The 57,671-nt window shown below is 36.5% G+C and carries 51 protein-coding genes, 1 tRNA gene and 1 riboswitch (1 of these 53 running past the window's edge); of the genes, 23 read left to right on the top strand and 29 right to left on the bottom strand.

Annotated features, from left to right (window positions below):
- Together LQV47_RS13625 and cobC are read left to right on the top strand one after the other, a co-directional pair.
- Nucleotides 1–446 carry the 3' portion of an adenosylcobinamide-GDP ribazoletransferase gene (locus LQV47_RS13625; protein WP_230037728.1) on the top strand. It extends 337 nt beyond the left edge of the window, so 446 of the gene's 783 nt are visible here — the last part of the coding sequence; the start codon falls outside the window, past its left edge; its stop codon occupies nucleotides 444–446.
- Nucleotides 431–985 carry an alpha-ribazole phosphatase family protein gene (gene cobC, locus LQV47_RS13620; protein ID WP_230037726.1) on the top strand — a complete coding sequence of 185 codons (555 nt, stop codon included), beginning with the start codon at nucleotides 431–433 and terminating at the stop codon, nucleotides 983–985. The genes LQV47_RS13625 and cobC overlap by 16 nt, the downstream gene beginning before the upstream one ends.
- Nucleotides 986–1,087: 102 nt before the next feature.
- Here the strand turns inward: cobC and LQV47_RS13615 are convergent, their stop codons facing one another.
- The 3 genes from LQV47_RS13615 to LQV47_RS13605 all read right to left on the bottom strand — a co-directional run bounded on the left by LQV47_RS13615 (nucleotide 1,088) and on the right by LQV47_RS13605 (nucleotide 4,752).
- Nucleotides 1,088–2,848, bottom strand: coding sequence for a hypothetical protein (locus LQV47_RS13615; protein WP_230037724.1), 1,761 nt, complete (start codon nucleotides 2,846–2,848; stop codon nucleotides 1,088–1,090).
- A 241-nt stretch (nucleotides 2,849–3,089) separates the two neighbouring features.
- Nucleotides 3,090–3,199: transfer RNA gene (locus LQV47_RS13610), tRNA-OTHER, on the bottom strand.
- A gap of 170 nt (nucleotides 3,200–3,369) precedes the next feature.
- On the bottom strand, nucleotides 3,370–4,752 hold the full coding sequence (locus LQV47_RS13605; protein WP_230037994.1) for an RtcB family protein: 1,383 nt from the start codon (nucleotides 4,750–4,752) through the stop codon (nucleotides 3,370–3,372).
- 153 nt (nucleotides 4,753–4,905) lie between these two features.
- Here LQV47_RS13605 and LQV47_RS13600 point away from each other — a divergent pair, with 153 nt between their 5' ends.
- From LQV47_RS13600 to LQV47_RS13590, 3 genes are all read left to right on the top strand, one after another.
- A complete protein-coding gene (locus LQV47_RS13600; RefSeq protein ID WP_230037722.1) occupies nucleotides 4,906–5,241 on the top strand; it encodes a HopJ type III effector protein in 336 nt (111 codons plus the stop codon).
- Between the two features lie 73 nt (nucleotides 5,242–5,314).
- Complete coding sequence (locus LQV47_RS13595) at nucleotides 5,315–6,331, top strand: WYL domain-containing protein (protein ID WP_230037720.1); 1,017 nt, start codon at nucleotides 5,315–5,317, stop codon at nucleotides 6,329–6,331.
- A gap of 161 nt (nucleotides 6,332–6,492) precedes the next feature.
- A complete protein-coding gene (locus tag LQV47_RS13590) occupies nucleotides 6,493–6,630 on the top strand; it encodes a hypothetical protein (protein WP_230037718.1) in 138 nt (45 codons plus the stop codon).
- A 624-nt stretch (nucleotides 6,631–7,254) separates the two neighbouring features.
- On the opposite strand, the gene LQV47_RS13585 is transcribed toward LQV47_RS13590, so the two are convergent.
- Both LQV47_RS13585 and LQV47_RS13580 read right to left on the bottom strand, forming a co-directional pair.
- Complete coding sequence (locus LQV47_RS13585) at nucleotides 7,255–8,439, bottom strand: DUF1501 domain-containing protein (protein WP_230037716.1); 1,185 nt, start codon at nucleotides 8,437–8,439, stop codon at nucleotides 7,255–7,257.
- A gap of 95 nt (nucleotides 8,440–8,534) precedes the next feature.
- Nucleotides 8,535–9,914: a DUF1800 domain-containing protein gene (locus LQV47_RS13580; RefSeq protein WP_230037714.1), complete on the bottom strand. Its 1,380-nt coding sequence runs from the start codon at nucleotides 9,912–9,914 to the stop codon at nucleotides 8,535–8,537.
- Nucleotides 9,915–10,213: 299 nt separating this feature from the next.
- On the opposite strand from LQV47_RS13580, the gene LQV47_RS13575 reads away from it, so the two are divergent.
- From LQV47_RS13575 to LQV47_RS13550, 6 genes are all read left to right on the top strand, one after another.
- Entirely contained in the window at nucleotides 10,214–10,777 is a 564-nt protein-coding gene (locus LQV47_RS13575) for a hypothetical protein (protein WP_230037712.1), read from the top strand.
- A 113-nt stretch (nucleotides 10,778–10,890) separates the two neighbouring features.
- Complete coding sequence (locus tag LQV47_RS13570) at nucleotides 10,891–11,940, top strand: glucokinase (RefSeq protein ID WP_230037711.1); 1,050 nt, start codon at nucleotides 10,891–10,893, stop codon at nucleotides 11,938–11,940.
- A 144-nt stretch (nucleotides 11,941–12,084) separates the two neighbouring features.
- Nucleotides 12,085–12,651: a YceI family protein gene (locus LQV47_RS13565; protein ID WP_047487758.1), complete on the top strand. Its 567-nt coding sequence runs from the start codon at nucleotides 12,085–12,087 to the stop codon at nucleotides 12,649–12,651.
- Between the two features lie 78 nt (nucleotides 12,652–12,729).
- The gene (locus LQV47_RS13560; RefSeq protein WP_230037709.1) at nucleotides 12,730–13,359 is read left to right on the top strand and encodes a YceI family protein; all 630 of its coding nucleotides are present in this window, start codon (nucleotides 12,730–12,732) and stop codon (nucleotides 13,357–13,359) included.
- Nucleotides 13,360–14,135: 776 nt separating this feature from the next.
- Nucleotides 14,136–14,801, top strand: a complete 666-nt coding sequence (locus tag LQV47_RS13555) for an alpha/beta hydrolase (RefSeq protein WP_230037707.1) — start codon at nucleotides 14,136–14,138, stop codon at nucleotides 14,799–14,801.
- A gap of 85 nt (nucleotides 14,802–14,886) precedes the next feature.
- Entirely contained in the window at nucleotides 14,887–16,230 is a 1,344-nt protein-coding gene (locus LQV47_RS13550) for an ammonium transporter (RefSeq protein ID WP_230037705.1), read from the top strand.
- A gap of 83 nt (nucleotides 16,231–16,313) precedes the next feature.
- Here the strand turns inward: LQV47_RS13550 and LQV47_RS13545 are convergent, their stop codons facing one another.
- Together LQV47_RS13545 and LQV47_RS13540 are read right to left on the bottom strand one after the other, a co-directional pair.
- Nucleotides 16,314–16,937, bottom strand: a complete 624-nt coding sequence (locus LQV47_RS13545) for an NAD(P)H-dependent oxidoreductase (protein WP_230037703.1) — start codon at nucleotides 16,935–16,937, stop codon at nucleotides 16,314–16,316.
- 59 nt (nucleotides 16,938–16,996) lie between these two features.
- Nucleotides 16,997–17,575: a Crp/Fnr family transcriptional regulator gene (locus LQV47_RS13540; protein ID WP_230037701.1), complete on the bottom strand. Its 579-nt coding sequence runs from the start codon at nucleotides 17,573–17,575 to the stop codon at nucleotides 16,997–16,999.
- Between the two features lie 190 nt (nucleotides 17,576–17,765).
- On the opposite strand from LQV47_RS13540, the gene LQV47_RS13535 reads away from it, so the two are divergent.
- The gene (locus LQV47_RS13535; protein ID WP_230037699.1) at nucleotides 17,766–19,184 is read left to right on the top strand and encodes an L-serine ammonia-lyase; all 1,419 of its coding nucleotides are present in this window, start codon (nucleotides 17,766–17,768) and stop codon (nucleotides 19,182–19,184) included.
- 602 nt (nucleotides 19,185–19,786) lie between these two features.
- On the opposite strand, the gene LQV47_RS13530 is transcribed toward LQV47_RS13535, so the two are convergent.
- From LQV47_RS13530 to tsaE, 13 genes are all read right to left on the bottom strand, one after another.
- On the bottom strand, nucleotides 19,787–20,629 hold the full coding sequence (locus LQV47_RS13530) for a prephenate dehydrogenase (protein ID WP_230037697.1): 843 nt from the start codon (nucleotides 20,627–20,629) through the stop codon (nucleotides 19,787–19,789).
- Nucleotides 20,630–20,823: 194 nt separating this feature from the next.
- Nucleotides 20,824–20,955, bottom strand: coding sequence for a hypothetical protein (locus LQV47_RS22510; protein ID WP_290368655.1), 132 nt, complete (start codon nucleotides 20,953–20,955; stop codon nucleotides 20,824–20,826).
- A 107-nt stretch (nucleotides 20,956–21,062) separates the two neighbouring features.
- Entirely contained in the window at nucleotides 21,063–21,602 is a 540-nt protein-coding gene (locus LQV47_RS13525) for a hypothetical protein (RefSeq protein WP_230037695.1), read from the bottom strand.
- Between the two features lie 117 nt (nucleotides 21,603–21,719).
- Nucleotides 21,720–22,847 (bottom strand): lanthionine synthetase LanC family protein, encoded by a 1,128-nt coding sequence (locus tag LQV47_RS13520; RefSeq protein ID WP_230037693.1) that lies wholly within the window; start codon nucleotides 22,845–22,847, stop codon nucleotides 21,720–21,722.
- Complete coding sequence (locus LQV47_RS13515; RefSeq protein ID WP_230037691.1) at nucleotides 22,822–25,857, bottom strand: lantibiotic dehydratase; 3,036 nt, start codon at nucleotides 25,855–25,857, stop codon at nucleotides 22,822–22,824. Before LQV47_RS13515 ends, LQV47_RS13520 begins: the two co-directional genes overlap by 26 nt.
- A 41-nt stretch (nucleotides 25,858–25,898) precedes the next feature.
- Complete coding sequence (locus tag LQV47_RS13510) at nucleotides 25,899–26,120, bottom strand: class I lanthipeptide (RefSeq protein WP_230037689.1); 222 nt, start codon at nucleotides 26,118–26,120, stop codon at nucleotides 25,899–25,901.
- 7 nt (nucleotides 26,121–26,127) lie between these two features.
- Nucleotides 26,128–26,781 carry a hypothetical protein gene (locus tag LQV47_RS13505; RefSeq protein WP_230037687.1) on the bottom strand — a complete coding sequence of 218 codons (654 nt, stop codon included), beginning with the start codon at nucleotides 26,779–26,781 and terminating at the stop codon, nucleotides 26,128–26,130.
- Between the two features lie 382 nt (nucleotides 26,782–27,163).
- Complete coding sequence (locus LQV47_RS13500) at nucleotides 27,164–29,452, bottom strand: cation:proton antiporter (protein WP_230037685.1); 2,289 nt, start codon at nucleotides 29,450–29,452, stop codon at nucleotides 27,164–27,166.
- A gap of 268 nt (nucleotides 29,453–29,720) precedes the next feature.
- Nucleotides 29,721–30,431 (bottom strand): response regulator transcription factor, encoded by a 711-nt coding sequence (locus tag LQV47_RS13495; protein ID WP_230037683.1) that lies wholly within the window; start codon nucleotides 30,429–30,431, stop codon nucleotides 29,721–29,723.
- The gene (locus tag LQV47_RS13490) at nucleotides 30,406–31,179 is read right to left on the bottom strand and encodes a histidine kinase (protein WP_230037681.1); all 774 of its coding nucleotides are present in this window, start codon (nucleotides 31,177–31,179) and stop codon (nucleotides 30,406–30,408) included. Before LQV47_RS13490 ends, LQV47_RS13495 begins: the two co-directional genes overlap by 26 nt.
- A 15-nt stretch (nucleotides 31,180–31,194) precedes the next feature.
- The gene (locus tag LQV47_RS13485) at nucleotides 31,195–31,566 is read right to left on the bottom strand and encodes a hypothetical protein (protein ID WP_230037679.1); all 372 of its coding nucleotides are present in this window, start codon (nucleotides 31,564–31,566) and stop codon (nucleotides 31,195–31,197) included.
- Nucleotides 31,566–32,756 carry an alanine dehydrogenase gene (locus tag LQV47_RS13480; RefSeq protein ID WP_230037677.1) on the bottom strand — a complete coding sequence of 397 codons (1,191 nt, stop codon included), beginning with the start codon at nucleotides 32,754–32,756 and terminating at the stop codon, nucleotides 31,566–31,568. Before LQV47_RS13480 ends, LQV47_RS13485 begins: the two co-directional genes overlap by 1 nt.
- 65 nt (nucleotides 32,757–32,821) lie before the next feature.
- Nucleotides 32,822–33,229, bottom strand: coding sequence for a tRNA (adenosine(37)-N6)-threonylcarbamoyltransferase complex ATPase subunit type 1 TsaE (tsaE, locus tag LQV47_RS13475; protein ID WP_230037675.1), 408 nt, complete (start codon nucleotides 33,227–33,229; stop codon nucleotides 32,822–32,824).
- Nucleotides 33,230–33,567: 338 nt separating this feature from the next.
- Here tsaE and dnaG point away from each other — a divergent pair, with 338 nt between their 5' ends.
- On the top strand, nucleotides 33,568–35,553 hold the full coding sequence (gene dnaG, locus LQV47_RS13470) for a DNA primase (RefSeq protein WP_230037673.1): 1,986 nt from the start codon (nucleotides 33,568–33,570) through the stop codon (nucleotides 35,551–35,553).
- Between the two features lie 112 nt (nucleotides 35,554–35,665).
- On the top strand, nucleotides 35,666–36,352 hold the full coding sequence (gene clpP, locus LQV47_RS13465; protein WP_034726592.1) for an ATP-dependent Clp endopeptidase proteolytic subunit ClpP: 687 nt from the start codon (nucleotides 35,666–35,668) through the stop codon (nucleotides 36,350–36,352).
- 87 nt (nucleotides 36,353–36,439) lie between these two features.
- Here the strand turns inward: clpP and LQV47_RS13460 are convergent, their stop codons facing one another.
- Complete coding sequence (locus tag LQV47_RS13460; protein ID WP_230037671.1) at nucleotides 36,440–37,558, bottom strand: T9SS type A sorting domain-containing protein; 1,119 nt, start codon at nucleotides 37,556–37,558, stop codon at nucleotides 36,440–36,442.
- A 65-nt stretch (nucleotides 37,559–37,623) separates the two neighbouring features.
- A riboswitch (cobalamin riboswitch) is annotated at nucleotides 37,624–37,815 on the bottom strand.
- Nucleotides 37,816–38,073: 258 nt separating this feature from the next.
- Between LQV47_RS13460 and LQV47_RS13455 the strand changes: the two genes are divergently transcribed.
- A complete protein-coding gene (locus LQV47_RS13455; protein WP_230037669.1) occupies nucleotides 38,074–39,336 on the top strand; it encodes an esterase-like activity of phytase family protein in 1,263 nt (420 codons plus the stop codon).
- A 128-nt stretch (nucleotides 39,337–39,464) separates the two neighbouring features.
- On the opposite strand, the gene LQV47_RS13450 is transcribed toward LQV47_RS13455, so the two are convergent.
- From LQV47_RS13450 to LQV47_RS13425, 6 genes are all read right to left on the bottom strand, one after another.
- Nucleotides 39,465–40,280: an aspartyl protease family protein gene (locus tag LQV47_RS13450; RefSeq protein ID WP_230037667.1), complete on the bottom strand. Its 816-nt coding sequence runs from the start codon at nucleotides 40,278–40,280 to the stop codon at nucleotides 39,465–39,467.
- A gap of 131 nt (nucleotides 40,281–40,411) precedes the next feature.
- Nucleotides 40,412–41,569 carry a helix-turn-helix domain-containing protein gene (locus LQV47_RS13445; protein WP_230037665.1) on the bottom strand — a complete coding sequence of 386 codons (1,158 nt, stop codon included), beginning with the start codon at nucleotides 41,567–41,569 and terminating at the stop codon, nucleotides 40,412–40,414.
- A gap of 154 nt (nucleotides 41,570–41,723) precedes the next feature.
- Nucleotides 41,724–42,482, bottom strand: coding sequence for a triose-phosphate isomerase (gene tpiA / locus LQV47_RS13440; RefSeq protein WP_230037664.1), 759 nt, complete (start codon nucleotides 42,480–42,482; stop codon nucleotides 41,724–41,726).
- A 52-nt stretch (nucleotides 42,483–42,534) separates the two neighbouring features.
- Nucleotides 42,535–42,885, bottom strand: a complete 351-nt coding sequence (locus LQV47_RS13435; RefSeq protein ID WP_230037662.1) for a TerB family tellurite resistance protein — start codon at nucleotides 42,883–42,885, stop codon at nucleotides 42,535–42,537.
- 77 nt (nucleotides 42,886–42,962) lie between these two features.
- Nucleotides 42,963–44,072 (bottom strand): BT_3928 family protein, encoded by a 1,110-nt coding sequence (locus LQV47_RS13430; protein WP_230037660.1) that lies wholly within the window; start codon nucleotides 44,070–44,072, stop codon nucleotides 42,963–42,965.
- 1 nt (nucleotide 44,073) lies between these two features.
- Nucleotides 44,074–44,640 (bottom strand): DUF1599 domain-containing protein, encoded by a 567-nt coding sequence (locus LQV47_RS13425; protein ID WP_230037658.1) that lies wholly within the window; start codon nucleotides 44,638–44,640, stop codon nucleotides 44,074–44,076.
- Between the two features lie 378 nt (nucleotides 44,641–45,018).
- Here LQV47_RS13425 and LQV47_RS13420 point away from each other — a divergent pair, with 378 nt between their 5' ends.
- The 8 genes from LQV47_RS13420 to ilvA all read left to right on the top strand — a co-directional run bounded on the left by LQV47_RS13420 (nucleotide 45,019) and on the right by ilvA (nucleotide 55,690).
- Nucleotides 45,019–47,082 carry a hypothetical protein gene (locus LQV47_RS13420; RefSeq protein WP_230037656.1) on the top strand — a complete coding sequence of 688 codons (2,064 nt, stop codon included), beginning with the start codon at nucleotides 45,019–45,021 and terminating at the stop codon, nucleotides 47,080–47,082.
- Between the two features lie 303 nt (nucleotides 47,083–47,385).
- Nucleotides 47,386–48,156 carry a dihydropteroate synthase gene (gene folP, locus LQV47_RS13415; protein ID WP_230037992.1) on the top strand — a complete coding sequence of 257 codons (771 nt, stop codon included), beginning with the start codon at nucleotides 47,386–47,388 and terminating at the stop codon, nucleotides 48,154–48,156.
- A gap of 363 nt (nucleotides 48,157–48,519) precedes the next feature.
- A complete protein-coding gene (gene ilvE / locus LQV47_RS13410; RefSeq protein WP_230037654.1) occupies nucleotides 48,520–49,392 on the top strand; it encodes a branched-chain-amino-acid transaminase in 873 nt (290 codons plus the stop codon).
- A gap of 212 nt (nucleotides 49,393–49,604) precedes the next feature.
- Nucleotides 49,605–51,296, top strand: a complete 1,692-nt coding sequence (gene ilvD / locus LQV47_RS13405) for a dihydroxy-acid dehydratase (RefSeq protein ID WP_230037652.1) — start codon at nucleotides 49,605–49,607, stop codon at nucleotides 51,294–51,296.
- Between the two features lie 10 nt (nucleotides 51,297–51,306).
- A complete protein-coding gene (ilvB, locus tag LQV47_RS13400; protein WP_230037650.1) occupies nucleotides 51,307–53,031 on the top strand; it encodes a biosynthetic-type acetolactate synthase large subunit in 1,725 nt (574 codons plus the stop codon).
- Nucleotides 53,032–53,040: 9 nt separating this feature from the next.
- The gene (locus LQV47_RS13395; protein WP_230037647.1) at nucleotides 53,041–53,322 is read left to right on the top strand and encodes an ACT domain-containing protein; all 282 of its coding nucleotides are present in this window, start codon (nucleotides 53,041–53,043) and stop codon (nucleotides 53,320–53,322) included.
- Nucleotides 53,323–53,368: 46 nt separating this feature from the next.
- Nucleotides 53,369–54,415, top strand: coding sequence for a ketol-acid reductoisomerase (gene ilvC, locus LQV47_RS13390; protein ID WP_230037645.1), 1,047 nt, complete (start codon nucleotides 53,369–53,371; stop codon nucleotides 54,413–54,415).
- A gap of 12 nt (nucleotides 54,416–54,427) precedes the next feature.
- A complete protein-coding gene (gene ilvA, locus LQV47_RS13385) occupies nucleotides 54,428–55,690 on the top strand; it encodes a threonine ammonia-lyase (RefSeq protein WP_230037638.1) in 1,263 nt (420 codons plus the stop codon).
- 213 nt (nucleotides 55,691–55,903) lie between these two features.
- Here ilvA and LQV47_RS13380 read toward each other — a convergent pair whose 3' ends face one another.
- Both LQV47_RS13380 and LQV47_RS13375 read right to left on the bottom strand, forming a co-directional pair.
- Nucleotides 55,904–57,373, bottom strand: a complete 1,470-nt coding sequence (locus LQV47_RS13380) for a M20/M25/M40 family metallo-hydrolase (protein ID WP_230037636.1) — start codon at nucleotides 57,371–57,373, stop codon at nucleotides 55,904–55,906.
- An 8-nt stretch (nucleotides 57,374–57,381) separates the two neighbouring features.
- Nucleotides 57,382–57,671 (bottom strand): hypothetical protein (locus LQV47_RS13375; protein ID WP_354960898.1); only part of this gene is annotated, 290 nt, incomplete at its 5' end.

Raw genomic sequence — 57,671 nt, 5'->3', positions numbered from 1 at the left:
TAGGAGCATATGGAACTATTGGAATTATTCTGCTGTTTGCTTTGAAATTTCTCAGTATTCAGGCCTTGGGAAATATTGATCTTCTTAAAACGTTGGGTATTGTTATTTTAGCACACTCATCAAGCCGTTTTATTTCAGGTACGATGATCTATACTCACCAATATGTTACGGATATTGATGTCAGTAAGTCAAAACCGTTAGCCAATAAACCTTTAGATGGAATAGCTTTATTAGTAGGTTTAATCAGTGTTTTAATTTCTTTTGCCTTAATTCCGGATGGGCGTTTGATACTGGCTTTTGCATTGGCTTATGCCGGTAAAATCTGTATGGGATGGTATTTTAAAAAGCATATCGGAGGATATACCGGAGATTGTTTGGGTTCCGTACAGCAGGTAAGTGAGGTTTTATTTTACTTAGGAACAATAATCGCATGGAAATTCATCTGATCAGACATACGGCAGTGGAAAATCCGGAAAACCTGTGTTATGGATTTACCGAAATGCCTTTAAGAAAAGATTATCCTGAAGATTTTAAAAGGCTGGATATGGATCATGATTTCGATCTTGTTATTTCAAGCCCTTCACAGCGTTGTCGTCTTTTGGCTGATTACTTTGATTTTGATTATACAATCGATGAAAGACTTCGGGAAATGAATTTCGGAAGCTGGGAAATGGAAAGATGGACGGATATTCCTGAGAAAGAAATTAATCCCTGGTATCAGGATTTTATTAATGTGAAAGCTACCGGTGGAGAAAATCTTCTTGAAATGCAAGACCGCGTACTCAGCTTCTGGAAAGAGCTGATTGCAGAACAAAATGTAATTAAAGTCTTGGTTGTGGCACATGCCGGTGTAATCCGCCTCGTTGTTCAGTCGATTTTACAGTTTCCCCTAGAGAATATGTTCAGTATCCGGATTGACTACGGAAAGAGAGTAATTATTCAGAAGAATGAAGGCTACTTTTCCATTAAAAAGATGAATGTTTAACAACCAGTCATAATCCCAGGTAAACTGTATAGAAAATAAGCTCTTGTCCTTTGCATTACCCAACAAAAAAGCCATTCGGTCTTACTCAAATGGCTATATTATTTATTTAAAGATTTTTGTAAAGCTATCTTTTTCCAGAATTTCCAATGAAAAATCAAAATCTGCTTCTGACTTTTCAGTAGTAACTGTTGCTCCCAGCTCTTTTACAAGCCCATTGAAAGATATCGGCTCATACCATTTCTGATAAAGTGCATCCGTTGCCAGTACAGCAATCTCAGAATTTCCTGAAACATGAGAATGACCCGCTCCAAAATTCAGAAGTACAAAACATTGTTTTTCTCCTTTTGGAAGAAGCATTCCCAGAATAGTCTGTCTCTGAACCGACTTACATTTGGCTTCAGCAAATACTTTGTTGGGATCCATCATATAATCTCTTGAGATCGTATCTCCTTTTCCAATCACAATTTTATAATCACATTCCGCATTTCCGGAATACACATTGTTCATGATTAATGTAGGCGTGTTCAGACCTCTGTTGGCGTAAAGATATTCAACGGCACCCTGAGGTGCAGAGGTCATATCTCCAGAATACATCAGATTTCCATCCCCTTGATTATAGGCGGCATTCCATCCTGTTTTTCCCGCTATATTCAATCCGGAAAGGTCAAGATCATAAGCACCCCAGGCATTTTCCCAGTAGATTCCTACCGCAAGCTTTTCACCGGAAAACCTCGTTCCCGTGGGAATATTCCCTACATACATTTTTTCAGAAGTAGGAAGCCCGAATTCCACATTTTCAGGGAAATAAAACTTCTTTCCGGAAAGATCAAATTTTGACTGTAAGTAACTTAATATAAATTCATAATTCAATTCACTTGCAAGGCTGTTTTTTCCTGTTTTTACCCAGGACTTTCCGTTTCTGATTCTATACACAAAAGTGTCCTGGCCATACATTCTCTGATAACAGGCAGATAAAGCTTTGAATAAGGCAAAAGGTGTTGCATTATCCAGCCAATGCATATCATTTTCTTCCAGTAATGTGTTGGTAGCATCATTCAATGGGTTGGAAATTAAAGGCTTGTGGTAAGTCTTTGACAACTTGGAAATTTTATTAACAGCTGCTGCAGTAGACTTATTTTTATTTTTATAAGCTAAAAATAAAGGCTTAAACCTGTTAAAAATCTCTGCAAGTTTTTCCAATCCGAAGGTTTCAAACAAATCGGATGGATCAAATTTACTTAGCTTGATATTCTCAATCAGCTCATCATTTTTGATCAGAAGACTGGTAGCTGTTGTTTTAAAAATAACATACCTGAAAAATTCTACAGCATTCTCCGGATAAGCCTTGTAAAGATCCGCAATTTTGACAATAGCTTCCTTATTTCTGATGTTTTCCTTTCCGGTGAATTCATAGTTCAGTTCTTCTGTCAAAATAAATAACAGATCATTAATAGTTTCTTCCTTTAAAGCAATACCAGATCTCAGTAATGATAAACATTTTTCTGTCATTTCATCTGGAGAATAAGCTTTAATTACTTTGAAAGTAAGCTTCATTTCGGGAACATTCAATACTTCATCAGGGATATAAATTTCATCCTGGAAATCACTTCCGTAGGTAGAAATATAATGCCTGATCTGATCCATTAAAAGTTCCAGTCTTGTGCTGTTCTTTATTTTCTCCCATGATGTATGGAAGGTCTTATTAAGATCATTACCTTTTAGTTTTTCCTTTGAATAATAGGCAATAATCTGTTTTTTAGCCCAAAGTGCACCAGGTTCAATCACAAAACCATCATTGGAAACAAAAGGGTTGTGATCAGATTTCTGAGTCAGTACGGCATTAAATAACTGAAGTGTTTTCATGATATAAAAATTAATAAGTGAGGAGTAATTTTTTTTAAGAAAAATGTTATAGGAACTCCTTTTACCTATAATTTTGAAAAGGCGGGGAGTCAAACCTGGTAATGTATATAGGAACTCCCTTTGCCTTATAATTTGTAAAAAGGCGGAAAGTAAATCTAAAATAATAGGAACTTTCTTTGCCTTTAATTTTTTTAATTATGAAAATGACTAATACGTTAATATAAACATTTTCATTGTTTTGAGGAGCAGACAGGACTCGAACCTGTGACCCACAATCTTGGAGATTTATAGGAACTTTAGTTGCCTGCAGCGAAAAGTAATTTGTTGCTCTACCATCTGAGCTACTGCTCCTGCCGTTATGAAAAAAGTTTTCATAAACCTTAGGGGCTTTTACACCCTTAAGGTTGGGTTATTAGTTTTTTACGACTATAAAATTTAGTTATTAGTTTTCCTAAACCTTATAGGTTTTTAAAACCTATAAGGTTTAAATAGTAGGTAAGACTTACCTGCTAAATTAGAAATTATGCTTTTCTATATTTTTTCTTTTTCTTCCAGGGCGCGTTTTTCTGAACATCACCAGCCATGATACATCCGTAAGGCATCACTTCATCAAGGACCTCACAAAGGCCATATTCTTCAATCTGTGCTCTTACGTTTTTAGCACTTTTATAAGCACTTGGCAACTCGGAGATATCAATCTCATTGGAATAGAAACGGATATCCAATCCTTGTGTTTCCTCATTGAAGATTTCCTCGGTTGTTTTATGAGCCATAGATCTTTTATGCTGACTTCTGCTGAAGTTTCTTCCCGCTCCGTGAGGGGCAAAACCTAAGTTTCTTTCCGTTGTTCTTCCCTGAACAATTAATACCGGTTCAGCCATATTTAAAGGAATCAATCTTGGTCCTGTGATATCAGGCATAAATTTGTCATCCAGTGGAGTAGCTCCTTTAGCATGGTAAAATAAATCACCATCTCTGAATACAAAATTATGCTCATTCCAATATCTGTTCTCTTTTTCGATCTCCAGTTTATTCAGCACTGCGTCATGAATAGAAGTATGGTTTTCCTTGGTCCATTGTCTTATCAGCTGAAGGGCTTCCCAGTAGGATTCTCCTTCTTCAGTATCGTACGGAATCCAGGCATTTTCTCTTAATGTTTCAGGAGAAATGTCCTGTCTGAAACGGTTGGCTACCTTCATCCCTTTATCATATAAAGCAGCTCCCGGAGCTCTGGAACCATGATGAGTCACCAACATGGTATTTCCTGTATTTTTGGAGATTCCTACAAACAGAAAATGATTTCCGTCTCCCTGAGTTCCCATATGAGAACGGGCAATGCTGATCAGTTTTTCATCATTTAAGAATTCATTTTCTCTGAAAGCATCCATCAGTTCCTGAGACATCGGCATCTGTTCTCCTCTCGGTCTTCCTCCATATCCGAAGTGTGTGATAGAATGGGCTGCGTCCAAAACCTCTTTAGGATTTGTTTTACCAAAGTCCGTCAGCATAACAGAACAACAGATATCAGCACTATGGAATCCCGGATGAATGGCATTTTTAGCAACCACCACACCTCCTACCGGAATCTGGCCTTCAGGTCCTGTAGGACAGGCATCAGGCATTAAAGCACCATTAATCAGTGTTGGAGTTTTCATCAAAACTTTCATCGTATTGATTACTTTTTCCACGTTATCATTTTCACTTTCATGTTCTGCTCTGATATTGATGATAAAATCTTTTGCAGTTTCATGAAGCGGTATAATTTCCGGTTGTCTGAACTGTTCCAGGTATTCATTAATCTGAACCTCATCCAGATTATTTTCGTTGATATAAGTAATAGCATCTTTGAACCATTTAGCGGGTCTATATCCTAATTCGATTAAGTGATTTCCATTAAATTCCATTTGTTTTCTCATTTTGATAATGCAAAGTAATATCATTATTGCGCAATAGTTTTGCGTAGATTGTTTTTTTTTAATTATTTTTACAAAAATTAAAGGCGAATCTGGAAATAAAACAGATTTGCCAACGGATTATAATTAAAAATGATTAATACTATGGAACTACTAGAACAATTAGAGCATTTCCCGGAAACCATTCAGTTCAGTGATGTTATTGAATATATTGACGGAAAATATGATTTCACCCCTACAGCTTTTAAAAATGGTGATACCACTAATCAGGCCGGACAGAATAACGGATCTTGTAAAGTCTTCAGCTTTGCTTTATATCATGGGCTGACCAAAGAACAGACCCTTCTTCTTTTTGGAGAATTTTATAGGGAAGATGTTTTGAAAAAACCTAATGGTACTGATCACCAGAATATCAGAAATTTTATGAAATTTGGCTGGGAGGGCATTACTTTTGACGGAGACGCGTTGAAAGAGAAATAATTTTAATGAAACGGCGAAAAGGCAAATTTACAAATCAGCGGATTTGCCTTTTATTCCAATAAACACAATATGTATGTCATCTAATAAAAATGCTTTAATCCGTTATAAAACATTAGATAAGTGTCTTAAAAACAAATACAGGAAATATACTTTGGAAGATCTTATTGATGAATGTTCCGAAGCATTATTTGAATTCGAAGGCAAAGAATCCTATGTAAGCAAACGAACGGTGCAGCTCGATCTGCAAAATATGCGCAGTGAGAAATTCGGGTATGAAGCTCCCATTGAAGTCTATGAAAGAAAATATTACCGTTACAGCGATCCTGAGTACAGCATTCATAATATTTCAGTAAACGAAAGCGATCTCAAAGCAATGAATAATGCCGTTCAGATCCTAAAGCAGTTCAAAGATTTTTCTATGTTCAAAGAAATGAACGGGGTCATTCAGAAGCTGGAAGATTCTATTCACTCAACCAATCAGAAGTCCGTCATCCATCTGGATAAAAATGAACAGCTGAAAGGATTGGAACATATAGATATTCTCTATGAAAGTATTGTAGGTAAAAAGGTATTGAAAATTCTTTATAAAAGTTTTACGGCAAGAGAATCCAATCTATATACTGTTCATCCGCAGTTGCTGAAAGAATTTAACAACCGTTGGTTTCTGATTTGCCTTTACAAACAGAAAATGTATAATCTGGCACTGGACAGAATGGAAAGTATCGAAACAGATGATACCCTTCTGTATATTGATAAGGATCTTGATGGTGATGAATATTTTAAGGATATTGTAGGCGTTACGGTCTCAGATTCAATTGCTCCCAGAACTGTTGTTTTCTGGGTAGATTCCGGTAATGCACCCTACGTAAAAACAAAGCCTCTGCATAAAAGTCAGGAAGTGATCAGCGAAGATCAGGAGGGAACTCTGTTTAAAATCTGTGTCCAGATTAATTTTGAGCTGGAAAGGCTGTTGCTGGGATTTGGAGACTCCCTGATGGTTCATAAACCTAAAAAACTGAGACTAAGAATGGAGGAAAAATTCAGGATAGCCAGTGAAAACTATCAAAACTTTGTTGCTGATGAAAACTAAATAAATTTATGATTTTCAGTATGTTACAAAACGATGGAGTGGTCATTTTTTATATCAATACAATGGGTAAGCTAGCAGAAACTTATCAATTCAGCTAAAATCATCAGTTAGATTTTTATCTTGGCTTGGAAATTGCATTGATTTAAAAAGAACATCACATTATGAAATCAAGAATATTTAAAGCATTAATTGCAATTGTAGCACCTATAGTGATAGAATATATCGTTAAAAAAATATCTGAGAAACTTGATAAAAAAGATGATCAGAAAGAGAAAGAACCAAAGCAGATTACTGCATAAAAAAAAGTAGTTAGAATTTAAAATTGTTGAAAAGAGACTGCCGTATAACGTGCAGTCTCTTTTTTACTGGGTATTTTGACCACCCCTGCAAGAATTCAAAGAATTTTAGGATCAGGTGCAAAAGTTGGGGGATAGCATAAACTTACATCAATACAACTTTTCTTTGACGCAAAGTTCTATTTTTATTATGCTTGATTTTAAGTGAGCCAAGAATGAATCGATTTCTAATCGATTTTGATGAAGCTAAACTTTTTATATCGCTTATTCAGCGACAAAGTCGCCTTTCTTTGCTTTCTTGAAAATAGAACATCCGAATTACCATTCCTTTGCGTGAAATAAAAGGTTATTTCCATTCTATTTTTCAAGTCAAATATTAAAATCACATATTTTATTTAAGGCAGCATAGATTTCTGAATGTCATCCAAACAAGAGGTTTTAGATTTAACCAATTTGTTTAGTCACCAAGTTTATAACCTGATCCGAATTTTAATTGTAATAGTTGTGAAAATAGAAGATTTCTTCAAATAAAATGAGAATCTTCTCGGTCTGGTTATTACTTATACATGCTCTAGTAATTCAAAATATGGTATCCGGGCTTTCAAAGCTTTATCAATAATCAATTACCTATATAAAATCATAGACTCCGTTTTTCCAGCCCAGCACTTTGGAAGAGTCTGCATGAAGCCAGTTCTTCAGAATAGTGGCATATACCTTTCTGAAATCTTCCGTATAGATAAGGTCACCCTCATTTAGGTTCTGCAGATTGGGAAGAGCATTCAGCAGTCCTTTCTTTTTTAAGCTTCCACTGATGAAAAACATCTGATTGGCGGTTCCGTGATCCGTTCCGTTACTGGCGTTCTGGGCAACACGGCGGCCAAATTCTGAAAATGTCATAAGTAAGATATTGTTGAATAACCCGTTGCTTTTCATGTCCGCAACAAAAGACTGTACAGCCTCATTGATATCACTGAATAATTTTTTCTGTCTTTCATTCTGATTAACATGGGTATCAAAGCTTCCGATTGAAAGATAATAAACCTGAGTGTTAATGTCAGATTTGATCAAAGAAGAGACTGTTTTAAAGTCCTTTCCCAGCTGGGAATTCGGATAAATCTGCTCGGTTTTTTTTGCTTTGCTTTTTTCAAAAATATAATCCGCATTATTGATAGTAGAACCAAGTGTCTGATAAAGGTAAGATACAGTTTCGTCTTCATGATGATGGTCATAAAGAGACTTAAAATACTTTTCCTGGCTGGTCTGATAAAGCCTTTTAGGATCTTTAAAGGCGAATGCTTTATTATGATCACCTTTAAGAGCAAGACTTAACATATCATCTACTTCCAACGCCTGGGTGGGATGTTCACAACGGTAGCATTCTTCATCTAAAAAACGACCCAGCCATCCTGTTTCCAGGAATTCATCACTCCTGCTGGCAGATTGCCAGATATCCATACTCCGGAAATGGGATTTGTCAGAATTGGGATAGCCTACATTGTTCATGATGGAAAGTTCACCATTGTCAAAGAGTTCTTTAAAATAAGAGAGGGAAGGATTGATTCCGGCTTCATCAGTCAGAGATAAAGAATCCTGAATAGCAAGCGTTTTTCTTTCCCGGAAATAAATATCATTTTTTACAGGAATAATGGTGTTTAAGCCATCATTACCACCTGTCAGCTGAAGTACGATCAGGATGTTCTGATGAGGGTTCAGGGCATTATCCAAAGCCATAGACTTTAGAAAGCTGGGCATCAGCAGGGAAGCTGAGGCTAATGAACTTATTTTTAAGAATTCTCTTCTTTTGATTAACATAACTTTTGAATTTAATTGTGCGGCAATAAGTTACAGGTAGTATCAATGGCCGTGGGAACTATTACCTGAAATCTGCAACCAGCTGTCTTAAAAAACTACATTAACTGATATTCAGGAGTAGACATAAGGTTGATGACTGTCATTTTTACGCTCTTATCAGAAAAGTTTCTGACTGAGTTCATATCCAGGCTTTGAATATTTTGAATCAGATAGTCTTCGCAGTTTTTCCGGGCGAAATTTTTTTCTACCCGCTCCCAGTCTATCGTGATATTCGGATTTTTAAAAGACTTGTTCAAAGCGGTTTCCCGGGATTTCATACCCATATCGATATCATCATCCTGACGCGGGCTGTATTCCAAAGGTCTTAAGCCTGACCATATCTGTGGAACCTGAAGTCTCAGCATTAATGTTGAACTGTCGATCCATGCCTTTCCGTTAGGCCATCCAGCAACATTGGGAGGATAAAGCAGCATTTGTCCCAGTAATTTCTGATAAACGATGAGGTTTTCCGGATTTTGGATGTGCATGGGAAGCAGCCGCATAATTCCTGCCATCAGTTCGATAGGTGATTTTATCCTGTTGCCTATATTATTCTGTTCATAAAACCATGAGCTTGAAAATATCTCAGTCATGAGTTTTTTGATATCATATCCTGAATTATAGAAGCTGTTGCTTAGCTTTTCTATCTTATCGGTATCTATTTTTTCATTAACAAAAAATTTATAAATTTTGGTGGTGATAAACGTAGAGGTAGCTTTCTGTTCTAATATAATATGTAAAGCATCATCTCCACTGAAATTACCTGTCTTCCCCAAAAATGTTTTTGTTTCCGCATCGTGAAAATTCTTCCTTTCTTTAAAATTCCCCTCCTTATCATATCCCCATCCGGTAAAGGCTCTGGCGCCCTCCCTTACATCTTTTTCAGTATAATTTCCTCTTCCCATGGTAAACAGCTCCATTACTTCCCGGGCAAAATTTTCGTTGGGATGGTCCTTTTTGTTTTGTTGATTATTGAGAAAGTTTAGCATGGCCGGAGCTTTACTTACTTCAAAAAGAAGATCTTTAAAATTACCCAATGCATGTTTCCGGATGGTATTTAAAAGCTGTTTGTTAAACCTTGGATTCACAACTCTGGAAGCAAAATGACCATGCCAGAAAAAGGCCATTTTTTCTCTCATTTGCTCTTTGCTGTTCACCATTTTATCCAGAAAGTGAAGATTCAGTTCATTATTCTGCTCCCTGTTGATTTTCTGCATCTGTTTTTTCTTTTCTGCAGGAGCGGTATTGCCCATATAGTCTGCCACAAAATCAATATCTGGAGTGTCATAGGTGATTTCAGTGAAATTATCTTCTGCAAATAGTTCATTAATCAACGTTTTACTGCTTTTATTCCTCAGATCGTCGATTTGACTGATTCCGATACCGAAACCCGCACGCCATAAAAGATGTTTATTTTTTAATAATGAATCAGCCATTGGAGGATATTTGTTTTTTGATGTTTCTGAAGAGATAAGGTTAAAATAACAACGGGTTAAAGATTGTTAATATTGTAAAATGACTGGAAACCAGAAGTTTTTCTGAATTTTATTCCTTAATTCACATTTTAAGATTATTTTTTGGTAAATTTTGTTAAACAAACATTTAAATTTTGTTAAAAATAATGCATTGATAATCATTATTTTATGATTTTTAAATGTGTTAAAGTAACAGGTAAAGCTGTGCTTGGCATGATTTTTACATCTTACTTGCTTAGTAAAATTTAAAAATTAGAGTTATGAAAATGTTTAAACAGGCAATATTACTGGCTGGAATTTTAACAGCAGGAATAGCAAGCGCACAGAGTTCACAAATGAATAATATGATCAAGGTGGGCGCAAATGTTGGTTTAGCAGTTCCTTCAGATAACCTTTCGGCTGCTGTTGGAGTAGATGTAGCTTACCAGAACCTTATTACCCCTGGTTTTGGATTAGGTATTGCATCAGGATATAGCCATTATTTCGGAAAAGAGAATAACGGATATAAAAATAATGATGTAGGAGTAGTTCCCGTAGCTGCTTTAATTAGAATTTATCCAAAACAAACAGGTTTCTATTTTGGAGCTGATTTAGGATATGGATTCTTAGTTGGAGACAAAACGGTAGCTTCCAATACAAATGTAGAGAGAGCAAGCGGAGGTTTTTACCTTAAGCCGGAGATCGGATACCACAACAGAGATTGGAACTTCTTTGTACAATACCAGAAGGTTTTTGTAGGAACTAAAGGAGATTTACCAGGTCAGGACTATAATGTGGGAAACATCGGAGTAGGCTTCGGGTATAATATTCCATTAGGAAAGTAGTTAGATTTAATATAAACAATTATTAGCCAAACCTTTTCACTTTTGTGAAAAGGTTTTTTTCTTGTCTGCAGGATTTACAAAAACAATTATTATATTTGGTAAAATTTGAGGTTATGATTCTGAATCCAAAATTTCCACTTTATTTACCAGGAGTAGAGAACAGTAATAATGATAATGTTTCTATCATTGGAGCAAGTCTCCGTGAAGACATGACGATCTTAGGCTATTTTGTGTCCAGTAATGGAGGTCTTGAGATAAAAATTCAACAAACGTATTCCACAAAAGAATATGCTTCTTTTACTGATATTTTAAAGAAGTTTATTCAGGATAATCAGCTGGAAAATGTAAAACGTCTGGGAGTGGCCGTGCCAGGTCCTGTACTTGACGGAAAAAGCAGCCCGGCAAGATTAGGCTGGAATTTAGATATTGAAGAATATAAAAGAGATTTCGGGTTTGAAAAAGCAGATATGCTGAATGACCTGGAAGCTTCCGCTTACGGAATGGCCCTTCTTGAGGATAATGACCTTGAGGCCATCTATACAAGCGGTCATCTTGAAAAAGGAAATGTGGCCATTCTTGCCCCCGGAAACGGGCTGGGGGAAGCCGGATATTTCTTTGACGGAAAATATTTACGGCCTTTCGCTACAGAAGGAGGACATTCTGAATTTTCACCAAGAACCAACGTAGAAGTTGAGTTTTACCAATTCTTAAATAATATTTATGGAATTGTAAGCTGGGAAAATGTATTATCCAAATCAGGATTATTTAATATCTACAGATTCTTAAGGGACGTAAAAAGACATCCGGAGCCGGAATGGTTAAGCGAACGCCTTTCAGGAGGTAATTTTGCTGAAGAACTCTATAAAGCTGCAGTAGAAGATAATGTACTGATCTGTAGAATCGCTTTAGATACTTTCATTGAGTTTTTGGCAAGAGAGGCTAATAACCTGACATTAAAAGTGAAGGCGACAGGCGGGTTACTGATCTCAGGAGATATTCCCCAGATGGTTAGAGAATATATCGATAAAGATAAATTCTACGAAAAATTCAAGATCAGTGATAAAATGGAAGGGATGTTGAAAAATATTCCTATTTACCTGGTCAAGCAAAACCATACAGCATTAAAAGGGGTAGCACTTTATACCGCTTTTTACCAAGAATAAAAAAAAGACTCCGAAGAAATTCGGAGTTTTTTTAAGGGATGATATTATTCATAAAAATAATCATATTTCTTGATTTACATCAACGCTATCTATTAAAGGAGATAGCTATCTTTGTATTATTAAATAAGTAAATACTTTTATTCAATGAAAAAAATATTTTTATTAGCAGTTTTAGCCGGTGGGTTAGCTTTCGGACAGTCAAAAAAAGTAGTAGCGTCTGATATTCACTGGTGGGGATATAAAGTTGCAAAATCTGAGGCCAGTTCTCACGACGGTACTGTAAAAGTAAAGTCCGGAGATATGGTGATGAAAGGAAATCAACTGGTAGGAGGAAGCTTCGTTTTAGATATGACTTCAATTAATGCAACTGACCTGTCAGGAGAATACCAGCAAAAGCTAAACGGGCACCTTAAGAATGGTGACTTCTTTGAGGTTGAAAAATTCCCTACTGCCAGCTTCAAAATTACGGGTATTAAGAAAAACAACGATAAAATCTACAGTTCTCTGGTAACAGGAAATCTTACAGTAAAAGGAAAAACGAACCCGGTTACCTTCCCTGCAAAGATTTCTTACAGCAAAGGAGTGGTGAGTTTAGTATCAAACAAATTCTCTTTCGACAGACAGAAATTTGATGTAGCTTACAAATCTACAATGCAGGATGTTTTTGTGAAAGATGATATCGATATGCAGGTTAAGGTTACTGCTCAATAAATTAATCAAAAAAATATTGTTAAAAGTGTAGAAGTTCTACACTTTTTTTTATTTTTGTTGAATTGTAAATAAAAAAGAATGAAAAGATTACTATTGTTTGCTATGGTGTGTGTAGGCATATCATTTGTTTCTGCCCAAAAGAAATTTGATAAAGTTTCAAAAGTGACTTCATCAGAGATCAGATGGTGGGGATATAAGGTTGTAAAAACTGAAGCCTCTTCCCATTCAGGAACAGTGAAACTGAAAAGTGGAAAATTTAACTTTGACCATACTGTTTTGGTAGACGGAGAGTTTGTAATAGATATGAGAAGCATGATGGCCGGAGATGTTTCCGATGAGGACCAGATCAAGCTTACAGATGACCTTAAAAGTTCAAACTTCTTTGAAGTGAAAAAATTTCCGGTAGCTAAATTCCATTTGACTAAGATTATTCCATTAGCCAACAGCGAATACAACTCTACAGTGTATGGAGATGTTACCATTAAAGGAGTGAGAAAAACCATCACTTTTCCTGCAAATGTATATGTTACCCAGTTTACCGTAGTCATTGAGTCTGCTAAGTTTTCATTAAACAGAAGAGACTTTAAGGTATTCTACCAGTCTTCACTGAAAGATTATTTCATCAAGAATGAAATGGATATCCAGTTCAGAGTTTCTACAGAACAATTAGATAACGAAAACAGAATTCCGGTAAAGAAAAAGAAATAAGATTAAATATAATATTGATAAAAAAGAGCAGTTCAGTTGATGGATTGCTCTTTTTTTATGGAATATGGGATATACAATTGGTGTTGAGACCATTCCGTCAAATCTGCTGATTGGATATGTGTTGGAGAAGAGCAATATTTTGTCTTGAATTTTAATATTCATGAAAATATTAGATTTGAATAGCTTTAGTACTTCTTACGCAATGAGCTCATTATAAAAAATGAAGTCTTATTTTAAAACTTTTTTGAAAATTGTAACACACCATTTGTCATTCCTTAGAAATTTAAGCACAGTTTTATTTTTCCAGGCTTGGATTCCTACAGAATGACAAAGACAGCACCGGTCAAAAAATTCTGTACTCTCCCTTATAGAAAGCATCCTACAATGCAACAGCAAAAGGAAGCTGAAAATATTCAAATACCTCTGGAACAATTTTATCGCAGATAAAATCCTTGCGCCTTAAAACGCTTAGTTACTCAATCTTCTTGCGTCTTTGCGTTTATTCCAACTTACACTTCTAACCTACTCTTTTTTAATAACACTGTTTAGATTCCTTCGGAAGACAATTGTATAGATCGTTTTAACTTTCTTCTTTTTCCAATAATAATACTCGTGAAAATAGGATTGAAAAATTATATTTCCTTTTTACATAAAGCCTAAGTCTTATAACAACTTGAATGTTTAAAGCTTTTGCAGTTTAAACTCAGCAGCAATATCTTTAGCTTTTTCCTTATTAATCTGTCATTTATTTTCCTGTTTTTTTATAAATTAGTCCTATGAAAATTTATGTTGTAAGCGGTCTTGGAGCAGACTTTAAGGTACTTGAAAGATTGGAGTTCCCTCCAAACTATGAATCGGTCTTTATAGATTGGCTTATTCCTGAAAGTAATGAACCTTTTGATGACTATGTAAAAAGAATGGCTGAAAAGGTGGATGATTCGGAACCATTCTGTTTGTTAGGTTATTCTTTTGGAGGAATTATTGTACAGGAGATTAATCAGCTGAAGCCAGCTGAGAAAGTAGTGATTCTGGGAAGTATAAAATCAGATAAAGAGAAATCCAAGTTCATAAAGACCGGTGAGGTAACTAAGATCCCAAGAATCCTTCCGGTAGGGCTGTTCAATAATAGAGCAGCTCAGGTATATTCTGTGGTAAGAAAGCTTTTTGATCCCAGAAATCCTAAAATCCTGGAATATTTCAAAGTGCGGGATCCTTATTATTTAAAATGGTCTGTAGAAAAAGTTTCCGAATGGAAGTTTGAAGAAAATCCTAATGTTATTCAGATATTAGGAGATAAAGATATTGTTTTCCCAATACGGTATTCAAAACCGGATTATGTGATTAAAGGCGGTTCACATCTTTTTCCGGTTACCAAGCATAAAGAAGTTTCGAAAATACTGACCAAGGTGTTTTCTGAAAAAACGGTCGATATTATTTCATAAATACTTTTTTTATGGGGGTGTTGTAATTTAAAATGTGTTTTTATGAAATTTATATTTAAATTTGATAGGGTTAAATATGAATTTTATGAAAATAGGATTAAAATGGATCGTTTCATTTTCGGTAATTGCTATTGTTGCATTTGGAGGATTGTTTTGGAATCCTGCTACCGATGTTTCCGATACCGGGGTATTTCTGAGTGAAGATAAAATTGTAGGGGCAGATGTTGCCTGGATCCTTGCTGCTGCCGGGCTGGTACTGTTGATGACTCCCGGCCTTTCTTTTTTTTATGGCGGAATGGTTGGAAAGAAAAACGTGATTTCCACCATGCTGCAGAGTTTTATTGCGTTGGGGGTTATTTCTATTTTATGGGTAGTGGTAGGGTTTTCTTTGTCTTTTGGTGAATCTTTAGGATTCAGTATGAATGGAAAGCATTACGGGATCATAGGAAATCCTTTAAGCTATATGTTCTTTAACGGAGTGGGAGCCTTACCACACAAAATGATGGCTTCTACCATTCCTTTTGTGCTTTTTGCACTGTTTCAGATGAAATTCGCTGTTATTACTCCTGCTATCATTACAGGATCTTTTGCTGAGAGGGTTCGTTTTATTTCTTACCTTTTATTTATAGTCCTTTTCTGTATTTTTATCTATACGCCACTCTGTCACATGGTATGGCATCCGGACGGCCTCCTGAACAAATATTTTGGAGTGAAAGACTTTGCCGGAGGTACGGTAGTACATATGAGTGCCGGATTTGCTGCCCTTGCAGGAGCTTTAGTATTGGGACGGAGAAAAAATCCGCACCATGAACCGTCAAATATTCCCTATGTCCTTTTGGGAACAGGCATGTTGTGGTTTGGGTGGTTCGGATTTAATGCAGGATCGGCATTGAGTGCTGCCGCCTCTGCAGCTACTGCTTTTGGAACAACTACCATTGCTTCTGCTTCTGCCATGATGACCTGGATATTTTTTGATAGAATCAATGGACGAAGTATTTCTGCATTGGGAGCTTGTATTGGAGCAGTAGTAGGACTGGTGGCAATTACTCCCGGATGTGGTTTTGTCAGTATTCAGGAGAGTCTTTTCATAGGATTTATTTCATCCATCGTTTCTAATATGATGGTCAACTGGAAAGCTTTGAAGAAGGTAGATGATACATTGGATGTTTTTGCCTGCCATGGGGTAGGAGGAATTATGGGAATGGTTTTAACGGCTGTTTTCGCGCATGGTGAAAATGCAAGTCTTCTTCATGGTGGAGCAAATGTATTTCTTCATCATATGGCGGCTTTGGTTCTGGTTTCTGCATTTACGTTTTTCGGATCATTACTTTTATATAAAATTACAGATTCCATTATTACGCTACGGGTTTCTGAAGAGTCTGAAAATATGGGGCTTGATCTTTCCCAGCATGATGAGAGTCTCAATTAGTAACAGAAAAAATCAGGGTATAACACGGAGGCTTCCGGAATACCCTGTTTTAAGCTGAAATTTCAAAATATTGCTTTAAGATTTTATGTAATGGAGGCAATAGCCTTAAAGACCATTTTTTTTGACTCCTCAAATATTTCACCACCAAATTCTTCATTATCTAACGAGAAAACGGAGACATCTTTTATTCCCATTATTCCTAAAATATGTTTTAAATAGGTGGTCTGAAAGTTCATATGACCATTCTTTTCATTTTCTCCATAGCCTGTGTCTCCTCTGCTTGAGAGTATAAATATTTTCTTATTTTCCAGCAGGCCTACATAGTCACCGTCTGGAGAACCTGACCTGAATTTCCAGGTTTCGTTGATTCGCATGACCTGATCTATATAGGCTTTTAAACCGGATGGAATAGACCAGTTGTACATGGGGGTGCCAATCACATAGATATCATTTTCTTTAAGCTCTTTTACAAGCTCATCACTCAGTTGTAATTCTTTTTGGCTTTCCTCTGTTCTGTCTGAAGGCTTTTTAAATGCTCCTGCAATCCAGGATTCATTAATATTGGGGATATGGCCAATTCCGGTTTCTCTGTAAGTAAATACAGCATGGGGGTATTTGGTTTTCCAGTTTTCAACAAACAGGTCGGTTAGTCTTCGGCTGTAAGATCTTTTACCTCTTACACTGGCGTTAATAATCAATACTTTCATAATGGTAAATTCTATACCTCAAAATTCTTGATTATTAAGTCCGGAAAAATTGATCTAGTTCAAGAGGATTTATTTTTTTTTCTAATTCTGCTGATAAACTCTGCTGAGACTCCTAAATAAGAAGCTATTAAATACTGCGGAACTTTGGCGGCTATATCAGGATAGGACTCCAGGAAGTAAAGATATTTCTGTTCAGCCTTATACATATTATTAAATACAATTCTTTTTTCCAGAGTTCCGAGGTACCCCTCTAAAATAATTCTAAAATATCTTTCCAGCGAAGGGATCTGCTCTAACAGTTTTTGAAAAGAGCTATGGCTGATCTGTAACAGCTTTGTTTTCTCTATCGCCTGTATATTATAAATAGAAGCTTTTTGTCTGGAAAAGCTGTAGATATCAGCTGCCCACCAATCATCAATCGCTAAAAAAAGGATTTCTTCATTGCCGTTTTCAGGATTGATGCAGAAGGCTTTTAAGGTACCGGAAACAACATAGTTGTCATAGCGGCAGGTGTCTCCATTCCTTAAAAGAAATTCACCTTTTTCCAATGTCCTTTCTGTCCAGAAGTTTTTGAAAACCGAAATTTCCTCCGGACTCAATTTGATATGTTGCGAAATATTTTTAATTAGTGTTTCCATTTAGAATGATGAAAATATACAGGGTGAATTTAATAAGGTTACAGAAAGAATTATTGTTCATTGCTAATTTAAAAAATATAATTGTGAAATCTTATTTCTATGGGTATGAATAGTTATTAATACCGGGTTCTGCTATGCTTTTTATTAGATTTATCATGTATCTTTGTATAAGCAAAATGAAGAGCCATTTATGGAATCAATATCGGTTTTTGAGATTATTAAAGTAGGAATAGGTCCATCCAGTTCACATACGATGGGACCTTGGAATGCAGCGGCTGCATTCATCAGAATTATAAAAAGGGAAAGATCAATTGCAGAGGTAAAGGAAGTTTTTCTTGAATTCTTCGGTTCTTTAGCCAAAACCGGAATTGGGCACGGAACGGATATCGCCGGAATGCTTGGATTGAACGGTGAAGATTTTAAGACCATCAATACTTCAAAAATTGATGAAAAGATAGAAAAAATAAAAAAAGACCAGATTATTAATCTTGGTGGTGAGAAAGAAATTCCGTTTGTTTACGGGTATCATTTGGTTTTAAATATGCAGAAATCACTAGATTTTCACCCGAATGGAATGATCTTTAAAGCTGTTTTTGAAGATGGTACCGAGCTTGTTCAGGATTTCTATTCCGTAGGTGGAGGTTTTATTGCCAGTCAGGAAAAAAACTCGATAGAAAAACAATGCGTACGTACATTGTATCCTTGTCATAAAGCTGCAGATATTGCAAAATACTGCCAGAAGCTGGGATTCAACAAAATTTCAGACTTAATTTTAATCAATGAAGAAAGCTGGAGGTCACAGGATGAAACAAGACAGGAAGCTTTATATATCTGGAGTCAGATTAAAGAATGTATCTACAAAGGAGTGAATAAAGAAGGAGTCCTTCCCGGTGGGTTGAATGTTTCCCGAAGGGCAGCGGGAATTAATAGAAAACTACTAGGTGACAAAATTTACAAAAATAAAGATGAATGGTTTCAACAAGTGGTTGATGCCGAAGAAAATTTCACCAATATCAATAAATGGATTGCCTGTTTTGCACTGGCGGTAAATGAAGAAAATGCAAGCTTCGGAAGAATTATTACAGCGCCTACGAATGGAGCGAGTGGAGTGATTCCCGCAGTGTTAATGTATGCACAGGCGTTTACACCATTTACGAGTGAGGATGATATTGCAAGATTCCTGCTTGTAGCCGGAGAAATAGGAACATTATTCAAGAAAAATGCAACCATTTCTGCAGCAATGGGAGGATGTCAGGCCGAAATTGGAGTATCATCAGCGATGGCTGCTGCGGGACTTACGGAAATCCTTGGAGGAAGTGTAGGGCAGGTATTAATGGCTGCTGAAATAGCTATGGAACACCACCTTGGATTAACCTGTGATCCTATTAAAGGGCTTGTACAGATCCCATGTATTGAAAGAAATACAATGGGAGCTATGAAAGCGATTACAGCCGCTAATATCGCATTGGAAAGTGATCCTACAAAGGCAAAAGTAACGCTGGATGAGGTCATCCAGACCATGTGGGAAACTGCTCAGTCTATGAGTGACCGCTTTAAGGAAACTTCTGAGGGAGGATTAGCCATTGCGGTGAATGTTCCTGAATGTTAATAATAGAATAATAAAATATAAAATCCTTAGACATAACATAACATCTAAGGATTTTTTTATGCAGTAGTGGAACTTAATAGGGGTCAAACACTATTTTTTATTGAACATATATGTTTTTCCACCCTGAAGTTGTTGTTTTCAATTGAAAATTCCTAATTGTTTGTAAGAAGGTTAAAAACTATCCATGTAATTTATCATTGCGAATCCACCTCAATTTTTATGATGTCCGTTTAGGTGACTATGGAATGATATTAAGACCAATACTTAATTTTTTTTTTGTTAAAAGCTTTGCGCATAAGAAGTACGATTAAGTCTATGAAAATTTATGATTTTCATGGATGTCCCGATGAATATTACAATGGGAACGTGATATTCCCCTCCTCCGGAGGGGTGGCGAAAATTCAAAGAATTTTTGATGGAGTGGACATAACCTGATGTACAACATTACTTTAAAGTGCTATTCAGCATCCTGTTTGTCATTCCGCAGGAATCCAATCTCAATTTTTATAATCCCAGTTGGAATATTCCTATGGAATGGCAAGATTGTAACTATTATTTTAAAATAACACTAAGTTTTAGGAAAAAAGCTGGGTTAAGTATTATTATCTTAATATACCTCTGATTCTGTTGGCATTGGTAATCAGTTCTTCAAGGTATTCATAATTTTCTTTTTCCAATGCGGATTTGAATTTTCTGAGCTGGGTAATATGTTCGTTCAATACATCCAGTACATTTTCTTTGTTCTGTTTAAAGATGGGAACCCACATTTCCGGATGCGATTTAGCCAGACGTACGGTACTTGAGAAACCTGAACTGGCCAGTTGGAAGATAGTCTCTTCTTCGCGCTCTTTTTCCAATACGGTATTGGCAAGGGCGTAAGAGGTAATATGGGAGATATGGGAAATATAGGCAGTATGGATATCATGATCTTCTGCATCCATGTAGATGATGTGCATATCAAGTGCATCGACTACTTTTTCCACCAGGGTTAAAGCATCTTCAGCAGATTCTTCTTTATTGCAGATAACCCCCGCTTTTCCTGAGAAACTTTCGGCAATAGCAGATTTCGGACCGCTATTTTCGGTACCCCACATCGGGTGAAAGGCTACAAATCTTGAGCGTTTTGGATGATTTTTTACGGCATTGACAATTCCTGCTTTTGTAGAACCTGCATCCATTACGGTCTGATGATCCGATATAAGATCCAGAACCCCCGGCAATAATTTTCGGGCAGCATCCACAGGAATAGCAAGGATGATCAGCTCTGCGCTTTTTACGCCCTGCTCCAGATCAGCTCCTGCATCAATGATGTTCAGCTCTAATGCTTCATCAATATGCTGTTTATTGTTATCGATTCCGTAGATAAAGCTGGCGATGCCTTTTCCCTTTAATTTTAATGCTATCGATCCTCCGATTAATCCAGCTCCTATAATACTTATTTTCATCTTTTAAATTGGTTTTAAATAAAAAAAACCCCGTCCAGGACGAGGTTTTAAATTATGTTCATAAGAATCCCTATCCCAGATCTGAGTTAAAAATTCTATAATAATATGTTCCGTTGTTAAAATTCACAAAGCGAAGGTATAAAATTTTTTTAAACTTATGAAATTTCTGATTGAAATTATATAGAGATAATGTGTTATTTGCTGTTAGTGAGTATATAGATGATTGTTCCTCCACCATTCCATGCTGTACTTGTGCTGTGAGATGTTTTTCTGAGTGATTTGTTGTAGTTCAGATTCCAGCTGGCGATAGGCTGTGAGGTCTTCATCACCGGAAAGATTTACATGGGCTGTACTAATCCAGAATTATTTGAGAATTCAGGGGTATCGGTTTCTGCTGTTTTTAAATCGGGTTCTATGGCGGATTTTAGTGCCATCAGTTGTTTGAATTTTGGATAAGGGCAAGACGCTCTTCAACTTCTTTGATTTTATTGATCCAATAATTTATTCCTTCCTGATTAGTCACTGTTTTCTTAAAAGCATCCCGGTTCACCGTCCATAGCTGAGACCCGTTTTTCTGGTATTCCAGTTCACGTTCTCTTTTGGTTTCCGGTTCTATGCGGTATCTCCAATACACCAGCGAGTGCATATATTCTGCGCGGATTTTTTCAAGATAAGTGATAATAGCCTTTCGATCCTGAGGAATATATCCCGGACCGGAACATCCGCAGGAATGAAAAGTGATGCCTACTGTATACAGATCCCGGATATGCGCCCATCTTTTATGATCATTTTTTGAGGGTGATTCAAAATCCAACCCCATATTGGCCATCAGTTTTCCGCACTCAGGACATTTGGCTTCTACTGAAACCTGAGAATCCCTATCCACATCGTGTAAAATGCGGCGTTTGAATGTTTTCTGACAGTTAAAACAAGCATAATGACCTTTGTAAACCGTCATGGCATATCGGCACATTGCGTATCGTATTTAAATGGTTGATATTTGTTAAATATTGTTACTTTCGGATATAAAAATATGTATTTTTCCTTTTATTTAAGAAAAAAATATCAAATTTTTGATTTTATTGTGTATTTATTCAATCAATAAGATGCCGGACCAGTCTTTTTTATCCAAAAGAGACAGCCCTATCCCCGCTAACCCTTCCAGTAATCCCGGGTTATAGACATATTCATCCGCTGCTTTATATAAAAAGCAGCATTCCTTATTTTCAGGAGTATAATAAGAATGAGTGATCCCATGCCAATATTCTCCGGCCTGTCTGAACGCCGGGTTTTGAGTGCGGTTATAAAATGAATCGTATATCGAAGAAATTCCTGCACTCCCATGACAAAGTGAAGCATCGGTTACTTTACTGGAATCATCATGTTTTCTGACAGTGGTTTTTAACAGTATTTGTAATGCCTGATCCTGTAAAGATTTATCCTGAATGAGCTCGCCAATTTTATAGAGAACACAGGATATCCCCAGGTCACCGTAGCACCAGGCCAGTCGGGAAGCATATTTTGACTTTTCTTTATTGGTTTCGATTACTGAAGGGAATACGGATACTGTATCTTCCATCGAAGCATAGGCCATAAATTCTGATACGGTTTGTCTGATAAAAGAAATATCAGAATCCGAATCTGCGATATAGGCCAGTACTAGAAGATTGGGAAGAAAGCCATGAGAAACGCCAAAATTGGAAATGTTTTCTGCCTTATCTTTTGGGTTTTGCCAGAATAAATCTGTCTTCGTTTTAATGATTGTTTTTTTTAATGTGTGCAGTAAGCCAGGATCCAGTTTTCGGATATCCATCTGTTTGTTCATGAAAGGCATCACCATACCGATTCCACCATAAAAGAAATCAAAATTATGATTCTGAAACTGAGCAATAGCTTCTTCTACCATTATCTCTCCAATATCTTCAATGTCCAGAAAATCAAGAGAACACCATTGAGATTCCTGTAAATAGGAGGCAGAAGATAAAATACCGGATAACCCTGCCGCATAGGAAAGGTCAATTCTTTCATTTTCTATATGATCGAAGATTAAATCTTTATACCGGTCAATTTTTTTTTCTACCGTTTTATTATAAAGCTCAGGATAAGCATTAAAATAATGGTGAATAAATAATAACTCTGAGCAGGCTCCATTCATTAATCCAACGTGGCTATGCTCGTAGTCTAAGATGTTTTTACAGAGGTGTTGAAGTATTGGCATTTGTTTGTAAGCTGAAGAATTGTTTTTTTAAAATTTTTTCAAGGAAGCAGTACATTAAATATTCGTGAAGCCTGTTATCACTTCGTACCACCCTGATAATATGCATATGGATAATATTGGCCAGGTTCTTATAGGAGTTTTGATCAAGTAAAGCGGGTAAATCTCCCTGGATATCCTTGGAAAATTGAGTGTGAATCGCTGATAATATACCATTTTTTTCAGATATAATATTCTCAATTTCTCCGGAGAAACCTTTAAATTTTGCATTGATAAAAGAGGTTTTCAAGGGTGACATATTAAACTCCTTAGCCAGGCTGCTTTTTACTCCACTTACAAAGTTTAATTGGGCTTCCGTATTGAGATTGAATAATTTAAAATAGAAAAGCATGTGTTTGATAGGGTACATCCAGAGAATATCAGTATTGTTTTCTTCAATATTTTTCTCAATGATTGCCGCGGAAACAAGAGAATCATAATAAAATATCTTTTCAAATATTTTGGTGTTATTTCCTTCGTAGCGCTCTAATTCCCTGTCATAGGTGTCATAAGATATCTTTTGTATTTTCCCGGTAAGGTATTTCTTTATAAGCGCATTGATATGGGATTTTATCTCTCCATGATTGCTTTTGGGTGCAAAAATTCTTAGTCTTATATGAAACTCGGGATCATAAAATTTAATATAGAAAAACTTATCTATAAGTGTATTAGCCTGTAAAAAGTTTAAAATTCCTACCGTTTCGCATATGAAAAAGTCTGCAAATACTTTACCTGTATAAATTTTCAGATAAATGCAGTTATCAATATCCGGAAACAAGGACCTGGGAATATCAGAGGTTTTCACAGCGGGAATCGGGTGCTCTTCTTTCAGTTCCCGGCCTTCGTTTTTGAAAAACAGCAGAAACTCATTATTGATGGTATTTCCATCCTGATTATAGGTTACCGGAGTAAATTCGTCAATTAAGGACTCTATTATTTTTAATTTTTGTTTCTTTTTCAGTTCTGTTAAAAAGGTTTTCTTTGAAATTTCAAACTTCAAATGGATATACAGTTCATTGTCACCCTGTGAAATGAAGAAATTTCTCCTGATATTAAGCTTTGTAAGGTTTTCATCAAATGCTGTAAGGGCTTCTGTAACACTTGTATTTTTATTTGTGAAAAAGTCATGATATTCAATAAGCCATGAAGCTTTTTTGACAATGAAATTTCCTTTTTGCAATCTTGGAAAAAATTTAAAAATATCCAGCAGCCTGTCTTCATTGATCAGGAGACTATGATTTTGCTGGGCCTGAAAATCCAGCAGAAACTCAAAAATCGGACTGTTAGTGGGATGCATGATATTGTAGGCATTGGAAAAAACCGGAATTACGTACTTATTTAATGCTTTAGAGCGTAACACAATCTGGTCATTTACAATAGAAATATACAGATCATTCAGATGAATTTTCTTTCTGTTGCTGCTTTCATCAATGTATCCTATGTAATATTCAGTATTAATTTTTCTTTCAATGACATTTCCTATTTTTTCCGAAGGAAGATGTACAATTTCGGCAATGACGGTGTCTTTACCATAGATCTTTTTTTCCTGATCATGAATATCATCTAATAAATTACTTATCTCTTTATGATCTGAAAACCGTCCCAATATTTTTCGTGGAGAATGGAACGAGATATAATCAATAAAATAAACGGGATTATTAGTTTCTTTATCGAGAAAAATAGATACTTTATAGGATTTAAATGGGAAAGACTGATTCACTTTTTCGGGAAGAAAAACTTCCTGGTTTTTACTTAATACATGGAGATCAATAGTATTTTTTTTGTTTTTAATACAATCAATGATGGCATGAGAGTACTGAACTTCTTTCCTGTTGAGACTAAGATGATCCTCCTTGATGGATTCATTGGGCCAGCCTAAAATGAGAGTACTGCTGTCTATATTATCTGAGTTGACAAATTTTCCATAGCCGACTCCGAACTCAATATCGAGTGCATGGAGTAAACTGACTTCCTGCTGGTCATATTTTTTGCTGAATTGTTTTTTGAAATGAGTGATCCTGTAAGGAGTCTGGTTTTCTAATATGCTGAATCTTTCGAAAATCGCATCACTTTTCTGAATATCTTCAATGAACTTTTTGCTCATTGTATTTGAAGTTTCAAAATAAAGGTCTACATGAAGAGGTACCTTTTTCTGATTAGGAAGTGACAGGATTTCAGGGATATTATTTCCTTGATTAGACTTGTCTATATACTCTTTTAGCTCATTAAAGCCTGGTATATCTACATTTTTATATATTTTGTTGATCAGGTTTCCGGTTTCGGTTCCTGAGTAAGATAAAGATGAATTGATGATCTGTTCATCCTTTAGTTCATTGAAGAAATCCTCAGCTTCACTTTGAGTAACTTCGTTTTCTTCTTTAATATAATTGATAATTTCTTCAGAAGTTTTTTCTGATCTGCAGAACTCGATAACGGAACCAATGTATTCATTACTTTCTATGGTTACCAATCGGTAGTCTCTGCCAATGATTCCTGTGTAGCACTGCAAATACTTGTATTCATCAAAGATTTCATACAAGGTATTGTTGGTAAGGTAGGATTCGTGTGTTTTCAGTGAGTGCACTGCTTTGTATACGTAGTCTGAATCTAGCCTGAGTCTGGGATAGGATGTATTCCAGTAAATCTTTTTATCAGCTGTTTCCGATGAGGCTTTAAGAGCACCCAGTCCTGAAAACAGCCCAAAAGGTGTAGGGCGTGTCGTATATCGAGAAAGATATTTGTATAATGATATTTCTAATTTTTCCTTTTGTTCAGGATTCTTTTTAGAAAACTCTTTTGTCACCTCATGGTAAAAGTTTAATGACGACAGTTTAATAGCATCCATAATAGCATCATTACAGGAAATATTTTCAATAACATCCGATGAAGAATAAAACTTGTCTAGATCATCAGGTGAAAGAACCGGAGTTCTCAATATGGTGTAATGAAATGGAGTATATTGCTTTGAAGACATATTATTTTACGTTGGAGATGACAAAAGAGATCAAATGTTAATTAGCAGTTACCGCAATCTGCTGTACAGTTTGCTTTTGAACAGTTTAACAGGTGAGTATGCATAAAGTTAGACATACATCCGTCTGAACATCCTGCAGTAAACAATCCTAAATCGTCACCAGCACCAATGGCTTTACCTCCTTTTACTTCAAATAAGCTGTTTTTGCTTAAATTCTGTACGTTCTTTTTTGAAATTGTTAGTTTTTTGTCTGATTTTTTCATGGTAATTTTATTTTAAAAAATGTTTTGCTAATTTGGTGACTCCATGCCAGGCATTGCCCAGTGCATGCAGCATCTGATCCGGCTCTAATACCAGATAAAACAGAACCACAGGTACTACAGGAAGTAAACTTAAAAGAACAGCCAGAACTGGTGAAATAAGGTACATCCCGTAAGAATGGCTAAACCTGTTGCTTATATTGCCGGTAATGGCATTAAAAACAATAAGCATTCTGTCTTTATAATGATAGAGAATTAAGAGATCAAGGAATATATAATAGCTCAGTCTTGATGCAAACCCATTAACCATAGAAGGTTCCATAAAGGTGATATCCATGATTAAAATATTGAAGGCAATAGGTAAAAAAAGAAGAGCTCCTACAATTACTGTCTTATTATAGAGAAGCAAAGCTCCACATAACGTCTGGCAAATTCCGATGATGATCTTAAATGGATTGTGGTCAAATAAATACCACATTACTTTAAAAAGACTGAGGTCTTTAATGGGTTTATTCAATTCCTCACCGGAAATACCAAATTGTCCGTCATCGAAAAATTTAGCATATCCGAAAGATAAGAACTGCCACGCAAGCAGAACTCTACAGATCAGAATAAAATAGTCCCAATGCTTACTCGCAAAAGTCTTTTTAATTGTAGTAGTCACTATGGTTATTAGAAGTTTTTTTAAATATATGCTAAAATTTTGAAACAGAAATGCATATTGTGTGAAAAAAAATAATGTTTTTTAATTGACTTATAAAAAGTAATGAAAATAAGATGGTTCTTAAAGCTTCTGATATAGAGGTTTGTTTTGTAATAACTCTACTTTTAATAATTGCCTATTTTATTTCACTAAGCAGGGTATCTTTATCCTCTTTTTGCAGAGTTACCTGAAAAATTCACCCAAAAAAAGAGAAATCGGCAGTATTTATTGGACGAATACTGCCGATTATATGGCCTTATATATACTATTGAACTTATTGTTAACCTGGATGATCAATAAAATTGTAGTATTGCTGGAGAAAAATATCCGGCAGCCAGACTGTTTAAGGGTTTGAAATAATTAAGGTAGAAGGGATATCAGACAGCCATAAACTTTTGGTGTCAATCAGGCTCTTCCAGCTTTTACTGCTGATAAGCATGAGGTCCTGTGAGTTCAGGAATTCCTTCTCAATCTTTTTTTCATTATAGAGAGTGATATGGTTGGGGGCTACCTGCTCAATACTTCTGATGAGCTCTTTTACTTCAATATTGTTCCGGATCTGTCCTGCAGCATCCAGAATAATAATCTGTGAATTGTTATTATTGATCAGTCTTTTAGCATATTCAAGCAGGTGAAAATCACTAAGGTTGAATATCGGTACAAATATCTTATCAGCTGCCGTGAATTCTTTATCAACCAGAACTCCTACAGGAATAGTAGCTTTGTCTAGCACCTGAAGGGTCAGATCATCAAAAGGAGACGTATTGAAAATATTGCCTTTTCCTTTTACGGTATTTAATAATTTTTCCGGATTGATGATTTTTGTTGTAAACCCTAATAATCTGCCTAATAAACTTCCTTCGTACATAGATTTTCCAAACATGATAAGAAGAAGGTCATAATTTCCTTTATTGGTTATATTGGTCAGGTCACTTTCAACATCTGTAGAGGCTTTGAACAGGGTAGTGACTTCAAGCTGAAGCTCTTGAGAGGTTTCAATGACATTTTTAAACTGTTCTTTTTCGAAGTTTTCGATATCAAAAGCATGAAGTTCGTCAACAGGAGCAATAGTCATGGCGGTAACGCTTTTGTTGCCATTCATTTTACGGGTGAAATTATCTGCAAGCCTCAATAGCTTACTTCCTGCTTTTGCCGTTTCGAAAGATAAAAGAACTCTGTATTTTGCATCATTCTGTTCCTGCTCATCATCTTCCACCATGGATTTTTTTCCTTTAAAAACATAATTGATGAAATCCAGGCACGGACCAGTCATAAAAGTGGTAAATAATGCCATGATCACTAATAAAGCAAACAATTCCGGACCTAAAACACCCAAATCATAGCCTATATTGAGGACAATAAGCTCCGTTAGCCCTCTGGTATTCATCAGCGCTCCTATTGTGAGACTGTCTTTCCAGCTCATTTTTAAAAATTTTGCCGTCAGTGCACTTCCCACGAATTTTCCTGTAACAGCAGTTAGTATGATGAGGCCGCCAATTTTCCAGAGATGAATGTCATTCAGTAAACCGATCTGGGTTCTTAACCCGGTAAATACAAAGAAAAGAGGAAGTAAAAGAACCAATGCCACATCTTCTACTTTTTCTATAAAAAGGTTTCTGAATTTTATATTTTCAGGCATAATAGCACCAGCCATAAATGCCCCGAACAATGCATGAATTCCGATAACCTCTGTTGCATAAGATGAGATAATTAATACCAGAAAAAATATAGCCACCAGCCCTTTACTGATAAACCCTTTTCCTTTCTGTGATTCGGCAATCTTGGTTAGAAACGGCCTTACCGCCTTTATCATAATGAAAACGTACAGAATAGCCATTAAAATAACAAATACGGACCCTGAAAAAGACCCTGCTTTTACAATGGCGATCACTGCTGCTAAGATGCACCATGCTGTAATATCGTCTGCTGCGGCACAGGTGATGACAACGGTTCCTATTTTGGTTTTATGGAGATTCCGCTCCTGAACAATTCTGGCCAGTACAGGAAATGCTGTAATACTCATGGCAATAGCGATGAACAATGCGAATGAGCTGAACTGAATGCCATCCGGTGCAAATTCTTTATAAATGAAATAAGAAAGACCAACTCCCAATGCAAAAGGGATAATAATACTGGCATGACTGATGACTACGGCATCGTGTGCTTTTTTTCTAAGAACACTAAGGTCGAGTTCCATTCCTACAATATACATAAAGAGAATTAACCCGATCTGGCTTAAAAACTGTAAGTTGGGTAGTGATTCTTTTGGGAAAATAAACGCTGAAAGTTCAGGGAAATATAAACCGAAAAGAGAAGGTCCCAGGACAATACCGGCTATCATCTCTCCGATTACAGAGGGCTGTTTCAGTTTTATACAAACCCACCCAAAAAGTTTTGCCACCAGAATAATGGTCACAATCTGGGCAAGAAGAAGAGCTAAAGGATGGTGGAGGTTGGTGAGAAATGAATCTGTGAAGTTTTCCCACATGGTAGAACCTGTAGATTTAACGGGAGTAATATTTTCTCCAATCTCCAGCGTTTTTCCTTCTGCAAAAAACCAATACATAAGGCACGAAAAAAATGCAATTGTACTGATGTAAAAAATAATATTTTTATATTTCCCCAGATTCATGATTCCTAAATTTTGATGTAAAGTTGATAAGAATATACCTATATTGAAATACCCTTATTTTTAAAATGTAATGAATGTTCTAAAAAATGTAATAAAATCTACTTGAAAGAATATCCAACATCAATTAAAAGCCGGATATGAGAGCGCCTGTATTTTTCATTACAACATCCATTAATCTGCAGCAAAAGTACATGGATTGCAGACTAAAAATAAGGCGCTGTAATAAAGGGTTGGTATTCTGTAATGAAACCGTAAAGAACTGGAAAGTTTATTTTCCAAAGAGTTCCATTAATGAGCTTTTATAGGCTTCACCAATCTGAAGTTTCAGAAAAGTATGATCTTCTGTAGAGATGGTACTGATAATTTCATTGGTTGAAAATACCTTGATAGAGGCCAGAGCGATAATTTCTTTTTTATTAACCTGTGCAAAATCTTTTGCAGGAAGCATTTCCAGTAGGTTTTTAAAGTTCAGGTTTTTCAAAACAATCGTGGTTCCGTCATTGAGGGTGATATCTTTATCCCGGCTGTCTATTTCCGATGTTTTGATATAAGCAATCTGTTCAGTAAAGATGACTGTTTTTCCAATGTTGGTATTCCATTCGATAAAGTTTTTTTTAAGAGGCGTTTCTACCAGTTCCTTAGCTTTTTCGAAGGCCTGGATCAGACGTTCTTTTTTGATAGGCTTTCTCACATAATCCACTACATTAAGGTCAAAAGCTTCAGCAGCATATTCTTTATAGGCTGTTGTGAAAATAATTTTTTTTGAATCTGAGATGAGTTCTGCAACCTGAAGACCTGTCATTCCGGGCATTTCAATATCCAGAATACATAAATTACAGTCGATATGGCCAATTTCGTTCAGGAAAATTTTAGGGTCGTTGAATGCTTTTACCACCTCTACATTTTCAATTTGTTCACATAGAAGTTTCAGGTAGCTGATCGCTAGCAGCTCGTCATCCAGAATAACGCATTTTATCATAGAATTCTCCTAAATTGATTTTTAGTTCTGCTGTGAAGATACCATTTTTTGAACTTCTTTCCAGTTGGTAGTAGGTGCTGTAAATCATTTTAAGCCTTTGATCCAAAGACTGGCTTCCAAAACCGCTTTTTTCCTTGGTAAGGCTGTTTTTTAAAGATGCTTTATTGCTTACTTTCATCGTAAACATCCCGTTTTCAAGTTCCAGATAAATGGAAATAAAAGAATCCTGGGCCAGGAAATCGGTATGCTTGAAGGCATTTTCTATAAGGTCAACGGAAATGAGCGGGGCAAATACTTTTTCCTCATATACAGAATCGGTTTTATTGATCCTGGATTTAATCCTGAAGTCGAAAAGGGGATTTATTTTGATCTTGTTGATCTCAATAAGGCTTAAGGCAAAGTCGAGCTCTTCTTTTGGACTTACAAACTTATTATTGCTTTCGTATAAAATATAATCCAGAACATTGGCCAGTTTATCCAGAGACATATACGTCTGGTAAGCATGTGACTGAACTGAATTAAGGATGTTTTTAAAAAGATGGGGATTCAGCTTGGTACCAATATGTTCAAGACGAACTTCATTCAATCGCTGTTCAATGATTTTATTGCTTTCTGATAACTTGGTATTTCTCTGTTTCAGTTTTTGATGCTGACTGAAGAGGTAAATACTGGTGGTTAAAAAAAAGAAAATGGCAAAAACTCCGATGAATATCAGATAATCATGAATCATGTAGTAATTGCCCTCCATAAAATCGTATTGAAACTATTTAAGCTTTTTCAGACTGTTTACCGTCATTGTCTCTTCACATTTTTCAAAGCCGATCTCATACGTAGGATTCTTTTCAGGATAGGTGATAATGTAAGCCGGACATGGCTTTTTCTGTGCATCACTTCTGTCAAAATCTACCTTTCCGTGGGTAATGATACTGTCTTTGATAAATTTTTCATCAATCTTGTTGGTGATCATTGCATTCTTAACCGCTTCGGAATATTTGAATTCTTTGGATAGGGTTTCTGCGATGACACGGCTGTTGGGCAGATAACCACTACAGCTGGCTCCCTTTTTGTTTAAAATAAAGAATACAAGAATCAGCCCCGGAATGAAGCCTATTAAATAAAATTTAAATTTTTTCATTAGAAAATTAAAAGATTGATATCGTGGTACGTAAGTCCGAAACGGTCACAGATGATCTTTTTGGTATGTCTTCCCTTATACATATATAAACTCTGCTTCATTTCATTTTTGCGGATCAGCATATTTTCAAAACCACCTTCTTCATCATAATTCAGGATATAGGAAAGGAAGAAATTCGAAATTGCTTTTGTGGTGGTTCTGGGCATTCTCGACGTAAGGTTGGGTAACCCACAATGAATAACACCATGTTTGATGATATACGGATCTTCCATAGTGGTAAGTTCCGATGTTTCGATAACCTTGCCGTTATCTATAGTAATATCAATGATGACACTGCCTTTTTTCATCTTCATGACCATATCCTCAGTAACGATAGGGGTCATATTTAATCTTGGAAGAGCTCCGATGACTACATCAGCACGTCTTAAGCTTTTGCTGAGTTCTTTAGGATCAATGATAGATGTAGGAACGCGGCTGTCAACAATGGTGTGAAGTCTTCTTAATTTGGATAGTGAGTTGTCAAAAACTTTTACACTGGCTCCTAAGCCTATTGCGGCTTTTGTAGCAAATTCACCTACAATTCCGGCTCCAAGAACTACTACTTCAGCAGGTCTTACACCTGTAATTCCTCCAAGCATTAACCCATTGGACAGGGCTAATAATTCTGAAGCATATAAAATAGAAACAGATCCTGCAATCTCACCAATGAGCCTTACAAGAGATAGTTGTTTGTATTCATCAACAATAAATTCAAAAGCAATGGCATTTATTTTTTTCTCAGCAAGCTTTAAGAAATATTCTTTGTCCCTAAGATTGATCTGAAGTGCTGATACCAAATAGGTATTCGGTTTCATAAAATCAATTTCATCTTCGGTAGGAGGGTTAATCTTTAAAATAAGATCCTGTCCGAAGGCTTCTTTGGGATCATTAGTGATCTTTGCTCCAGATTCAGAATACTGTAAATCGGTAAAAAATGATCCTTGTCCGGCTCCTGATTCTATGATAATCTCATGGCCGTGTTCTACCAGCACCTGTACAGCGTCCGGAGTAATGCAAGTTCTCCTTTCATTTAAACAGGTTTCTTTAGGAATTCCAATACTGAATTGTTTCCCCTTTTTTATAACCTCCAATTTTTCCTCTTTCGGCATCAATTCTTCTTCTGTGAAAGGAGTAAAAATATTTGTACTCATCCTTTAAATTATGTCTTACAGATTATTATTTTAATACTGATTTAAGAAGCAAAGATACATAATATTTAATCGAATGAAACTTCTCTGTGCTCGCCTGTATTCAGAATGCTCATTGTATGGTACTTGAGCCCGTAAAGCTCTTCTTCATAGACTTCCGGCCATTCAATGATGCACAAAAAAGAGTTATCCAGATATTCTTCAATACCAATATCATAGACTTCTTCAACGTTTTTTAAGCGATACAGATCAAAGTGGTATACCTTCCCTTTTGAAGTACTGTATTCATTGACAATAGAGTAGGTAGGTGAGTTGACCTCATCCTCACTGCCCAGATTTTTAAGCAAAAACTGTGTGAAAGTGGTTTTTCCGGCTCCCAGATTTCCCTTCAGTAAAAGAATGTTATATTTTAATTCAGGAAAAACAGTATCCACAACTTCCTGCCAGTCTTCGATTGTATGTATAGTGAATTGCATAAGCTAATTTGCTACAAAAATAATGAAATTTAAGTTTGAGAAAGTGAGGGAAAGGAATAAATATTAGATGCTAGCCAGGTAGGAGGTTGGCTTTGGATATTGATAAAGAGTTAAGAGCTAAGAATTAAGAGTTAAGAGTTAAGAGTTAAGAGTTGGGTGCTAGAAGTTATACATTATATATTATACAGGAACAAATATTTTAGATTACTGATCCTGAAATCCGCACTTCGAATCCCGTACCTCTTTATGCCGAATCTCAAACCTCATTCCCATAATATTTCCAAAAGTACCTCACTCAAAACTTCCGACTTCTCTATAAAAATACTTAATTTTACATCATGATTTCTAAGCAGACGATAGATAAAATATTCTCCACAATCAGGGTAGAAGAGATTGTGGGTGAATATGTGCAGTTGAAAAGAGCGGGGTCTAACTTTAAAGGGCTCAGCCCATTCCATGAGGAAAAATCTCCAAGTTTTGTAGTTTCACCAAGTAAACAGATCTGGAAGGATTTCTCAACAGGTAAAGGAGGAACAGCTATCTCTTTCCTGATGGAAATTGAAAATTTTACCTATCCTGAAGCACTTCGCCATGCAGCCAAGAAGTACGGAATTGAAATTGAAGAAGATCTCCGTGAAATTTCCGAAGAAGCCAAACATGCCCAGACAGAGAAAGATCTTCTGTATAAAATCCACGAAGTTGCCAATAATTATTTTCAAGAAATTCTTTGGGATGCTGAAGATGGAAGAAGTATCGGACTGGCTTATTTTAAAGAGCGTGAGCTTAAAGATGATATCATCAAGAAATTCCAGCTGGGATATTCTCCTGAAAAGAAAAATGCTTTTACAGCGTATGCAGAAGAGAAAGGATATTCTAAAGAAATTCTGGAGAAATCTGGGCTTTCTATTTTCCCTGAAAATGCTCCGGCAGGAATAGACCGCTTCCGGGAAAGGGTTATTTTTCCGATTCACAGTTTTTCAGGAAGGGTTTTAGGTTTTGGAGCCAGAATCCTTAAAAATAATGTCAAAACAGCCAAATATCTCAATTCCCCGGAAACAGAGATCTACCATAAATCTAATGTCCTTTATGGATTAAACCAGAGCAAACAGGCCATTTCGAGAAAGAATACCTGTCTTTTGGTGGAAGGGTATATGGATGTGATTTCACTTCATATGTCCGGGATTGAAAACGTAGTGGCAAGTTCCGGAACTTCCCTGACTACAGAACAGATCAAACTGATCAAAAGACTTACGGAAAATGTAACCATTCTTTTTGATGGTGACAACGCGGGAATTAAAGCCAGTTTCCGAAGTATTGATATGCTTTTGACCGAAGGAATGAATATCCGTGTATTGCTTTTCCCGGATGGAGATGATCCCGATTCTTTTGCCCGAAAACATCCACAGGACTACGTTGAAAAATACATCGAAAATGAAGCGATGGATTTTATCGATTTTAAGGCTGAGATCCTGTTAAAAGATGCCGGTACCGATCCTATCAAAAAAGCGGAGGCTATACGGAATATTGTAAAGTCGGTTTCCTTCGTTCAGAATGCGCTGAAAAGGGAAGTATACCTTAAAGAAGTATCCAATAAGTTTGGTCTTTCTGAGCAGAGTCTTTTCAATGAGCTTGATGTTCAGAAACAGATTACACAGAATCAGACCCACCATGTTCAGCAACAGCAGAAAGAAACGGCTGTTCCAAAGATGGAGATCGTTCCTTTGGATAAGGAGAAAGAAGATCCCTTTCTGTATGATGTTCTGTTTATGGAGAACAAACTTGTGGACCATATGCTGATGTTTGGAGATATTGTTCTGAAAAGAACTACTGATAATAATGAAGAGTATCAGATCACTGTTATTGAAGAAATTCTTCATCATTTTGAAGAAGAACAATATACATTTTTAGTAAAAGAAAACGAAATTATCATTAATCAGGTAAAAGAAGGAATTCAAAAAGAAGAGCTTAGAAGTGGGAACTTTTTTGTATCTTTTATGGATGAAGACATTACCACAAAGGTTGTTGATGCGTTGATTCCTCTCGATGATCTTGAAAACTGGGCATCGAGGAATATTTATCCTCCCAATTATGGTGATAAAGTGGCAGATCAGGTAAGAGGTGATGTATTGTTGCATAAATACAGATATATTGATTATCTGATAAAAGAAACGGCAAAAGAGCTAGACCGGTACAGTGATAATGATGAGACCAAATACTATGATCTGATCAAAAAAATTACCCTGTTGAAGCAGGCTTCCATACGGTTGAGTGCTATTATCGAGTATTCACCGATTAAAGGGATCTATGGCGGCAGAAACAGATAGTTTATGGACAGATATATTCCTGTTCTGTGACAAAAAGTCTCATAAAATTTTAGGAATAAATATTGTAATTTAAACTTCGAGAATATTTGTTAAAATAATACATAATATAAATATGGACATTAAAAAGGACTTCAGAGATTTCTCTGTAAAACATTTAGGAAACAACGGTTTGGTTACCGATCAGTATATGGGAATGTATGGCCCAACGAATCTTACACCGTACATCATGGAAGAAAGAAGATTAAACGTTGCTCAGATGGACGTTTTCTCCCGTTTGATGATGGACAGGATTATTTTCCTGGGAACAGGAATTGACGATCAGGTAGCTAATATTGTTACGGCTCAGCTTTTATTCTTAGAAAGTGCTGATCCGTCAAAAGATATTCAGATCTACATCAACTCTCCGGGAGGTAGTGTTTATGCCGGATTAGGAATTTATGACACTATGCAGATCATTAAGCCGGATGTAGCAACAATCTGTACAGGTATGGCTGCTTCAATGGGAGCTGTATTATTAGTGGCAGGAGAAAAAGGAAAACGTTCTGCTCTTAAACATTCAAGAGTAATGATTCACCAGCCTTCAGGAGGTGCACAGGGTGTTGCTTCTGATATGGAAATCAACTTAAGAGAGATGTTGAAATTAAAGCAGGAGCTTTATGAGATTATTGGTCATCATTCAGGACAAACTTACGAGTGGGTTGAAAAATCTTCTGACAGAGACTATTGGATGACTTCTGAAGAAGCTAAAGGCTACGGAATGGTAGATGAGGTTTTACAGAGATCAACAGAGAAAAAATAATCGATGCTAAAAATCGGAAAAAACGCACCAATACGGTGCGTTTTTTTGTTTTATCATTGTATGAAAAAGCATTTCACATAGGATGTTCTACTTCTTGATGATCTTATGGATGGTTGAAGTATCTGCTGTCTTTATCTCAACAAAATAAACACCTGAATTCAAAGAATGAATATCAATTTTTGTGGCTTGGGAAGTGATTACTTTTTGGCCTAAAGAAGAGTAGATATTTATTTCTTTATATTTTTCAATGGATTCGATCTGGATAAAATCATTTGCAGGATTAGGATGAATACTGAATTTTTTCTTTGTGACAGAAGAAGCTCCCAGCATAGAATCGGCTGCTTCCGTAGGGGTAAATGGTCTTCTCTGTCCGAAGCTTATACCCATCCAGTCATTATTGGCTAGCTGAATCTGAGAAAGTTCAGACTTCTTTTGCCAGCTTGAGAGGTCTTTACCTTTATATAATTTCCAACTGTCTGCCCCTGCGGCGTTTCCGGTAAAATTATTCAGTGACAGAGCAGAAATCTGGCTGTTTGATGTGGTAAAATTAAAATAAGCGGCTTGAGACCGGATCAGCTGTAAGGCCTGCTCGGCTGTGATGTTTCCGTTATATTTAATTCCAAACACAAAAGAATCTGCATTTCCGTTTGACTGATTGGTGCCAAAATCAACCACTACCAGGCTTTTATTACTTCCTGTTCCTATCCAATTGGTGATTTGCGAAGATGTATACCATTGAGAGCTGTAAGCGGGTACAGGAGTAGATGGCGGAGTGTCAATCTGGGCATCATCAGATCCATAGGTAATACCAAACCATAGCCCGTCTGTTAAAGTAACAGAACCTGCACCATTATTGTTATTAGACATATTTTCCGCACTTGGTCCGAACCATGGTATCCAGTAATCATCTGTGTCTGGAGCATGGTGGTTATATTTGAAACTGTAAAGAAATCCTGAAAGAATATCAGCTTCCATTTTAGGCTCTGCCGCAACAATAGCATTGATCATGTCTTCTGCCATTAGATTATCACCATCAAAACGGTACCCCCATGCATAAGAAGCAGGAGAATTATTATCGTTAAAATCTGCAATGAAATAGGCTTTCTTTGAACCTGTTCCTACCCAAAACTTAATGTCGTTCTCTGTAAATTGGGCAGACAAAAACTGCATAAAAAGCAGTAAGAAAAAAAAATAGATTTTTCTCATGATATAATTAAATTAAAGTTTTATTCCCGAAACTTACTTAGGAAAAGTGACAATAATCACGATCCTGAAGTGACAATGGATAAGGCAGGTCTCCTGGCTTGCATCCTATAGCACACCTTCCCGGATCAGGAATCCAGTGGTTGTATTTTGCTATAAGTAAAACAGCTTACAGTTGCGGGTACAGCTCAGAATTGAGTTTTATTCTCACTTGATTCCCTATTAATGAACAGTGTTCAACCTTAAAACGCTGCAAATATATCATATAAATTTTTGTATCCTGTTTTGTGAATTATATTTCAGTTTTTATATTTCTCCTGAAGCTGAATAGCTTTTAAAGCTATGTTTTTTTGAATTGATAATTAAATTAAAGATCTTGTTAGGTTTTCGGATTGAAACCGAAAGTTTTACTGTTTATATTAAATTCATTTTCATGGTTCCATTGTTAAAATACAATTATCATTATATTCAAGATCAGTTTACAATCAATTTATATTTTCGCAGCCATAAAAGAGAATATGAAAAGACTGCTACTATCCGCATTTGTGTTAACGGCGCTGGCATCCTGTAAAGATGATGACACCACCAGTAACCAGGAGATTAATTATTCTAAGCTTCCACAGGAATTTGCTTTTTCAAAATTGGCTACTATCAATGGAGTAGATGTGCTCAACGGAGGATTTGGATCCGGAGCAGCGGCCCATCCTACAAGAAAAGGAGAATTTTATGTCATTACAGACCGTGGTCCGAATACAGACTACTTAAGCGGTAAAAAATTTCTTGCCCCTAATTTTACCCCAACGATTATGCATTTTAAGATCAATGCTGAAGGTAATATTGAGGTCATTCAATATATTAAACTTAAAAATCCGGCAGGGCAGCCTATCACAGGACTTCCAAATCCTATAGGAATGGGGAGTACCGGTGAAGTAGCTTATGATGCTTCAGGAAATGTGTTAGGAACAGATACATATGGTCTGGACAGTGAAAGTATTGTGGCAGCTCCGGATGGAACATTCTGGGTTTCTGATGAATATGGTCCGCATATCGTTCATTATAGTGCAGAAGGAGTAGAGATGGAAAGGATAAGCCCAATTGGAGTGAATACAGGAACAAGAAAACTCCCTGCAGTTTTAGCCAAAAGAAGGGCCAACAGAGGTATGGAAGGACTTTGTATCACTCCGGATGGAAGAACACTGGTAGGAACAATACAGTCGATGATGCTGGTTCCCACTAAAGCATTGGCAACCAATACTACATTAACAAGAATCGTAACATTCGATATTATTACAGGGCAAACGAAACAGTATGTATACAAACAGGATGGCGGAGCTTCTGATTCGGTTTGTGATATTACAGCATTAAGTAATAATGAATTCCTGGTGATTGAAAGAGACGGAAATTTCGGAACACAGGGAGGAATAAAAAAAGTATACAGAATCAATATATCCGGAGCTACAGACGTTAATGGAACAGACCTGGCGGCTGTAGACGGAATGAAAATTAATAATAAAGCATTGGAACAGAGTACCTGGGATGAGATTACAAATGCCGGAATAAAACCTGTTTCTAAAAGCCTTGCAGTAGATCTCGTAGCGAAACTGGGCTATGAGCATGATAAGTTTGAAGGAATTGTTTATTTGGGAAATAATAAACTGGCCGTTTTCAATGATGATGATTTTGGAGTGGTAGATGATGGAAACGGAAATCCTAAAGCCAAAATTCTTCCTAAAACAGGAAAAGTAGACAAAGGAACGATGTATGTAGTCGATATTCAATAATTAGATTTTTTTTAAAGAAAACGGCGGAATCGAAGATTCCGCCGTTTTCATGATCTCTGTATGAAGAATTCATCAATATGAAAATTACTGGCTTTTTAAGTGAAAAAGATATTATCTTTCTGTTTATTTTACTTAACCCAAACTTTACTGTTTTTAAAGTCAATTGTGAAAATATATTTACAAAGGGTTTCAAAATTGAGTACACCATCATAAATAATATCTCTTGTAAATGATCTTGAACTCAATGTTTTTTTGCCAATAATAAATGGGCTCTCAACATTCATGTCATCTTTATCCTTCGGCAGCTTCCAACTTTTGGCTGTTTCTGTAGATAAAAGCAAGGGACCACTGTTTCCGGAATCAAAAAGAAACCAGTATGATTGATTGTCCCTTGGAATATTCAAAAAAATATTGAGTTCAGTAGCTTCCAGCCCATTGGCAAATCTGCTGGGAATAAGACTTTTTCCTTGTATTGCTTTTTGTGATGAAGAATGATTCTCTATAATAATAGCATTGTTGGCAAGGTTGAGAGTCAGGATGTGGGCAGCAAATGATTTTAATGAGATAACACCGCCTATTTTAGGGAATTCTTTTGGTAAAATGGCCATAATATCAAAAACAGCGACTGTTGGATGGTCTATTTTTGTAGAACCTATAGTAATGGAAATACCATCTGATTTTTGAGATTTAATAATTTCTCCACTCATTCTAAATCCTGTTGAACTTCCATATATTTTCTTATTAAGATGCCTTGCGATTTCTGGCGAAATAATAGTTTCTGCTCCACCGGTATCAAACAGGAAATTATATTTTTTTCCTTCAATAGAAACCTCTACAGTTTTCATGTTTTCAATATAAGGTTTTAGCCTTATGGTGTCTTGTCCGAATCCCCAGATATTTGCTCCTAAAAATAGTACGCTGAAAAATATTTCCTTTGTTTTCATAATCCTTTTTTGTTTAGTCTGTGATACAAAAATCGTCTCTGTTTTATAGCAGACAAATTTGAATTATTATGTTATGAAAAGCGACCGATTTTAAAAAGTCGAACCAAATAAAAAAGAAATAAAGTGTTTAACTAATTCTTCTTATAATACGTATTTCTATATTCTGTGGGCGTTAAAGTAGTGTGCTTTTTAAAAGCAGTATTAAATGATGATTTTGAATTAAAGCCAACCTGATATAAAATTTCTAAGACCGTAGAATCTTTTTTAGAATGTTTTTTTAATAATTCCATTGCATTTTCGATACGATAGGTATTTACAAAATCAAAAAAATGCTGTTTCATATTTGAATTAATTAAAATTGATAATTCCCGGGTGGGCATATTCATTTGTGCTGCGAGGCTTTGCACAGTAAGAGCAGGATCTAAGTATGGCTTTTTTTCAGCCATGTATATATTCAGTAATTCGATTTGCAAATTAATGTTGCTGTTATCTATATTTTGTTTGGCCTCTGATCTGGTTTTGGGCTCAGTTTCATTTTTAAAATCATTTATTAATTGTAACTGAGGATCAACTCCCCTGAAAAATTCAGGATATTTTAATGCTTTTAAGACAAACCAGCTGGTGACAAGTAATGCCATGATTTCCAGAAATCCGTTAATGACAGTCAGTAGCTGATGCTCATCAGTATATCTCAGCATATTTTTAAGGGTTGCAAAATAATGAACAACCATAAAAAGTACAGTTAGTTGGAACAGCCATTTAAAGACTAAATTGGAAGAATAAGACTGGTTTTCGAGATAGATGCTTCGGGTTCTTTTCAACACCGTAAAAGTAGCAATGGTATAGATTAAATACTGGATTTCTATCAAATATTGAAAAGTAATCATTTCAAAGGTCTGATGATGATGTTTGAAAAAATATTTTTTTTCAATACCATCTGCCCAATAGATTCCTGAAGCCAATATGAGATTGATAATGACAAAAGGTATAAGGTGAAAAAGATGTTTTCTTTTTAATTGAAAATCTTCATAGCAAAGTGATAAGACATATAAATAGAATAGCGGTATATTTAATAAAATGAGAGTCCATCTAAAGATCTCCAGGTTGGGAAGAAGGCTAATGACAGGCTCAGCAATGAAGACTCCGCTTACGTCAAGAGCAGTTAGAAAAAGATATCCTGCAAAAAGTTGATTCGGAAACTTTTTATTGGACTTTAAAGTCAATAAAAACAAAATAAGAAGGAACAATATAAAAACAGATATGATGGCGATCGTTTTTAAAAAATCCATTTATTTAATTTTAAGTGACCTATTTGAAAAAATAAAATCCTGGGGTTTGTTTATTTTCTATTTTTTGAACGGATCCGCTTTTCTGAAAAATCAAAACGGATGAGATGCTGTAAAAAAGAACATCTTCGACATCCCTTTTTACAGCATAAATATTTTAATTAAAAGCTTCAATAATTTTAGAGAAATCCTCCAGTTTTAAAGCGGCACCACCAATCAGACCTCCGTCAATATCGGGCTGAGAGAAAATCTCTTTAGCATTGTCAGGCTTTACAGAACCTCCATAAAGGATAGAAACCTCATCTGCAACATCCTGTCCGTATTTTACAGCAATGATATTTCTGATGTGTGCATGGATTTCCTGAGCCTGTTCCGGACTTGCCGTTTCTCCTGTTCCAATAGCCCAAACCGGTTCATAAGCAATCACCACTTTCTTGATTTCTTCAGCTGAAAGAGTGAAAAGAGCTACTTCAGTCTGATTTTTTACGACCTCAAAATGTTGCCCCGCTTTTCTTTGCTCAAGAGTTTCTCCGTTGCAGTATACAGGAATAAGACCTTTGTCAAGCGCTAATTTGATCTTTCTGTTACAGTGAGAATCTGTTTCTCCGTGATACTGTCTTCTTTCAGAGTGGCCGATCAGTGATCCCGTTGCATCAATGGATTCCAGCATATCTACAGAAATCTCACCCGTATAGGCACCACTTTCATGCTCGCTCACATCCTGAGAGAATACCCCGATCTCATCTTTCTCAAAGACGTCTTTTGCCATCATTAAATATAAAGCCGGTGGAGCAATCCAAACCTCACAGTTCGTTGTATTGTTGTTTTTATAGCTTAGTAACTGAATCATTAATTGTTGTGCATCAATTACATTTTTGTTCATTTTCCAGTTTCCTGCAACTATTTTTCTTCTCATAAGATTTATTTATTTTACTTTTTAGATTATTTATTTACTTTCTGAAGATATTTTAAGACAATCCCCATAAATTTTTCAGAAGGACATAGAAGGTATGCTCTTCTTCTGTTACCTTATTGTCTGCTTTGATCAATGATTTTGCAAACTGAACAAACTTTAGTCGCTCCTCTTCGGTAGAATCATCAAGGAAGCATCTTCCATGGAATTCAAAGTGATCTTTCCATTCCTCAGGCTGCAAAAGAGCAAGAGTATCAAGCTCGTTGTCCAGGTTCATTCTGAATGGAAATTCATCGGCCAGATATTGCTGTACAAGCATTCCTTCCTCAGGAGCAAACTCTCCGTCTACAGAAGAAAGGATCATTAATAAGTGATATCCGGCGATAGATTTATTTGATTTTTGCATGTGTTGTTGAATATTTTAGTGTTTAAAGGTGATCGTTGATAATGATCAGTTGTCATGTATCGCTTATCATTTATATTTTATTGTATATAATCTTTTGCTGGGATTTTGTTTACTATTTTTCCGTTTTTCAGGATCAGTACAAAAGGATTGCTTCTTGCAATTGTTTTGATAGCGGTTCCGTCCATCATTGCATTTTTAATAGTTTTAAAGGTATTCTGATCCGTTGAAACGCCATAGATAAGAACTCCTTTTTCAGCATTTACTTTAGCTTCCACTTTCTGAAGAAGACCTGCAGAAACCTCTTTTGGATGGTAAGAAAATACTAAAATAGCCTTTGGTGCTTTAATGATCTCCTCAGTAAGCTCCATGCCAGTAGGATCTTCAATTTTAAATTTAACGATTTCAGATTTATAGCCTTCTTTTACCAGAACAGATTCATTTTTTCCTTCCTCTATTTTCCATGGAGAACCTTCTGCCCAGTATTTAGTTTCTTTAATATAATCATCCTGATTTACCTTTAAGACCTCACCGGTTTTCTGGTTTTTCAGAGAATAAAAAGTCTTATATTCAGATGGGTTTTTGTTGATTTTTTCTTTTTCGGCTTTCAGATCGGTTCCCACCTTATAATCACGGAAATCAATGATCGGCTCATGCATAATCCCCTGTGCCATAATGTAAATCATAACCAAAGAAAAAACGCCCAGAATAATGTATCTGAATTTTCCCGAATTCTTCTGTGGAGTACTGCTATACTCATCTTTTTTACGGAATTCTTTTCTGTACAGGACAAATAAGATAATCAGTCCTACCAAAAGGGCAACATCCTTAAAGAAGCTCTGCCATGGTGTAAACTTAATGGCATCTCCAAAGCATCCACAATCCGTTACTACATTGAAATAGGCGGAATAAAAGGTGAGGAATCCAAAGAATACACAAAGTGCTATCAGTAAAAATAAGGTTAATTTAAGCTTTAATTTAAGCAGAAGCATAAACCCAAGGAAAAGCTCCAGTACAACAACGATGATTGAAAACAGCAGTGCAAATTTTTCAAAAAATGGCATATTGAAAACAACAGGCGAGAAATATTCTTCCATTTTGAAAGAAAAACCTACCAGATCCACAGCTTTTACAAAGCCGGAAAGGATAAAAATGACTGCAATAATAAAACGTAATAAACCTTTGATCATATTAAATAGTTTTGGGTTCGAATTGTTTTTCTTGTTCAGAGAACTTGATCAGACAGAAAACGGCATAGTTCAGCATATCGAAATAATTGGCGTCCAACCCTTCAGAAACGATGGTTTTCCCCTGATTATCCTCAATCTGTTTAGTTCTCAGTACTTTTTGATAAATTAAATCTGTAATCGAAGAGATCCTCATATCTCTCCATGCCTCACCATAATCATGATTCTTTCTTTCCATTAATGCCTTGGCTTCATTGGCATATTTGTCGTACAGACCAAGAATTTCTTCTTTATTTTCGTTAAAATCATTGGAAAGACCCTTCTCAAGCTGAATAAGGCCTATAATAGAATAATTTACAATAGCAATAAATTCATCTTCCTCACTCTCATCCACCATTTTTTTATCGGTCATCTGAAGCGTACGGATTCTGTTGACTTTGATATAAATCTGATCCGTAATGGAGCTCGGTCTCAAAACCCTCCATGCGGCACCATAATCCTGTAATTTTTTACCGAAAAGATCACGACACTGACTGATAACTTTCTCGAATTGTACTGACGTTTTTAGCATAAATTTTCTTAATCTTCCAAATATACGAATTCGCTTTTAGGTAGCAGAATTTTTGATAAGAGAGTTTGTTGGGTACGGTATGAGATTCGGGGTCCGGGATGCGGGTGATAAGGTTTAACAGTAAATATTCTCCCTCTTATATCTGAAATCTTATATCTTGCATCTTGTCTCTTAGTTCTTGTCTCTTGGTTCTTGCACCTCCTATATCAATACAAAACCTACAGTTAATACCTTGACTGTCTCATGTCTCAAATCTCTACATCTCATGTCTTCATAAAACAGAATTTTAATACGTCGAGATTTGTCGCTATGCCCGCCTACTTTTGCTTACAATCTCTTACAAGAATTGATAACAGTAACAACCAAAAAAACAAAATTATGATTTACACAGAAGATTTTTTCTCTCCTGGAAGCAGTTATCCAACAGATGATGTAGTAATACTTGTAGACAGCTTCTCAAATGAAAATGTCAATTTTAAAAAGACATTAGTTTGGGAAGATGGATCACCAATGACTGATGCTAAAGTAGACCAGATTATTTATAGAAAAAAAGGGACTTTTTTCTACAAAAGAGTAATGGTAAACACTAAAGTATTACATGCAAAGATTTTCAATCCTTTCTGCGATGGTATTAATGACGATAGTCCTGCTATCTCTAAAATGATGAAAATATCATCCATGGGGTATACCATTGATGGTAATGGGCTAACCTATCATTTACTCAACAAAATTACTCAGGAAGTTGACAATTTTAGTTTTATCAACTTTAATTTTCGGCTAAATGATAATTATGACTCAGATTGTGGCTGGGAAATTACGGTCAATAAAAATATGGTATTTGAAAACATTTTTATTGATGGAGGAAGAGGAACATATAAAACAGGACTTGAGAAATGGAAAATGGGTGCTCAAGATCTTAATCCACCTACTCCTACCATTTTACCTTTAATTCCCAATTTAGGTGATGTTTTTATTTTCGAACACATAGATCCAACTTCTAAAGTGGAAATAAATAACTTTAAAGCTATTAATATCCACGGAATGTCCGCTATAACGATTTTTTCTGTTGGAAGTATATATATAGAAAATTCTTATTTTGAAAATACTTCATTGAAACCGTTCCATGTATATCACAGTCTTGATAATGGAACTACCACAGGAGGAAGGACATATGTTTCCAATATTGAACTGAAAGATTGTGGGTATTTGCCGGATACTTTTTTAGAAAATATTACCAATGCTAATAATCAAAATCAAAATCCAGATCCAAATCATCCTAGTAGGTGGACAATAGCCAACAAACAAACCTATAATGGTATGCAGCACTGGTCCTATGGTGCTATTGTCACTTATGGTGAATACTATATTGATAATATAAAAGTTGAAAATTATGGTTCATCTGCTGTCTGCTCAGACAGAAACTCTAAGTTTTTTGCTAATAATATCCAAATTATAAATAACAGCAATAAATTTGAATCGAGAAATCCCAGTGGAGCCATGTGGTTTGAAGCTACCGGTGATGCCTATATCAGCAACTTGGATATTGATATCAGCGATAGAGGAACGAGAGATCTAACTTTTGACAGTTCTGCTCTTCAAACTTTTAATACGGAATTATATATTGATAATCTGAAGATTAAAACAGCTGCAAGTAAAGTATTGTTGAAAAAAGGGATAAGGGCAAGTTACAATAACAATAATACGGTTACTGTAAATAATCTTCATATTGGAGGTGCTTTTCAGGATCAGCCTGTATTTCATGGTATTATGGAATTTGCTAAAGATCAGTATCCTTTAAAAAGTAAATTTGTACTTAATGGAGGAATAATTGAAGGGGGGAATCTGTTATTTTGGGGGACAGGTGAGGTTAATCTGTCAAAAATTAATGCACCAGCTTCTAAAATTGAATTTCAATCACCGGTTTCAACTCAATTTAATAAGATTTCAATTAAAGAATCTTCTTTTTATTATTTTAATACCATCACCCATTACAAACAAATGATTATAGAAAACTCTACAATTATTTCTGATTTTTTATATAACAGTAATTCCTCAGATGTTGTTATCAAAAATTCAAATATTAATGGACTACTAAGCCTGCCCTATACAGTAGTAGGATCTAACATTCATATTTCAGGAGGGGAGATCGGAAGAACACATATCAACGGATACCATATTTTTATAGACAATGTAAAATCCCGCCAGGGTCTTTATATCGACAATGCCCAGTTTTTTACAATCAATAACTGCATTTTAAAAACCTCTGAATCGGAACCTGTTATTATGGTTTCAAACAATAGTGACAGACTGATTTTAGGGATGATCAGCCACAATATATTGTCTATAAAAACCAATACTCCGGCTGCGGGCTACATTCTTCTAACCCCTGAAGCAACAGCAAAAGTAAGTACATATAACAATGCTGAAACTAATTTTGATTAGACTTTGATAAAGAGATAATTGATATGTAATATAAGTTTCTTATAACCGGTACCTTTTCAGCATTTTTATGATGTTGATGGGTATCGGCTATCTATATGCCAATTAAAATATATTTCTATTCTACTATTTTTTGTAAATATTCAGCGAAAATACCTATTAACTCCCTAATTTTGCAGCATACAAAACCATTTATCATCCAATTACGCTATGCTTTCAGATTCACAAACACCTCGACCTGTAAACGCTCAAACTTACTCAATAAACTGTAACGGTCGGTTAGTACAGCTGGATACTCCAAAGATCATGGGAATCCTGAACCTGACACCGGATTCTTTTTCTGATGGAGGACGGTTCAGTAGTGAAAAATCTGCATTGGAGCATGCCGGAAAACTGTTGAAAGAAGGAGCTGAAATTATAGATGTTGGCCCGCAATCAACACGCCCGAATGCTGAATTTCTGAGCAGTAAAGAGGAAATAAACAGGATTGGAAATATAATCTCTCAGATTAAAAAAGAATTTCCTGAAGCATTGGTTTCCCTTGATACATTTTATGCAGAAACGGTAAAGTTTGGTTTTAATGAAGGCATTGATATGATCAATGATATTTCAGGAGGTCAGTATGATGAAAAAATGTTTGATACCGCTGCGGAGACAAAGCTTCCTTATATTCTGATGCATGTCAATCCGTCTTATGAAACGATGCATCATAAAAACAGGTTTGAAGACATAACACTGGAGGTCAACCGGTATTTTTCAGAAAAGGTTAATGAGCTCCTGGAAAAAGGGGTCAGTGATATTATTCTTGACCCTGGTTTTGGTTTTGGAAAAACAGTGGAAGATCAGATGAAAATGATTAATGAGGTTGAATATCTTGGGTTTCAAAAATTTCCTTTATTGATAGGGATTTCCAGGAAATCATTTATCTATAAACCGCTTGGTAAATCCCCATTGGATATCAATGAAGAAACACAGAAGCTTCACATGAAAGTACTGGAACAGGGGGCCAAGATTCTAAGGGTTCATGATGTGGCTGAGGCAAAGGAAACCCTCATGCAATTTTTACAAAAAAAATAAAAAGTGTTAAAAAAACTTGTGAGGAATTAAAAAGTTTATACATTTGCAACATGAATTTTACGAATCAGAAAAATATTATTGTCATTTCTATTATTGCTGTTGTCATTAACAACAGTAAGGAAACGGCATTTTAAAATAGATTTTAATTTATATTATATACAAGCCGTTTCATTTGAAACGGCTTTTTTTATTTTAACTTTTTATTGTACAAAGTATGTATCAGTTATTAGCAGTAATTATTATCGTCATTATTATTCCCTTGCGTCTGTGAGAAGGAAATGTATGACTGTACATATATGAGCCCTCTCACAGCGTGAGAGGGCTTTTTTTATTCCCATTTGTTAATTTTTAAACCTCTATAACATGTATTATAACGACGGCACCGTCATCTATTTTGACGGAAAATTCATGAAAGCGAAAGACGCAGGAATGGATCTTTACGGACAATCACTTCACTACGGATATTCTGTTTTTGAAGGAATTAAATCCTACAATACAGACCAAGGGACCAGGATTTTTAAAGCAAAAGAGCACTACGAAAGATTAAAAAGATCAGCTGAACTCATGCATATTCCGTTTGATTATTCCGTAGAACAGCTTATCGATCTCACCTACGAACTTTTAGAACGGAACGGATTTTCAGACGCTTACATTCGTCCGTTGGTTACCTGCTCTCCCAATATGTCTCTTTCAAAAGGTAAAAAATCTTATCTGTCTCTATTAGCCTGGGAGTGGAATAACGGTTATCTGGCAGATAAAATGAAAATCATGACTTCAGAATTTCAACGCCCGAATCCCAAAGCTTTCAAGGTAGAAGCTAAAGTTGGAGGTCATTATGTAAACTCTATTCTGGCTTGTCAGGATGCTAAAGATAAAGGCTATGATGAAGCCCTGGTATTGGATGAAAACGGCAATGTTGCCGAAAGCTCGGGAGCCAATGTTTTCTATGAAAAAGACGGAATATTATTTACTCCGGCCAAAGGAAGTATTCTTCCGGGGATTACAAGACAAACCGTAATGGAGATCTGTAATGAACTCGATATTCCTGTACGGGAAACATTTTTTAAACCTGAAGAAATGCGTGGTGCTGATGCCGGTTTTTTCTGCGGTACAGCTGCAGAAATTGCTGCTTTGGATTCATTGGATGATGTCCCTTTCACCAAAAACTGGAAAGATACGGCAAGTGAAAAGGTACAGCAGGCATATTTGAAAAGAGTAAGAGTTCTGTCATTGTAAATTTTTAGAATTTAAATATCTGATTATTAATAAGATGTGTCTGTTTCCGAACAGTTGAATATTGTAGTTTTCCGAACAGTTGAAAATGAAAACGATATTACAAACTGTAGTTTTGGACCAAAATTAAGTAAAAACATAATCTATGAATTCTGATGGAGGAAAGGAACAGGATGCCAGAAAATAGAATTGTAAAGAAATAAGAAAAATAGCAAATGCAGGATAATATGTTAAATAAATATTCAAAAACATTCACACAAAACAGCGAACAGCCCGCAGCAAAAGCAATGCTTTACGGAATAGGCTTTACAGAAAATGATATGCAGAAAGCCCAGATCGGAATTGCGAGTATGGGATACGATGGAAATACCTGCAATATGCACCTCAACGATCTTGCTAAAGTAGTAAAGGAAGGAACATGGGAGCATGGACTGGCAGGATTGATATTCAACACCATTGGAGTAAGTGACGGGATGAGCAACGGTACAGATGGAATGCGCTATTCCCTGGTAAGCAGAGATGTGATTGCAGACAGTATTGAAGCGATTTGTGGAGCCCAGTATTACGATGGTCTTATTGCATTGCCGGGATGTGATAAGAATATGCCCGGAACTATTATCGCAATGGGAAGGCTCAACAGGCCGTCAATCATGGTATATGGAGGAACGATTGCTCCCGGATGTTATAAAGGGGAACAGCTTAATATTGTCTCAGCTTTTGAAGCTTTAGGTAAAAAGATTGCCGGAGAAATTTCTGAAGAGGATTTTAATGGAGTGATCAAAAACTCTTGCCCCGGAGCAGGAGCATGCGGCGGAATGTATACTGCCAATACAATGGCCTCTGCCATAGAAGCACTGGGGATGAGCCTTCCGTACTCTTCTTCCAATCCCGCTTTAAGTACCGAAAAGCAAAAGGAATGTCATGAAGCCGGAAAATACCTGAAAATATTATTGGAAAAAGACATTAAGCCTTCGGATATCATGACCCGTAAAGCTTTTGAAAATGCACTCCGCCTTATTGTAATTCTTGGGGGAAGTACCAATGCCGTTCTGCATTTTATCGCCATGGCAAAAAGTGTAGGGGTATCCGTAACTCAGGATGATTTTCAAAAAATGAGCGACTGTACGCCTGTGCTGGCAGATCTTAAGCCAAGCGGGAAGTACCTGATGCAGGATCTTCATGATCACGGGGGAATACCGGCTGTCATGAAATATCTACTTGAACAGGGCTTATTGCATGGTGATTGTTTAACGGTTACGGGAAAAACATTAGCTGAAAACCTGGAAGATGTTCCAACACTGGATTTTACTGCACAGAAGATCATTAAACCTTTGTCTGAACCTATAAAAGCTACGGGACATCTGAGAATACTGTACGGTAACCTTGCAGAAAAGGGAAGTGTAGCAAAGATCACGGGAAAAGAAGGAGAGCGCTTTGTAGGAAAAGCCCGGGTGTTTGACGGCGAGAAAAATCTGATCAGAGGAATTCAGGATGGTACCGTACAGAAAGGTGATGTTATTGTTATTCGCCATGAAGGTCCCAAAGGAGCTCCGGGAATGCCGGAGATGCTGAAACCTACCAGTGCTTTGATCGGGGCAGGGCTAGGAGGCAGTGTTGCTTTAATTACGGACGGAAGATTCAGTGGGGGAACTCATGGTTTTGTAGTGGGACATATTACTCCGGAAGCTCATGAAGGAGGGTTGATTGCTTTTGTAGAAGATAATGATCTTATCGAAATAGATGCTGTAAGTAATACCATACAGCTCAAAGTTTCAGACGAGGAGATTGAAAAAAGAAAAGAAGGATGGCAAAAACCAGCCCTTAAAGTAAAGAAAGGACTGCTTTATAAATATGCATTAGCTGTATCATCAGCTGCCGAAGGCTGTGTGACGGACGAAATATCATAATCACAACATCATGGAGAATTTAAATTTATCAATAGAAACCGAACTTAGCGGAAGCCGGATTATACTTGAAGCATTTATTCAGGAAGGTATAAAAACGGTTTTCGGATATCCTGGAGGGGCCATTATTCCTATTTATGATGCGCTTTATGATTATCAGGGAAAGTTGGAGCATATCCTGGTCCGTCATGAGCAGGCAGCAGTGCATGCAGCGCAGGGGCTGGCAAGAGTTTCAGGAGAAGTAGGTGTAGTATTGGCTACCAGCGGACCCGGAGCTACTAATCTTGTTACAGGTTTAGCGGATGCCTTACTGGATAATACTCCTGTCGTATGTATTACGGGACAGGTATTTGAGCACCTTCTGGGAACAGATGCTTTTCAGGAGATTGATGTCATGAATATAACAAGTCCCGTTACCAAATGGAATTATCAGGTAACGGATGCTCATGAACTTCCCGAAGTACTGGCAAAAGCATTCTATATTGCAAAATCAGGCCGTCCGGGACCGGTTCTGATTGATGTAACTAAAAATGCACAATTACAGAACGTCATATATAAAGGATATTCTCCATGTTATTCATTAAGAAGCTATAAACCTGATCCTGATCCCTGCCTTGAAAATATTGAAAAAGCAGCAGCTCTGATTAATGAGGCTAAAAAGCCGTTTATCATTGCCGGACAGGGGATTTTACTGGGAAAAGCAGAGAAAGAGTTTTTAGAGTTTGCCGAGAAATCAGGAATTCCCGTTGCCTGGACTGTTTTAGGGATGAGTGCTATTTCTACAGACCATCCTCAGGCAGTAGGCATGGTAGGAATGCACGGAAATTATGGACCTAATATACTTTCTAATGAATGTGATGTGCTGATTGCAGTAGGAATGCGCTTTGACGACCGGGTTACCGGAAGGCTGGATCAGTACGTAAAGCAGGCTAAGGTCATTCATTTGGATATTGATAAAGCAGAGATCAATAAAAATGTAAAAGCTGAGGTCCCCATCCTCGGAAACTGTAAAGAAACCCTGCCTCTTCTCACAGAACGAATTAAAAGCAGAGTGCACCCGGCGTGGCATCAGAGATTTAAAGACTGTTTTGAAATTGAAAAAAATAACCTGATCAATGATGAATTATATCCTGAAGAAGGTGAACTGACAATGGGAGAAGTTATTCATTGTCTCAACGAAATGACAGCGGGTGAAGCGGTAATCGTAACCGATGTGGGACAGCATCAGATGGCCGCCTGCCGGTATTCGCATTTCAAGCATTCACGAACCAATGTCACAAGTGGCGGATTAGGAACAATGGGGTTCTGCCTTCCGGCGGCAGTAGGAGCTTCGTATGCAGGAACTAACCGCCCTGTTATTGCTATAATGGGGGATGGAGGTGCCCAGATGAATATTCAGGAGCTGGGAACCATTATGCAGTTTCGTCCTGACGTCAAAATTCTGATTCTGAATAACTGTTACCTGGGTATGGTAAGGCAGTGGCAGGAATTATTTCACCAGGAAAGATATTCATCGGTAGATATCCAGAGTCCTGATTTTGTACAGGTAGCAAAAGGATATGGTATTGCCGGAAGAAGGACGTCCCGGAGAGAAGAACTGAAAGAGGCACTTCGTGAAATGCTTGACTATGACGGAGCTTTTCTCCTTGAAGTCATGACAGGAAAGAAACATAACGTATTTCCAATGATTCCACAGGGAAAAAGCGTTTCAGAGATTGTATTGAATAATAATTTTTAATAAAAAGAGATGAAAACAGAACATAAAGAATATACCATTACCGCGTATACAGAGGATTATTTAGGGCTGATCAGCAGGATCAATGCCATTTTTTCCAGAAGAAGGATTTCTATGGTAACCTTCAATGTAGGACCTTCAGAAATAGATAAGGTAAAAAAGTTTGTCATTGTAATCAAAGAAACAGAAGAATCGGTTCAGAAGATTACCCGGCAGGTAGAAAAACAGGTAGACGTTTTGGAAGTTCATTATCATAGAAATCCACATCTGTCGGTCGTAGAATATGCAAGCTAAACATACAATAAATCAACATAATCAATAACAAATAAATATCAAAAAAATGGCAAAATTGAATTTTGGAGGAGTAGAGGAAAACGTAGTAACAAGAAATGAGTTTCCGTTGGAAAGAGCCCAGAAAGTATTAAAAGATGAAGTGGTAGCGGTTATCGGATACGGAGTACAAGGTCCGGGGCAGGCTCTTAATCAGAAAGATAACGGAATCAATGTCATTGTAGGGCAAAGAAAAAATTCCAAATCATGGGATAAAGCAGTAGCAGACGGTTTTGTTCCCGGAGAAACATTATTTGAAATAGAAGAGGCATTACAAAAAGGAAGTATTATCTGTTACCTTTTGAGTGATGCTGCCCAAATAGAATACTGGCCTAAAGTAAAGGAGCATCTTACCCCAGGAAAAGCACTGTACTTCTCTCATGGTTTCGGAATTACTTTTAATGAACGTACAGGAATAGTTCCTCCGGAAGATGTTGATGTTTTCTTAGTAGCTCCTAAAGGTTCAGGAACTTCATTGAGAAGAATGTTTCTTCAAAACAGAGGACTGAACAGCAGTTTTGCTGTGTATCAGGATGCTACAGGAAAAGCAAGAGAAAGAGTGTCTGCCCTTGGAATAGCAATTGGAAGCGGCTACTTATTTGAAACCGATTTTAAAAAAGAAGTATACAGTGATCTTGCCGGAGAACGCGGAACATTGATGGGTGCTGTACAGGGAATATTTGCGGCACAATATGATGTTTTAAGAAAAAACGGACACAGCCCTTCCGAAGCATTTAACGAAACTGTAGAAGAATTAACCCAGTCATTAATGCCTTTGGTTGCAGAAAACGGAATGGACTGGATGTATGCCAACTGCAGTACTACAGCCCAAAGAGGAGCATTAGACTGGTGGAAACGTTTTAGAGATGCTACCTCTCCTTTATTTGAAGAACTGTATGACAGCGTAGCTAAAGGAAATGAAGCACAGCGGTCTATCGACAGCAACAGTAAGCCGGACTACAGAGAAAAATTAGAAGTAGAGCTGACTGAACTAAGGGAAAGTGAAATGTGGAAAGCAGGAAAGACGGTCCGAAGCCTGAGACCTGAAAACAATTAAACAACTGAAAAAATGATGAAAGAGGAAATAGGGTCCTCCGTTTTGGAGAATGTCTATAAAGCGGAGGAAAGACTGAAAAATGTGGTTGTAAAAACACCCTTGGTAAACAATAATAATCTGTCAGCCATTTATGACGCCAATATCAGCTTTAAGAGAGAAGACCTTCAAAGGGTAAGATCTTATAAAATCAGGGGAGCCTACAATAAAATGGCAACGATGTCCCGGGAAGATCTTGGAAGAGGGCTTGTTTGTGCGAGTGCCGGAAATCATGCTCAGGGAGTTGCTTTTGCATGTCATACGATGAAAGTAAGGGGAACGATATTTATGCCGTTGCCCACGCCGGGACAAAAGCTGGAGCAGGTAAAAATGTTTGGAGGAAGTTATATAGATGTTGTATTGTACGGCGATACTTTCGACGAAGCAAAAGATGCTGCGATGAGGTTCTGCAATGAAAATGACGGAATATTTATTCATCCTTTTGATGATCCGGCGATTATTGAAGGCCAGGCTACAGTGGGACTTGAGATTCTGAAGCAGTCAACAAAACCGATAGATTATCTTTTTGTTCCGATAGGTGGAGGAGGATTGGCTGCAGGGATCTGTTCAGTATTTCAGGAGCTTTCTCCACAAACAAAAATTATTGGTGTAGAACCTTCTGCAGCGGCAAGTATGAAAAAGGCACTGGAAAAAGGAAAGCCTGTACTTCTTGAAAAGATAAGCCGTTTTGTAGACGGCGCTGCAGTACAGCAGGTAGGAGATCTTACTTTTGAACTTTGTAAGAATGTGTTATATGATATGGCTACAGTGGATGAGGGGCAGGTGTGCGAAACCATATTATCACTGTATAATAAAGATGCCATTGTAGTAGAACCTGCCGGAGTTTTATCAGTAGCAGCACTGGAAAAATATAAAGACGACATAAAAGGGAAAAATGTAGTCTGCATCATCAGCGGAAGCAATAATGATATCACCCGTATGGAAGAGATCAAAGAAAAAGCTTTGTTGTATGCCGGCTTAAAACATTATTTTCTGGTCAGATTTCCACAGCGTCCGGGTGCATTGAAAACTTTTGTAATCGATGTTTTGGGGCCAGATGATGATATTACCTTTTTTGAGTATACCCAAAAAAACTCAAAAGAAAAGGGAATAGCTGTGGTAGGGATTGCTTTGAAAGAGCAAAAAGATTTTACGCCATTGCTCCATAATATGAAGAAGTACGATTTCTTTGTCAATTATCTGAACAATGATCCGTCTTTAATGAATCTTCTTATTTAATTATTAAAAATACAATCAGGCATTCTGGAATATAAAATAAAGAATTTCCTATTTATTTTTATTCCTGTATAAAAACTCAATGATGAAAAAAAGAGGACGTCTCACCACTAGTGAAACGGCCTCTTTTCTTTTTTTCCTGTCTGAAAAATGGTTTTGATATAGAAGAATCCTCAACCCACATCATCTAGTTTTGAGACAAATTCTTTTAGTTATTTATCTTTCAAGGGAAAAGTTTGAAATTAGTTTGGGCCTTTCAGCTTCATTAGCTACTTTCCAGGAAGTTCTGTACATCCATTCAGTCATTTTATAAAGCTTTTTATAGTTGATGTTTTCAGATTCATCCTGCGGAGTGTGATACTGGTCGTGCAGTACACTGGTAAAAAATATCGCAGGAATTCCAATTTTAGCATAAGGAAGATGATCACTTCTGAAGTAGAAAAACTCTGCATGATTCGGGGAGTCCCAATCTTTTAAATAGCGGAATTTTGTACTTTCATTATTGGCCTCCTCTGCCATTTTCACAAGCTCTTCAGAGTTTTTGTGTGGTGCATTTCCTCCTAATAAAGCAGCTTCATCATTAGCATTTCTTCCAATCATATCACCATTCAGTACGGCTACTATTTTCTCCTTCGGAACTACAGGATGTGCGGCGTGCCATCTGGAACCCAATAATCCTCTCTCTTCTCCACCGTGGAAAACAAATAAAATACTTCTTTTTCCAGGCTGCTTTTTGTAAGCTCTTGCCATGGCCAGCATAGCTACACAGGTACTGGCATTGTCGTCTGCACCGTTATAAATCGTATCATTTTTTACAGGATGCCGGATTCCGTCATGATCCTGATGTCCGCTCAATAAAACATATTCCTCTTTAAGTACAGGATCTGTCCCGTCTATTTTTCCAATGATATTAACTGACGGATATTTGTAGGTTTCCGTAATCAGCTTCAATGAGAGGTTAGGATTGTTTTTTACCCAGCCTGCATTTTCCCTCTTGATCCATAGCACAGGAATGTTCTGGCTTATTTTTTCTCTTAAGCCTTCCACTCCGTAGCTGCCTCTGGTCATTTGAGGAAGTACTTCCGGCCAGCTTTGCTCAGACATATCATCTGTGATGAAAATAATAGCCTTGGCGCCCAGCTCATAAGCTTTATTGTAATATTTAGTGCGTACAAATCCAGGATATCTTCTTACAAAAAGGGTCATTTCTTTGTCTATGTTTTTGTCCGAAGCATATACTGCAAGCACTTTTCCTTTGATATTCAGGGTAGAGAGATTTTCAGGCTCTGTATTTCCGGCATACACAATTTCAGCATCCACCGATGCATTTACAGGTTCTGCCACCAAAAAGTCTTTCCATAATCTAAGGTTTTTATCTCCAATTTTCAAACTGCTTTGCGGAATAACCTGATGCCTGTACATATCAAAGAACTGGAAAAATGTTCCGTTATCCCCGGCAGGCTTCATTCCTGCTTCCTTAGCTTTGTCAGCAAGCCACATGGAGACTTTTAATTCATCTAAAGTTCCTGCTTCACGTCCCCAGAACTGGTCTGCAGCAAGCTCATACATATCCTTTTTAAGATCAGTTTCTTTAAGGGCAGAAACCAATGGCTTCTTATAATTCTGAGCATTCCCGATACTGAATAAAAATAAACCCAGCAGGGAAAAAATAGAGTATTTATTCATCTGAATTTTTAATTAGATTGGCCCAGTTTTTCTGAAAACTGTTTTGAAAATTCTATCCTGTCTTCTTCCAGCTTCTCAGGAGTGGAAGGTAAAATATAGTTGAAAAGGATTTTATGATCATGATCTAAAAATATAATTTCCTTTTCATTTCCATCCATCATCTGGGAGAAAATGGCCCACATGGAAGTGTCTTTTAATTTTAATAATTCAAAAAACTGTTCTGCTTGTATTTCGATTTTCTGCATGCTATTATTAATGTATAATGTATAATATATAATATATCTGTCTCTTATATACA

The sequence above is a fragment of the Chryseobacterium sp. Bi04 genome (genome assembly GCF_918698085.1).
Lineage (GTDB): Bacteria > Bacteroidota > Bacteroidia > Flavobacteriales > Weeksellaceae > Chryseobacterium.
The sequence above is the reverse complement of the archived record's forward strand: the minus strand, read 5'-3'. Positions and strand labels throughout refer to the sequence as shown.

What these genes read in the sequence shown, in the direction of transcription:
- LQV47_RS13520 (WP_230037693.1), bottom strand. Translation starts at nt 22,847, where the DNA reads ATGCCAATACTTCAACACCTCTGTAAAAACATCTTAGACTACGAGCAT.
- folP (WP_230037992.1), top strand. Translation starts at nt 47,386, where the DNA reads ATGGGAATCCTGAACCTGACACCGGATTCTTTTTCTGATGGAGGACGG.
- LQV47_RS13615 (WP_230037724.1), bottom strand. Translation starts at nt 2,848, where the DNA reads ATGAAAACACTTCAGTTATTTAATGCCGTACTGACTCAGAAATCTGAT.
- LQV47_RS13435 (WP_230037662.1), bottom strand. Translation starts at nt 42,885, where the DNA reads ATGCAAAAATCAAATAAATCTATCGCCGGATATCACTTATTAATGATC.
- tsaE (WP_230037675.1), bottom strand. Translation starts at nt 33,229, where the DNA reads ATGCAATTCACTATACATACAATCGAAGACTGGCAGGAAGTTGTGGAT.
- LQV47_RS13445 (WP_230037665.1), bottom strand. Translation starts at nt 41,569, where the DNA reads ATGGATTTTTTAAAAACGATCGCCATCATATCTGTTTTTATATTGTTC.
- LQV47_RS13540 (WP_230037701.1), bottom strand. Translation starts at nt 17,575, where the DNA reads ATGGAAACACTAATTAAAAATATTTCGCAACATATCAAATTGAGTCCG.
- ilvC (WP_230037645.1), top strand. Translation starts at nt 53,369, where the DNA reads ATGGCAAAATTGAATTTTGGAGGAGTAGAGGAAAACGTAGTAACAAGA.
- ilvE (WP_230037654.1), top strand. Translation starts at nt 48,520, where the DNA reads ATGTATTATAACGACGGCACCGTCATCTATTTTGACGGAAAATTCATG.
- LQV47_RS13530 (WP_230037697.1), bottom strand. Translation starts at nt 20,629, where the DNA reads ATGAAAATAAGTATTATAGGAGCTGGATTAATCGGAGGATCGATAGCA.
- ilvD (WP_230037652.1), top strand. Translation starts at nt 49,605, where the DNA reads ATGCAGGATAATATGTTAAATAAATATTCAAAAACATTCACACAAAAC.
- LQV47_RS13485 (WP_230037679.1), bottom strand. Translation starts at nt 31,566, where the DNA reads ATGAAAAAATTTAAATTTTATTTAATAGGCTTCATTCCGGGGCTGATT.
- LQV47_RS13535 (WP_230037699.1), top strand. Translation starts at nt 17,766, where the DNA reads ATGGAATCAATATCGGTTTTTGAGATTATTAAAGTAGGAATAGGTCCA.
- LQV47_RS13590 (WP_230037718.1), top strand. Translation starts at nt 6,493, where the DNA reads ATGAAATCAAGAATATTTAAAGCATTAATTGCAATTGTAGCACCTATA.
- LQV47_RS13455 (WP_230037669.1), top strand. Translation starts at nt 38,074, where the DNA reads ATGAAAAGACTGCTACTATCCGCATTTGTGTTAACGGCGCTGGCATCC.
- LQV47_RS13580 (WP_230037714.1), bottom strand. Translation starts at nt 9,914, where the DNA reads ATGGCTGATTCATTATTAAAAAATAAACATCTTTTATGGCGTGCGGGT.
- LQV47_RS13430 (WP_230037660.1), bottom strand. Translation starts at nt 44,072, where the DNA reads ATGATCAAAGGTTTATTACGTTTTATTATTGCAGTCATTTTTATCCTT.
- ilvB (WP_230037650.1), top strand. Translation starts at nt 51,307, where the DNA reads ATGGAGAATTTAAATTTATCAATAGAAACCGAACTTAGCGGAAGCCGG.
- LQV47_RS13560 (WP_230037709.1), top strand. Translation starts at nt 12,730, where the DNA reads ATGAAAAGATTACTATTGTTTGCTATGGTGTGTGTAGGCATATCATTT.
- LQV47_RS13460 (WP_230037671.1), bottom strand. Translation starts at nt 37,558, where the DNA reads ATGAGAAAAATCTATTTTTTTTTCTTACTGCTTTTTATGCAGTTTTTG.
- LQV47_RS13595 (WP_230037720.1), top strand. Translation starts at nt 5,315, where the DNA reads ATGTCATCTAATAAAAATGCTTTAATCCGTTATAAAACATTAGATAAG.
- LQV47_RS13495 (WP_230037683.1), bottom strand. Translation starts at nt 30,431, where the DNA reads ATGATAAAATGCGTTATTCTGGATGACGAGCTGCTAGCGATCAGCTAC.
- LQV47_RS13600 (WP_230037722.1), top strand. Translation starts at nt 4,906, where the DNA reads ATGGAACTACTAGAACAATTAGAGCATTTCCCGGAAACCATTCAGTTC.
- LQV47_RS13425 (WP_230037658.1), bottom strand. Translation starts at nt 44,640, where the DNA reads ATGCTAAAAACGTCAGTACAATTCGAGAAAGTTATCAGTCAGTGTCGT.
- LQV47_RS13510 (WP_230037689.1), bottom strand. Translation starts at nt 26,120, where the DNA reads ATGAAAAAATCAGACAAAAAACTAACAATTTCAAAAAAGAACGTACAG.
- tpiA (WP_230037664.1), bottom strand. Translation starts at nt 42,482, where the DNA reads ATGAGAAGAAAAATAGTTGCAGGAAACTGGAAAATGAACAAAAATGTA.
- LQV47_RS13500 (WP_230037685.1), bottom strand. Translation starts at nt 29,452, where the DNA reads ATGAATCTGGGGAAATATAAAAATATTATTTTTTACATCAGTACAATT.
- LQV47_RS13570 (WP_230037711.1), top strand. Translation starts at nt 10,891, where the DNA reads ATGATTCTGAATCCAAAATTTCCACTTTATTTACCAGGAGTAGAGAAC.
- cobC (WP_230037726.1), top strand. Translation starts at nt 431, where the DNA reads ATGGAAATTCATCTGATCAGACATACGGCAGTGGAAAATCCGGAAAAC.
- LQV47_RS13380 (WP_230037636.1), bottom strand. Translation starts at nt 57,373, where the DNA reads ATGAATAAATACTCTATTTTTTCCCTGCTGGGTTTATTTTTATTCAGT.
- LQV47_RS13605 (WP_230037994.1), bottom strand. Translation starts at nt 4,752, where the DNA reads ATGGAATTTAATGGAAATCACTTAATCGAATTAGGATATAGACCCGCT.
- LQV47_RS22510 (WP_290368655.1), bottom strand. Translation starts at nt 20,955, where the DNA reads ATGAAGACCTCACAGCCTATCGCCAGCTGGAATCTGAACTACAACAAA.
- LQV47_RS13450 (WP_230037667.1), bottom strand. Translation starts at nt 40,280, where the DNA reads ATGAAAACAAAGGAAATATTTTTCAGCGTACTATTTTTAGGAGCAAAT.
- LQV47_RS13480 (WP_230037677.1), bottom strand. Translation starts at nt 32,756, where the DNA reads ATGAGTACAAATATTTTTACTCCTTTCACAGAAGAAGAATTGATGCCG.
- LQV47_RS13575 (WP_230037712.1), top strand. Translation starts at nt 10,214, where the DNA reads ATGAAAATGTTTAAACAGGCAATATTACTGGCTGGAATTTTAACAGCA.
- clpP (WP_034726592.1), top strand. Translation starts at nt 35,666, where the DNA reads ATGGACATTAAAAAGGACTTCAGAGATTTCTCTGTAAAACATTTAGGA.
- LQV47_RS13525 (WP_230037695.1), bottom strand. Translation starts at nt 21,602, where the DNA reads ATGTGCCGATATGCCATGACGGTTTACAAAGGTCATTATGCTTGTTTT.
- LQV47_RS13490 (WP_230037681.1), bottom strand. Translation starts at nt 31,179, where the DNA reads ATGGAGGGCAATTACTACATGATTCATGATTATCTGATATTCATCGGA.
- ilvA (WP_230037638.1), top strand. Translation starts at nt 54,428, where the DNA reads ATGATGAAAGAGGAAATAGGGTCCTCCGTTTTGGAGAATGTCTATAAA.
- LQV47_RS13555 (WP_230037707.1), top strand. Translation starts at nt 14,136, where the DNA reads ATGAAAATTTATGTTGTAAGCGGTCTTGGAGCAGACTTTAAGGTACTT.
- LQV47_RS13395 (WP_230037647.1), top strand. Translation starts at nt 53,041, where the DNA reads ATGAAAACAGAACATAAAGAATATACCATTACCGCGTATACAGAGGAT.
- LQV47_RS13420 (WP_230037656.1), top strand. Translation starts at nt 45,019, where the DNA reads ATGATTTACACAGAAGATTTTTTCTCTCCTGGAAGCAGTTATCCAACA.
- LQV47_RS13550 (WP_230037705.1), top strand. Translation starts at nt 14,887, where the DNA reads ATGAAAATAGGATTAAAATGGATCGTTTCATTTTCGGTAATTGCTATT.
- LQV47_RS13545 (WP_230037703.1), bottom strand. Translation starts at nt 16,937, where the DNA reads ATGAAAGTATTGATTATTAACGCCAGTGTAAGAGGTAAAAGATCTTAC.
- dnaG (WP_230037673.1), top strand. Translation starts at nt 33,568, where the DNA reads ATGATTTCTAAGCAGACGATAGATAAAATATTCTCCACAATCAGGGTA.
- LQV47_RS13565 (WP_047487758.1), top strand. Translation starts at nt 12,085, where the DNA reads ATGAAAAAAATATTTTTATTAGCAGTTTTAGCCGGTGGGTTAGCTTTC.
- LQV47_RS13515 (WP_230037691.1), bottom strand. Translation starts at nt 25,857, where the DNA reads ATGTCTTCAAAGCAATATACTCCATTTCATTACACCATATTGAGAACT.
- LQV47_RS13585 (WP_230037716.1), bottom strand. Translation starts at nt 8,439, where the DNA reads ATGTTAATCAAAAGAAGAGAATTCTTAAAAATAAGTTCATTAGCCTCA.